This is a genomic window from Pseudomonas sp. CFBP 13711 (assembly GCF_014842265.1).
In the GTDB taxonomy this organism is placed as follows: domain Bacteria; phylum Pseudomonadota; class Gammaproteobacteria; order Pseudomonadales; family Pseudomonadaceae; genus Aquipseudomonas.
Map to the genome: position 1 here is coordinate 1 of NZ_JACYVI010000015.1, position 57,671 is coordinate 57,671.

30 protein-coding genes (1 of these 30 running past the window's edge) are annotated in these 57,671 nt (G+C 63.7%); 18 read left to right on the forward strand and 12 right to left on the reverse strand.

The window, feature by feature from the left end; all coding sequences use genetic code 11:
• Nucleotides 1-263, forward strand: a 263-nt coding sequence (locus IFT47_RS27440) for a hypothetical protein (protein WP_206759206.1), incomplete at its 5' end; no start/stop codon positions are given.
• A gap of 208 nt (nucleotides 264-471) precedes the next feature.
• Here IFT47_RS27440 and uvrB read toward each other — a convergent pair.
• A complete protein-coding gene (uvrB, locus tag IFT47_RS22920; protein WP_192174255.1) occupies nucleotides 472-2,487 on the reverse strand; it encodes an excinuclease ABC subunit UvrB in 2,016 nt (671 codons plus the stop codon).
• Between the two features lie 310 nt (nucleotides 2,488-2,797).
• On the opposite strand from uvrB, the gene IFT47_RS22925 reads away from it, so the two are divergent.
• On the forward strand, nucleotides 2,798-3,994 hold the full coding sequence (locus tag IFT47_RS22925) for an amino acid aminotransferase (RefSeq protein ID WP_192174256.1): 1,197 nt from the start codon (nucleotides 2,798-2,800) through the stop codon (nucleotides 3,992-3,994).
• 780 nt (nucleotides 3,995-4,774) lie between these two features.
• Here the strand turns inward: IFT47_RS22925 and IFT47_RS22930 are convergent.
• A complete protein-coding gene (locus tag IFT47_RS22930; RefSeq protein ID WP_192174257.1) occupies nucleotides 4,775-5,737 on the reverse strand; it encodes an isopenicillin N synthase family dioxygenase in 963 nt (320 codons plus the stop codon).
• 300 nt (nucleotides 5,738-6,037) lie between these two features.
• Between IFT47_RS22930 and IFT47_RS22935 the strand changes: the two genes are divergently transcribed.
• The 9 genes from IFT47_RS22935 to IFT47_RS22975 all read left to right on the forward strand — a co-directional run bounded on the left by IFT47_RS22935 (nucleotide 6,038) and on the right by IFT47_RS22975 (nucleotide 15,231).
• Nucleotides 6,038-7,414 carry an FAD-binding oxidoreductase gene (locus IFT47_RS22935; protein ID WP_192174258.1) on the forward strand — a complete coding sequence of 459 codons (1,377 nt, stop codon included), beginning with the start codon at nucleotides 6,038-6,040 and terminating at the stop codon, nucleotides 7,412-7,414.
• Nucleotides 7,415-7,538: 124 nt separating this feature from the next.
• Nucleotides 7,539-8,375: a transporter substrate-binding domain-containing protein gene (locus tag IFT47_RS22940; RefSeq protein WP_192174259.1), complete on the forward strand. Its 837-nt coding sequence runs from the start codon at nucleotides 7,539-7,541 to the stop codon at nucleotides 8,373-8,375.
• Nucleotides 8,376-8,615: 240 nt separating this feature from the next.
• Complete coding sequence (locus tag IFT47_RS22945) at nucleotides 8,616-9,275, forward strand: ABC transporter permease subunit (RefSeq protein WP_192174260.1); 660 nt, start codon at nucleotides 8,616-8,618, stop codon at nucleotides 9,273-9,275.
• Nucleotides 9,272-9,943, forward strand: coding sequence for an amino acid ABC transporter permease (locus tag IFT47_RS22950; RefSeq protein WP_192174261.1), 672 nt, complete (start codon nucleotides 9,272-9,274; stop codon nucleotides 9,941-9,943). Before IFT47_RS22945 ends, IFT47_RS22950 begins: the two co-directional genes overlap by 4 nt.
• A 74-nt stretch (nucleotides 9,944-10,017) precedes the next feature.
• On the forward strand, nucleotides 10,018-10,830 hold the full coding sequence (locus IFT47_RS22955; protein WP_192174354.1) for an amino acid ABC transporter ATP-binding protein: 813 nt from the start codon (nucleotides 10,018-10,020) through the stop codon (nucleotides 10,828-10,830).
• 53 nt (nucleotides 10,831-10,883) lie between these two features.
• Nucleotides 10,884-11,621, forward strand: a complete 738-nt coding sequence (gene hutC / locus IFT47_RS22960) for a histidine utilization repressor (protein WP_192174262.1) — start codon at nucleotides 10,884-10,886, stop codon at nucleotides 11,619-11,621.
• 93 nt (nucleotides 11,622-11,714) lie between these two features.
• Nucleotides 11,715-12,011, forward strand: a complete 297-nt coding sequence (locus IFT47_RS22965) for a hypothetical protein (protein WP_192174263.1) — start codon at nucleotides 11,715-11,717, stop codon at nucleotides 12,009-12,011.
• A gap of 808 nt (nucleotides 12,012-12,819) precedes the next feature.
• Nucleotides 12,820-14,145 (forward strand): MFS transporter, encoded by a 1,326-nt coding sequence (locus tag IFT47_RS22970; RefSeq protein WP_192174355.1) that lies wholly within the window; start codon nucleotides 12,820-12,822, stop codon nucleotides 14,143-14,145.
• 252 nt (nucleotides 14,146-14,397) lie between these two features.
• Nucleotides 14,398-15,231, forward strand: a complete 834-nt coding sequence (locus IFT47_RS22975) for an oxidoreductase (protein ID WP_192174264.1) — start codon at nucleotides 14,398-14,400, stop codon at nucleotides 15,229-15,231.
• Nucleotides 15,232-15,563: 332 nt separating this feature from the next.
• Here IFT47_RS22975 and IFT47_RS22980 read toward each other — a convergent pair whose 3' ends face one another.
• A complete protein-coding gene (locus IFT47_RS22980; protein ID WP_192174265.1) occupies nucleotides 15,564-16,325 on the reverse strand; it encodes a FadR/GntR family transcriptional regulator in 762 nt (253 codons plus the stop codon).
• Nucleotides 16,326-16,569: 244 nt separating this feature from the next.
• Here IFT47_RS22980 and IFT47_RS22985 point away from each other — a divergent pair, with 244 nt between their 5' ends.
• From IFT47_RS22985 to IFT47_RS23015, 7 genes are all read left to right on the forward strand, one after another.
• Nucleotides 16,570-17,310 (forward strand): SDR family oxidoreductase, encoded by a 741-nt coding sequence (locus IFT47_RS22985; RefSeq protein ID WP_133771737.1) that lies wholly within the window; start codon nucleotides 16,570-16,572, stop codon nucleotides 17,308-17,310.
• Nucleotides 17,311-17,375: 65 nt separating this feature from the next.
• Nucleotides 17,376-18,221 (forward strand): fumarylacetoacetate hydrolase family protein, encoded by an 846-nt coding sequence (locus tag IFT47_RS22990; protein ID WP_192174266.1) that lies wholly within the window; start codon nucleotides 17,376-17,378, stop codon nucleotides 18,219-18,221.
• A 191-nt stretch (nucleotides 18,222-18,412) separates the two neighbouring features.
• The gene (locus tag IFT47_RS22995; protein WP_192174267.1) at nucleotides 18,413-19,690 is read left to right on the forward strand and encodes an L-fuconate dehydratase; all 1,278 of its coding nucleotides are present in this window, start codon (nucleotides 18,413-18,415) and stop codon (nucleotides 19,688-19,690) included.
• Between the two features lie 164 nt (nucleotides 19,691-19,854).
• Nucleotides 19,855-20,736: an amidohydrolase family protein gene (locus IFT47_RS23000; RefSeq protein ID WP_192174268.1), complete on the forward strand. Its 882-nt coding sequence runs from the start codon at nucleotides 19,855-19,857 to the stop codon at nucleotides 20,734-20,736.
• A complete protein-coding gene (locus IFT47_RS23005) occupies nucleotides 20,733-21,509 on the forward strand; it encodes an SDR family oxidoreductase (protein ID WP_192174269.1) in 777 nt (258 codons plus the stop codon). Before IFT47_RS23000 ends, IFT47_RS23005 begins: the two co-directional genes overlap by 4 nt.
• 10 nt (nucleotides 21,510-21,519) lie before the next feature.
• Nucleotides 21,520-21,882: an L-rhamnose mutarotase gene (locus IFT47_RS23010; protein ID WP_192174270.1), complete on the forward strand. Its 363-nt coding sequence runs from the start codon at nucleotides 21,520-21,522 to the stop codon at nucleotides 21,880-21,882.
• Nucleotides 21,883-22,074: 192 nt separating this feature from the next.
• The gene (locus tag IFT47_RS23015) at nucleotides 22,075-23,307 is read left to right on the forward strand and encodes a sugar MFS transporter (protein WP_192174271.1); all 1,233 of its coding nucleotides are present in this window, start codon (nucleotides 22,075-22,077) and stop codon (nucleotides 23,305-23,307) included.
• A gap of 70 nt (nucleotides 23,308-23,377) precedes the next feature.
• Here IFT47_RS23015 and fhuF read toward each other — a convergent pair whose 3' ends face one another.
• From fhuF to IFT47_RS23060, 9 genes are all read right to left on the reverse strand, one after another.
• Nucleotides 23,378-24,091: a siderophore-iron reductase FhuF gene (fhuF, locus tag IFT47_RS23020; protein ID WP_192174272.1), complete on the reverse strand. Its 714-nt coding sequence runs from the start codon at nucleotides 24,089-24,091 to the stop codon at nucleotides 23,378-23,380.
• Nucleotides 24,092-24,133: 42 nt separating this feature from the next.
• On the reverse strand, nucleotides 24,134-24,967 hold the full coding sequence (locus IFT47_RS23025; protein WP_192174273.1) for a N(5)-hydroxyornithine transformylase PvdF: 834 nt from the start codon (nucleotides 24,965-24,967) through the stop codon (nucleotides 24,134-24,136).
• Nucleotides 24,968-24,978: 11 nt separating this feature from the next.
• The gene (locus IFT47_RS23030) at nucleotides 24,979-25,971 is read right to left on the reverse strand and encodes a TauD/TfdA family dioxygenase (RefSeq protein ID WP_192174274.1); all 993 of its coding nucleotides are present in this window, start codon (nucleotides 25,969-25,971) and stop codon (nucleotides 24,979-24,981) included.
• 34 nt (nucleotides 25,972-26,005) lie between these two features.
• Entirely contained in the window at nucleotides 26,006-26,206 is a 201-nt protein-coding gene (locus IFT47_RS23035; RefSeq protein WP_065986085.1) for an MbtH family protein, read from the reverse strand.
• A 689-nt stretch (nucleotides 26,207-26,895) separates the two neighbouring features.
• The gene (locus IFT47_RS23040; RefSeq protein WP_192174275.1) at nucleotides 26,896-29,094 is read right to left on the reverse strand and encodes a TonB-dependent siderophore receptor; all 2,199 of its coding nucleotides are present in this window, start codon (nucleotides 29,092-29,094) and stop codon (nucleotides 26,896-26,898) included.
• 175 nt (nucleotides 29,095-29,269) lie between these two features.
• Nucleotides 29,270-30,700 (reverse strand): aspartate aminotransferase family protein, encoded by a 1,431-nt coding sequence (locus IFT47_RS23045; protein WP_192174276.1) that lies wholly within the window; start codon nucleotides 30,698-30,700, stop codon nucleotides 29,270-29,272.
• Nucleotides 30,693-46,871, reverse strand: a complete 16,179-nt coding sequence (locus tag IFT47_RS23050) for a non-ribosomal peptide synthase/polyketide synthase (RefSeq protein WP_244656034.1) — start codon at nucleotides 46,869-46,871, stop codon at nucleotides 30,693-30,695. Before IFT47_RS23050 ends, IFT47_RS23045 begins: the two co-directional genes overlap by 8 nt.
• A complete protein-coding gene (locus IFT47_RS23055) occupies nucleotides 46,871-56,617 on the reverse strand; it encodes a non-ribosomal peptide synthetase (RefSeq protein ID WP_197984101.1) in 9,747 nt (3,248 codons plus the stop codon). The genes IFT47_RS23050 and IFT47_RS23055 overlap by 1 nt, the downstream gene beginning before the upstream one ends.
• Before the next feature lie 128 nt (nucleotides 56,618-56,745).
• Nucleotides 56,746-57,671, reverse strand: the 3' portion of a protein-coding gene (locus tag IFT47_RS23060) for a lysine N(6)-hydroxylase/L-ornithine N(5)-oxygenase family protein (protein ID WP_192174277.1). It continues 415 nt past the right edge of the window; the window shows 926 of its 1,341 coding nt (coding positions 416-1,341); its start codon lies off the right edge, out of view; its stop codon occupies nucleotides 56,746-56,748.

Sequence of the window (57,671 nt, forward strand, 5' to 3'; positions counted from 1 at the left end):
TTCTGTATTTCTTGGTCATGATCGTTCCTCAATGGGTACAGTTTCCCCCATTGAGGTGTCCGGGGTCATTAGGCCAGCTCAGTCGGTACATCCGCCGCATCTTCATCTGGAGTGAAAATGCCTTCGTGAGCAAGCTCACTCCCACAAGCCCAGCAGCGTGGCCGGGATACCAGGTTAAACACAACCCCTGGGGGAGCGAGCTTGCTCGCGAAAGCGTCGGTACATCCGCTGCATCTTCATCTGGAGTGAAGATGCCTTCGTGAGCAAGCTCACTCCCATAAGTCCACCAGCGTGGCCGGGATACCAGGGTGAACACAGCCCTTGTGGGAGCGAGCTTGCTCGCGAAAGCGTCGGTACACCCGCCGCATCTTCATCTGGAGTGAAAATGCCTTCGTGAGCAAGCTCACTCCCACAGGTCCCCCGGCGTAGCCGATATTCAGCGTCGTGCCCCCGGTCACTCCCACACCGCCCTCAAACCGCCAGCAAGCGCTCGCGCAGTTTGCCGATCTCGTCGCGCATCTGCGCTGCGGCCTCGAACTCCAGGTCGCGGGCCAGTTGGTACATCTTCTCTTCCAGCTGACGAATGCGTTTGGTGATTTCGCTCGGCGAGCGCAGTTCGGCTTCGTACTTGGCGTTCTCTTCGGCGGCCTTGGCCATGCCCTTGCGCTTCTTGCTCCGCGAGCCGGGCACGGTGGCGCCTTCCATGATGTCGGCGACGTCCTTGATCACGCTTTTCGGCGTGATGCCGTTGGCCAGGTTGAAGGCGATCTGCTTCTCCCGACGACGGTCGGTTTCTTCGATCGCGCGCTCCATGGAGCCGGTGATGCGGTCGGCATAGAGAATCGCGCGGCCATTGAGGTTACGCGCGGCACGGCCGATGGTCTGGATCAGCGAGCGCTCGGAACGCAGGAAGCCTTCCTTGTCGGCATCGAGAATCGCCACCAGTGACACTTCCGGCATGTCCAGGCCTTCGCGCAGGAGGTTGATCCCCACCAGCACATCAAAGGTACCCAGACGCAGGTCGCGGATGATCTCCACACGCTCGACCGTATCGATGTCCGAGTGCAGGTAACGCACGCGCACGCCGTGGTCGGCCAGGTAATCGGTGAGGTCTTCGGACATGCGCTTGGTCAGCGTGGTCACCAGCACCCGCTCCTCGATCGCCACGCGCTTGTGGATCTCGGAGAGCAAGTCGTCGACTTGGGTCAGTGCCGGACGGATTTCGATCTGCGGGTCGACCAGCCCGGTCGGCCGCACCACCTGCTCGACCACACGGCCCGCGTGCTCGGCTTCGTAAGGCCCGGGCGTCGCGGAAACAAAAATGGTCTGCGGACTGACGTTTTCCCACTCATCGAACCGCATCGGCCGGTTGTCCAGCGCCGACGGCAGGCGGAAACCGTACTCCACCAGCGTCTCCTTGCGCGAACGGTCGCCCTTATACATGGCGCCGACCTGGGGCACGCTGACGTGGGATTCGTCGATCACCAGCAGCGCGTCAGCCGGCAGGTAGTCGTACAGCGTCGGCGGCGGCGCGCCGGACGGACGCCCGGACAGGTAGCGCGAGTAGTTTTCGATGCCGTTGCAGTAACCCAGTTCGAGGATCATCTCCAGGTCAAAACGGGTGCGCTGCTCCAGACGCTGGGCTTCCACCAGTTTGTTGGCGCCGCGCAGGTATTCCAGACGCTCGTTCAGCTCGACCTTGATGCCTTCCATCGCGTCCAGCAGCGTTTCGCGCGGGGTGACGTAGTGGCTCTTCGGGTAGAAGGTGAAGCGCGGCAGCTTGCGGATGACCTCGCCGGTCAGCGGATCGAAGGCAGAGAGGCTCTCGACCTCGTCATCGAACAGCTCGATGCGGATGGCTTCCAGGTCGGATTCCGCCGGGAAGACGTCGATCACGTCGCCGCGCACCCGGAAGGTCGCCCGGGCAAAATCCATGTCGTTGCGGGTGTATTGCAGGTCGGCCAGACGGCGCAGCAAGGCGCGCTGATCGAGCTTGTCGCCACGATCCACGTGCAGAACCATGCGCAGGTAGGTTTCCGGACTGCCCAGACCGTAGATGCATGACACCGTGGTGACGATGATCGAGTCCTTGCGCTCCAGCAACGCTTTGGTCGCGGACAGGCGCATCTGCTCGATGTGGTCGTTGATGGACGCGTCCTTCTCGATGAAGGTGTCCGACGACGGCACGTAGGCTTCCGGCTGGTAGTAGTCGTAGTAGGAAACGAAGTATTCGACCGAGTTGTTCGGGAAAAACGCCTTGAACTCGCCGTACAGCTGGGCGGCCAGGGTCTTGTTCGGCGCCAGCACCAGGGTCGGGCGCTGCACTTGCTGAATGACGTTGGCGATGCTGAAGGTCTTGCCCGAGCCGGTTACACCGAGCAGGGTCTGGTGCGACAGGCCGGCGTCGATGCCTTCAACCAGCTGACGAATCGCCTCCGGTTGATCGCCGGCCGGCTCAAAACGGGTAACGAGCTGAAATTCGGACATAAGGTTCCTTTGGACGGCAACGCAATTGAGCACGGACGGCTGATCCCGTCACGGAAAAGACGTACATAGAAGAAGGTGATGGGACTACAGGTGGAGTCGACTGCGCCACCTTTCAAGCCACCTCCGCAGATTAGTCCGCGGCACTGGACTAACGGTCGAAAAATTTTCGCGAAATATCCGGAAAAACCTGCCCCGCCCTGTCGCCCGCACTGGCGCGGCCCTTTATACTTGCTCCCCGTTTGTGCACCGCTCTAGTGCAATCGGCTGGAGCGACGCGACCCATTCACTCCCCACTCAGAGCCCCCGCACAATGAGCCTGTTCTCCGCTGTCGAAATGGCACCACGCGATCCTATCCTGGGCCTCAACGAAGCATTCAACGCCGACACCCGTACGACTAAGGTCAATCTGGGTGTAGGCGTCTACAGCAACGAAGAAGGGAAAATTCCGCTGCTGCGCGCCGTTGTCGAAGCGGAAGAAAACCGGGTGGCTCAACACCTGCCCCGCGGCTACCTGCCGATTGACGGTATCGCTGCCTACGACAAGGCCGTGCAAACCCTGCTGTTCGGTGCCGAGTCGCCGCTGCTGGCCTCGGGCCGGGTAATGACGGTCCAGGCGGTCGGCGGCACGGGCGCTCTGAAAATCGGCGCGGACTTCCTCAAGCAGCTCTCCCCTGATGCCGTTGTGGCGATCAGCGACCCAAGCTGGGAGAACCACCGCGCGCTGTTCGAAACCGCCGGTTTCCCGGTGCAGAACTACCGCTATTACGACGCCGCCACCCATGACGTAAACCGCACGGGGATGCTGGAAGATCTGCAGAACCTGCCGTCCGGCTCGATCGTCGTGCTGCACGCCTGCTGCCACAACCCGACCGGCGTTGACCTGTCGCTGGAGGACTGGAAGAAGGTGCTTGAGGTGCTGAAGGCCAAGGGTCATGTGCCATTCCTGGACATGGCGTATCAGGGCTTCGGTGACGGGATCGACGAGGACGCGGCGGCGGTGCGTTTGTTTGCCGACAGCGGCTTGACATTTTTTGCTTCCAGCTCGTTTTCGAAGTCGTTTTCGCTGTATGGCGAGCGGGTCGGCGCGCTGTCGATTGTGACGGATTCGAAAGAGGAGACCGCGCGGGTGCTGTCGCAGGTGAAGCGTGTGATCCGCACGAACTATTCGAACCCGCCGACCCATGGTGCATCGATTGTGGCGGCGGTGTTGAGCAGCCCTGAGTTGCGCGCCAAGTGGGAGGAGGAGCTGGGCGAGATGCGCCTGCGGATTCGCGGGATGCGTGAGGAGATGACGCAGCGTCTGGCGAATAATGCGGCGGGGCAGGATTTCAGTTTTGTCGCGCGGCAGCGGGGGATGTTTTCGTATTCGGGTCTGACGACGCCGCAGGTTCATCGTCTGCGCAGCGAGTTCGGGATTTATGCGTTGGATACCGGGCGGATTTGTGTGGCGGCGTTGAACAAGGGGAATATCGGGGCAGTAACGGAGGCGATCCTGGCCGTTATCTGACGGCTCTTTTTAAGATCAAAATCAGGATCAAGATCAAGAGCGTCTGCCTAAGGGCAGACGTTTCGCCTTCGGCGAGTTACTTGGAAAAGCACCCCAAGTAACCAAGGGTGCTTGCTCTCGGTTGGGCCCGACTTCGTCGGGTTCCCTCACTCCGACGACGCTCCGTGGGCCCGCGCCGAACGGACATCCATGTCCTGACGGCGCTCTCGCCGCATCCATGCGGCTCGGCCCACTCCGCGTCGTCTGCGTTCGGCCTGCACCAAAGTCGCGATGGGTGTCGTCTGGACTTCCTTCGTACGAAGATCAAAAGCAGATCAAAGGCTTCCCGGCTGAAGCCGGCCCTACAGGTGCGCGCGGTGTTTCAGTGGGACCGGCTTTAGCCGGGAAGAGGCCGGTGTAGGCGCTGGCAGTTCCGCTGACCAAACACCGTCCCCGTGGGAGCGAGCTTGCTCGCGAATGCTGTTGCCGTTGCCGTTGCCGTTGCCGTGCTTTTGATCTTCGTACGCAAAAAGCCCAAACACCACAAATCGCGACTTGGGTGCAGGCTGAACGCAGACGACGCGGAGTGGGCCGAGCGGCATGGATGCCGCGAGAGCGCCGCTAGGACANATTCCGACGAAGGAGGAACCCAACCAGGAGCACGGCCTTTTTGGTTACTTTTTCGGCTGTTGGAAAAAGTGACCCGCCGTAAGGGCGGAAGGGTAAGTCAGCGCCACCTCCGATAATGGATATGCGTAAATCTCCGCGCATTCGCCCGCCTTTCGGGGCTCGTCCTCGCGATTAACCCTTCTTCCGATACGCCATCGAATCATCAATCCGCTTGAGTATGTAATCCCCCGCCGCCACCGCCGGATACCGACTGGCAGCCGCCTCGATTCCCAAATCGCATGGATCAACAACCGCCCCATAGGTCGGGTCATAAAACGTCGCGATCGAATACCGCTCATGCCCTGACTGATTGATCACCCGATGCAAGGTCGACCGGAACCGATCATTCGACCAGCGCGCCAGCAAATCCCCCACGTTCACCACCAGACTGCCCTCGATCGGCGTTGCATCAATCCACGCCCCGCTGCCCAACTCACGCACCTGCAGACCGCCGCTGTTGTCCTGATGCAACAACGTGATACAGCCATAATCCGTGTGCGGCGCCACGCCGAACTGATCGGCTTCGGCCCGGGGTGGATGGGGCGGGTAATAGACCATCTGCGTACGCTGCAAACGCTTGCCGTATTTCGGCGTGAAGAAATCGGGTTCGATGCCCAAACCCACCGCCACAGCCCTCAACAGATCAGCGCCGGCCTTGCCCATCTCCTCGTAGTACGCTTCCAGCGCCACCCGCAATGCCGGCATGAAATCCGGCCACTGGTTCGGCCCGCGCAACGCCTCCCCCGCCAGCACACTCGGGTCATCCTCCGGCAGCTCCAGGCCGATGCTGAAAAACTCCTTGAAATCCGGTTTGGTCGCCTCGTACATCAGCGCCCCGCCCAATGGGTGCCAGCCCCGGTGGCGCTTGTTCACCGCCACCTGGCGCTTTATTTCCGGCGCGAAGGCGAAGAAGGTTTTCGCGGCGGCCATGGTGCTGTCGATCACGTGTCGGGGCACGCCGTGGTTGATGATGTAGAAGAAGCCGCTCTCGCTGCAGGCAGTGCGGATGGCTTCGCCGGCGCGACGGATCGCGGCCTCGTCGCCTTCACGGACGCCGGCCATGTCGATGATAGGAAGGTTGGCGGTGACGGTCATGGCAGGCTCCGGGCGCAGGAAATGGACAGGGCGGTATAGACCGGATCAAGCATTTACTGTGCCGCGCCGCTTCTTTGAGTGGGACCGGCTTTAGCCGGGAATGCGCGAGTGCGTGCACCCTCAATTCTGCGGTGTGACATACGACGCCTTCCCGGCTAAAGCCAGTCCTACAGGGAGGTCATTAACGTCCTCAGCCGGCCGGCGTTTCCGAGCTGGCCTGCATCTTGCCTCAGCTGTCTATACAGCCTCCCCGCTTTCAGGCACGCCCCATACCTGACGCGAATTGATCGAGTGGATTCCATGAGCGACCTGCAACAGACCATCAGCCAGTTGCGCCAGGCCCTGGGCGATGCTCAGGTGCTGACCGGCGAGGCCATCAGCCCGCGGCATTACAGCGACTGGACCCGCCACGCGCCGGCCTGCCCCGCTGCGCTTGTCCTGCCGACCAGCACCGAACAGGTCTCCCTCGCCCTGCGCATCTGCAATGCGGCGGGCCAAAGCGTGGTGCCTCAAGGCGGCATGACCGGCCTCGCGGGCGGCGCCGTTCCGCGCACCACCGACATCGCGCTGTCGCTGGATCGCCTGCGCGGCATCGAGGAGATCGACACGGCTGCCGCCACCGTCAGCGTGCGCGCAGGCACGACGCTGGAGGACATCCAGCATGCCGTGGCCGAGGCCGGTTTTTTGTTTCCGCTGGATCTGGGCGCCCGGGGCTCGTGCCAGATCGGCGGTAACATCGCTACCAATGCCGGCGGCAATGCGGTGATTCGTTACGGGATGACCCGCGACCTGGTGCTCGGTCTGGAGGTGGTGCTGGCGGACGGGCGTGTGCTCGACCTGATGAACAAGATGATCAAGAACAACTGCGGTTATGACCTAAAACAGTGCTTCATCGGCAGCGAAGGCACCCTTGGGGTGATTACCCGAGCAGTATTGAAAATGGCGCCGCCACCCGGTCCGACCACCACGCTGCTCTGCGCCCTACCCGATTACCCCAGCGCGGTCGCCCTGCTGCGGCGGATTCAATCGAGCGTCGGCACGCCCCAGGCGTATGAACTGATGTGGCAGGATTTCTTCCGCCTCGGTGTGTCGTGGCTAGAGAAGCCCGTCGCGCCGATGCCCGATCATCATCCGCTGTACGTGCTGCTGGAGTCTTCCGGCCCAAGCGATGCGCTGGAGGAAATCCTTGAAGCGGCGATCGAGGCCGGTGAAGTCGTCGATGCCATCCTCGCGACCTCTCAGGCCCAGGCCCGCGGGCTGTGGAAGATTCGCGAGGCGACCGGCGAGTTTCCCCAGCGCATGGCGCCCCTGAATTTCGACATCAGCCTGCCCATCGGCCGCATCGGTGAGTTTGCCGAACGCTGCCGTGAGCGCATCGACGCGCGATGGCCGGGTAACCGAAGCGTGTATTTCGGCCACATCGGTGACAGCAATCTGCACCTGACCGTGGACTGCAACTCGCTGCCGCAGCCCGCGCCGGTGCTGGAAATCGAGGAGCTGGTGTACAGCGCCGTCGGCGAGCTGGGCGGCGCGGTGTCGGCCGAACATGGCATCGGCCTGCTCAAGCGCGAGTTTCTCCATCACTCGGTCAGCGTGCAAGCGTTGCAGGCGATGGCTGAACTCAAGCGCAGTTTCGACCCCAACGGCATTCTCAATCCGGGGAAGATCCTCGGCTGAGAGTCCCATGCCGGTTGTCTATACCGGTATGGCACGCTAACTGCAGTTGCAGAATCATTCACCCGCTCACCCAACATCCCACAGCCTTCGACGAAACACGCCGCATCCACCCAGGAGCCATCCCATGTCCCTCGACTCTGTGTTCCGCAGGACGTTTAACCGCTTGAGTATCACTGCCACGTTGACGCTGCTGCCATTCGCGGTTCAGGCCGACCAACTGGCCGATGTGAAGAAGACCGGTGAGCTGGTGGTCGGCACCGAAATGCAGTTTGCGCCCTTCGATTTCCTCGAAGCGGGCAAACAGAAAGGCTTGAACGCCGAGCTGTTCGAGGCGCTGGGCCAGGAGCTGGGGGTCAAGATCAAGTTCCTCGACCTGCCGTGGCCGAGTGTGCTGCCCGGCCTTGAGGCGAAGAAATTCGACGTGGTGGCCGGGCCGATCATCGTGACCAAGGCGCGCAAGGAGCGTTACCACTTCGTCTCGCCGATTGCCGAAGCGACCGTGGCGCTGCTGGCCGGGGCCAAGGACGACAGCATCGGCAAGCCTGAAGACATCGCCGGTAAAACCGTCGGTGCCGGCAAGGGCTCGGCGCAGCTGGAAGAGCTGAAAGCCTTCGCCGCGACCCTGCCGCAGAAGGTCACCATTCGTGAATACGTCGACAACAACCAGGCCTACGCCGACCTGGCCGCCAAACGCATCGTCGCCGTGGCCAACTCGCTGCCGAACATCTCCTTCGTCGCCGCGCAGAAAAGCAATCTGTACAAAGTGGTGCAGCCGCCGTTCGGCAAGAAATCCTACTTCGCCTACCTGGGCCGCAAGGACGCCGATGCCGACAGCCTGATCGCTGCGCTGGATGCCGCCCTGATCAAGATGCATGACGACGGCCGCCTGGCCGCCCTGCAGAAGAAATGGCTGGGGGCGGAAATGGACGTGCCGAAGGGTGATTTCGAGCCGACGTGGTAAGGCGCGTTTGATCCCTGTGTGTCGACTCGGGATTTCCGGGGCGACACCTAACGTGTAGGAGTGAGCTTGCTCGCGAATGCATGCTTGCAGCGAAAGAGGTGTCGCCTGACACACCGCTTTCGTGAGCAAGCTCACTCCCACAAGGTCGGCGCCTGAAGATCCACCCAGTGATGACTCATACAGTGATCATCCACAGTGTGACGATTCACTCAGTGACAATTCACCGGCTGGAGTACCACCGTGTTCGATTGGCCCTTGCTGCAGCAAAACGCGCCGCTCTTGCTTGGCGCTCTGTGGGTGACGCTACAGGTGTCGATGGCCGCGCTGGTGTTCGGCTTTGTCATCGGCATCGTCGTCGGCAGCCTGCGCCTGTCGCCGATCCCCTTGCTGCGCCGCCTCGGTGGCGCCTACATTTTCGTGTTCCGCGGCATTCCGCTGCTGGTGCAATTGCTGTTCATCTACTACTTCCTGCCCCGGGTAGGCCTGCCCAATGTCTCGCCCACGGTGGCGGCGGTCATCGGCCTGTCCCTGGCCGCCGGCGCCTATATCGCCGAGATCATGCGCGGCGGGTTTCTTGCGATTCCCGGCGGGCAACTGGAGGCCGCCGGCTTGCTGGGCATGAGCGACGCGCAGATGCTCATGCGCATCCGCGTGCCCCAGGCCGTGCGCCTGACGCTGCCGGCCCTGGTCAATGAAATGATTCTGCTGATCAAAGCCTCGTCGCTGGTTTCGGTGGTCGGGCTGGCCGACCTCACCCGCACGGCGCAGAACCTCGCCGCCAGCGATTACATGTTCGTCCAGGACTACCTGATGCTGGCCGGCTTCTACTCCCTGATCAACGTGCCGCTGGCCTACGCCGCGAGCCTGCTCGAACGACGCCTGAAGGAGCGCACGGCATGACCTTCGACCCCAGCATTTTCACAGACCACCTGGGCGACATCGGCTCGGGGTTTCTGGTCACCCTCGGCACCTGGAGCAGCGGCGTCGTGCTCGGCCTGGCGCTGGGCATGCTGATCGCGGTCGCCCAGGTATTCGGCAACCACATTGTGCGCGCGCCGCTGCGGGTGTTCATCGAGCTGATCCGCAGCACGCCGTTTCTGGTGCAGCTGTTTCTGGTGTATTACGGCGGGCCGTCGTTCGGCATCAGCCTCGACCCGATCCCCGCCGGCATTCTCGGCCTGGGGGTTTACGGCGGCGTGTACTTCGCCGAGATCTTCCGCACCGGCTTCGAGTCGGTCGCCCGGGGCCAGCTGGAAGCCGCCGATTGCCTGGGCATCACCCGCCTGCAATGCATCTGGCGCATCCAGTTGCCGCAGATGCTGGTGATGATTCTGCCGGCGCTGGTGAACATGGTCACGGTGCTGTGCAAGGAAACCGCCGTGCTGTCGATCATCACCATTCCCGAGCTGACGATGGTCCTCACCGGCATCGGTTCGGAAACCTTCGCCTTCGTCGAAACCCTGCTGATGCTGTGCATCGGCTACCTGATTCTGGTGGAGCTGTGCTCGCGGCTGGGCATGCTGCTGGAAACCCGCGTCGGCCGCTTCATGAGCAGGCAAACCCGATGAACAGTCTTCTGATACCCGGCGGCAGCGCGCCCGCCCCGACCGGCGAAACGACCGGCCAATCCCTGGATGAACCTATGAAAACCAACGGCGAGCCCTCGACCGTCCTGACCCTGAGCCAGGTGGGCAAAAGCTTCGGCACCCTGCGCGTGCTCAAGGGTATCGACTTGCAGGTGCAGCGCTCGGAAGTGGTCTGCCTGATCGGTCCGTCGGGCTCGGGCAAAAGCACCCTACTGCGCAGCATGGCGTTTCTGGAGGAGTACGACGAAGGCGAGATCCGCATCGAAGGCCAGTTGCTCGGCTGGCAGGACACCGACAAGGGCCGTCGCCGCGCGCCGCAATCACAGATCAACCAGGTGCGGCGCAACGTCGGCATGGTCTTTCAGCAGTTCAACCTGTGGCCGCACATGACCGCCCTCGGCAATGTCTGCGAAGCCTTGCGACGGGTGCGCAAGCTCTCGGCCGACGACGCGAAGAAGCGCGGCATGGCGATGCTCGACAAGGTGGGCCTGGCGCACAAGGCCGAGGCGTATCCCGCGCAACTGTCCGGTGGTCAGCAGCAGCGGGTGGCGATTGCCCGGGCGCTGGCGATGGAACCGCACATCATGCTGTTCGACGAGCCCACCTCGGCCCTCGACCCGGAGCTGGTGGGTGAAGTGCTGCAGGTGATGAAGACCCTGGCGAAGGAAGGCATGACCATGGTCGTGGTCACCCACGAGATGGGCTTTGCCGCCCAGGTCGCCGATTCGGTGATCTTTCTCGATCAGGGCGAAATCGTCGCACGCGGCACGCCCCAGCAGATTTTCCACAACGCCGAGCAACCCCGGCTGCAGCAGTTCTTGCAGAACTACCTGGACCGCAACGCGTTCTGGCAGGACGCCAAGGCGTGATGCGCTTTTTTTAGGGCCGTCGACGCACGCCTGTTCGGAAAGGGAGAGAAACGATGGATAAGCCGGCACCCCAGGCCCTTTATCGGCGGGCGAAATCCTTCGTTCACGGCAAGCTGTCGTCGGGCGAATGGAAGCCCGGCGACCTGATTCCGTCGGAGAACCGCCTGGTGGTCGAGCTGGGCATGTCGCGGATGACCGTCAACCGGGCGCTGCGCGAGCTGACCGAAGAAGGCCGCCTGCTGCGGGTGTCCGGGGTCGGCACCTTCGTCGCCGCGAGCAAGCCGCAATCCAACCTGTTGCGCATCACCAACATCGCCGACGAAATCCTCGCCCGGGGCCATCGCTATCGTTGCCAGGTGCTGCACCTGGCACGGGAATCGGCGTCGATGCCCATCGCCTCGGCCCTCTCGCTGGCCACTGGCGCGTCGGTGTTTCACTTGCTGTGCGTGCATTACGAGGACGATGTGGCGGTGCAGCTGGAGGACCGTTACGTTAACCCGCACGCCGCGCCGGACTTTCTGAACCAGCCCTTCGGCGACGCGTTGCAGTCGGCGCGCTATCTGTTGCAGATCATTCAGCCCGATGAGATGGAGCACATCGTCGAGGCCAGCCACCCGAGCGCCGAGGAGCTCAGGCATTTGCAGATCGAGCCGGGCGAGCCGTGTCTGGTGCTGATGCGCCGCACCTGGAACAGCGGCAACGTGGTGACCTACGTGCGCTTGGTGCATCCGTCCTCGCGCTATCGACTGGGCAGTCGCATGCCGGTGACGGGTGCGTATCGCGACAGCTGAAGCCTGCCGATCAGCACATGGATCGAACCCTTGCGCGCCGTTGCCCTCGATATCTGTACGTCCTGTGAACGGGACATGACAGAAGAGGTGCGTATGGCTACCCAGAACAACGATCAAACCGTCAACCGCAACGACCCGGCGATTAACCCTGCCGTTGAGAAAGTCAGGCCAGACAGCAGCCTGGCGCAGAACGATGCGCTGAAGAACCAAAGTGGATCACAGAGCCAGTCCGGTGGCGGCGCGCAGAGTCAGGAGAACAACGGCAACCTGACCGGCGAAAACAGCTTCACCCCTGATTTCGAGCCTGAGGAGCATGAGTCGCCGGATACTACCAAAGAGGAACGGCAGACGGGTGAGCTGGACAAGGACATTGATACAGCGGGGGGTTGAGGTCGGCCTTCTGGACCGGAGATCCAAAGCAGGTTTGTGAGTCTGGTTACTGGATTTGATTCCGGCCTGGCACTGGTGGGAGTGAACTTGCTCAGGAGGAGGACGGTACAGCCGCTGAATTTTTAGCGGCTGGGCCTGAGTATTCGCGAGCAAGCTCGCTCCTACAGGATTTTAATGTCGCATAACAGGATTTGGTTGCGCCCCGGACCTTGTGGGAGTGAGCTTGTTCACGAAGGGGACGGTACAGCCGCTGAACTTGTGGCGGCTGGGCCTAAGTCTTCGCGAGCAAGCTCACTCCCACAGGGGTTTCGTTGTCTGATAACAGGATTGGATTGCGACACGGACTTTCTGGGAGTGAGCTTGCTCACGAAGGGGACGGTACAGCCGCTGAATTTCTAGCGGATGGGCCTGAGTCTTCGCGAGCAGGCTCACTCCCACACGATTTCAATGTCGGATAACAGGAATTGGTTGCGCCCCGGACCTTGTGGGAGTGAGCTTGCTCACGAAGGGGACGGTACAGCCGCAAGATTTGTGGCGGCTGGGCCTGAGTCTTCGCGAGCAAGGTCACTCCTACAGGATCTTCAGTGGCTGCGAAGCCTCAGCTCCGCACCTTGGTACGCCGCCATCCGCTTATCCCGCGTATCTTTAATTGCGTAGCACCCTAACAAAACGGCACCATCACGCTTTCGTCTGCGCCTGCAGACCCGCCTGAAGTTCATCCCCCGGAGCGTTGTCGATAATGGTCCAGCCCGCCACTCAGGATGCCCCGCGCGTCGGTAACAAGCTCACGCCCCGCGAGTTTCGCGGCATGGCGGCGATTCTGATGTCCATCGCCCTCGCCACCCTCGATACCGCCATCGCCAACACCGCCCTCCCCGCCATCGCGGCAGATCTCAACGCCTCGCCGGCAGCGTCGGTGTGGATCATCAACGCCTACCAGCTCGCCGCCGTCGCCACGCTGTTGCCGTTCGCGGCGCTGGGCGGTGTGCTCGGTCATCGCAAGGTCTATCTGGGCGGGCTGATTCTGTTCGTGGTGTCGTCGGCGCTGTGTGCGCTGTCCTGGTCGTTGCCCACGCTGACCATCGCCCGCGTGCTGCAGGGCATCGGCGCCAGCGCGATCATGAGCGTCAACGCCGCGCTGATCGGCTCGATTTTCCCCCACGAACGGCTGGGCCGCGGCCTGGGCATGAACGCGCTGGTGGTCGGCACTTCGTTTTCCATCGGCCCGACCGTGGCCTCGCTGGTGTTGTCGGTAGCAAGTTGGCCGTGGCTGTTCGCGATCAACCTGCCCATCGGCCTGTTCGCCCTGGCGTTCGCCTGGAATTCGCTGCCCGCCACACGGCTCGGCAGCCTGACCTTCGACCGCATGACGGCCGTGCTCAATGTCATCACCTTCGGCGCGCTGATCTTTGCCCTGAGTCAGGCGGCGCAACTGGGTTCCATGGCCAGCGTGCTCATCGCCCTGGCGATCTTTCTGGTGGGCGGCGCGCTGATGCTAAAACGCGAGGTCGGTCATCCTGCGCCGATGTTTCCCCTGGATTTGCTCAAGCGACCGCTGTTTGCGTTGTCGGCGCTGACGGCGTTCTGTTCGTTCGCCACCCAGGGGCTGGCGTTCGTCTCGCTGCCGTTCTTTTTTGAAAGCACCCTGGGCCGCGACCCGATCCAGACCGGGTTTCTGATGACGCCGTGGTCGGTGGTGGTGGCGATGATCGCGCCGTTCGCCGGGCGCCTATCGGACCGTTATGCGCCGGGGCTGCTGGGCGGGATTGGCTTGGCGATGCTCTGCCTGGGAATGATTTCCCTGGCGACCATGCCCGCCGACGCCAGCGTGATGTCGATCATTGCGCGGATGATTCTGTGCGGCATCGGCTTCGGTTTCTTTCAGGCGCCGAATCAGAAAGCCCTGATGACCAGCGCGCCAAAGGAACGCTCCAGCGGCGCCAGCGGCACGATTGCGACGGCACGTTTGATCGGTCAGGCCACGGGCGCGGCGTTGGTGGCACTGAGCTTCGGGATTTCCAATACCCACGGCCCGGTGCTGGCGTTGAGCATCGGCGCGGGCTTTGCGGCGGTGGGCAGTGTGGCGAGCGGCTTGCGGTTGGTGACCAAGAACACGGCCAATCCGCGGGTGTGACATGCAGGCGGTGCGCACCTTGTAGGAGTGAGCTTGCTCGCGATCGCGGTGTGTCAGTGGATTCACCTATAACTGACACGCCCTGATCGCGAGCAAGCTCACTCCTACAGGACCGGCATTCTTCCCATGGCAGCGCCAAGCCGGGGCAGGATCAGGCAATCATCGCGTAGAACTGGGTCATCGGTTTCGGGCGCAGGGTTCCTACCATGGGGGCCGGCCATCAACGGCTTAGGCCACATGAGGAAACGCACAATGAGCAAAACCAAAACCCTGTTCGTCACCGGTGTCAGCAGCGGCTTCGGCCAGGCGTTGGCGCAGCGGGCGCTGGCGGCGGGTCATACCGTGATCGGCACGCTGCGCAACGAAGACGCCGTGCAGGCATTCGAAGCCCAGGCACCCGGTCGCGCCCACGGCGTGTTGCTGGACGTCACCGACTTCGACGCCATCGACCGCGTGGTCGCCGAGGCCGACACCGCGTTCGGGCCCATCGACGTGCTGGTCAACAACGCCGGCTATGGCCACGAGGGCATTCTGGAAGAGTCGCCGCTGGAGGACTTGCGTCGGCAGTTCGACGTCAACGTGTTCGGCGCGGTGGCGATCATCAAGGCTTTCGTGCCGCTGTTCCGTCAGCGCCGCAGCGGGCACATCCTCAATGTCACCTCCATGGGCGGCTTCATCACGATGCCGGGGATTTCCTACTACCACGGCAGCAAGTTCGCCCTGGAAGGCATTTCTGAATCCCTGGGCAAGGAGCTGAAGCCGTTCAATGTGTTCGTCACCGCGGTGGCACCGGGGTCGTTCCGCACGGATTGGGCCGGTCGTTCGATGCAGCGTACTGCGCGGCAGATTACCGACTACGACGCCAGCTTCGACCCGATCCGCAAGGCCCGCGAAGAACGCAGCGGCAAACAGCCGGGGGATCCGGTCAAGGCTGCCGACGCGATGCTCAAGCTGATTGATAGCCCCAACCCGCCGGCGCATCTGCTGCTGGGCAGCGATGCGTTGAAGCTGGTGCGGGAAAAGCTCGCGCAGCTGGAAGCCGAGTTTGCGGAATGGGAAGAGGTGTCGCGGCCGACGGATGGGTGATCCTTCGCTGGCAGTTTGGAAGGTGTAGTTGATGTGTGGGATGCAGGCCATGATGCGGTCCCTGTGGGAGTGAGTTTGCTCACGAAAGCGCCGGTCCAGCCACTGCATCTTTATCGGCTGGAAGCCAGCATTCGCGAGCAAGCTCGCTCCCGCGAGACCGCGGCTGACTTGAGATTTCGAGTCATACAGAGGACCTGTGGGAGTGAGCTTGCTCACGAAAGCGCCGGTCCAGCCACTGCATCTTTATCGGCTGGAAGCCAGCATTCGCGAGCAAGCTCGCTCCCACAAGTTCTCCGTTAACAGCGACATCTGCTGTGTTCCCGCTTTACGAGCTAAACCCCGCCGCGGCTAAAGATACGGATGACTTCATCCAGATGCCCCGCCATCGCCTGTCTCGCAGCGTCTGCATCTCGATTTTGCAGGGCGTCGAGGATCAGGCGGTGTTCGTGTTCGGAGCGGAACGGCATGTCGTCGGAGGTGTAGTGCGCCTGCAAACGCTGGAACATGCTGCCGTACTGATGCCCGAGCAGGTGTTTGATCATCAGCCCATAGGCCGGATTGCCGGAGGCCTGGGCGATGCGGATGTGGAACAGGCGATCGCCGGGGTGGGTGTGGGAATGCTCGCGGTTGTCGCGGGCGTTGCGTTCGAAGGCCTCGCGGATGGCTTCAAGTTCTTCATCGCTGGCGCTTTGAGCTGCCAGCGCCGCCGCTTCCGGTTCAATCAACCGCCGCGCCTGGAGCAAGGCAAACGGCGGAATCTCCGCGCTGAAATCCACCTCGATGCCCAGCTCCGGATCGACGTCTTTCCACTGATCGCGGGTGACCTGGGTCATCACCGGTTCATCGGACAGCTTCTGCACGGGCGGCTCACAGACCAGCACGCCATTGCCCACGCGCACATCCACCAGCCCGATCACCTCAAGGGCAATCATCGCCTCGCGCACCGACGCCCTGCTCACCCCCAGCATCTTGGCCAATTCACGTTCGGCCGGCAGGCGGCTGCCCGGTGGAAATTCGCCGCTGTCGATCAGCGCGCGGAGCTGATCGGCGATCTGGCGATAAAGTCTCTGGTTATCAATTACTTGGATTGGCATCGGGAATCGGCTCGGAATTTTACAGCGCACTGGATCGAAAAATGACCTTGTTGCAGTCCATGACTAGTGCTAAAAACAGGACCAATGGCCTGACCATTGGAGCGCTGCAGTGAGCGGAGCATAGCAAAACCCGTCGGGGTTCGGCGTGCTTCAAATCTCATGACGCGCTGCACGGTTCGATCAGCAGACCTCGACGGCAGCATGGCCAGTCAGGTCGTCTCAACAATAAAAACAAGGGATCAACATGGACCTCACCGGTAAGCGAGTGCTCATCACGGCCGCCGCCCAGGGCATCGGTCAAGCCAGCGTGGAGGCTTATCTCAAGGCCGGCGCGGAAGTCTTCGCCGTGGACATCAACGGCGCAGCGCTGGATCACCTGCAGGGCGTGCACAAGCGTGTGCTCGACGTCACCGATCACGCTGCCATCGAACGACTGGCCGCCGAAGTGGGCGCGCTGGACGTGCTGTTCAACTGCGCGGGCGTGGTGCACAGCGGCAACATCCTCGAATGCTCCGACGACGACTGGCGCTTCGCCTTCGATCTCAACGTCACCGCGATGTACAAGATGATCCGAGCGTTCTTGCCGGCCATGCTGGCCAACGGTGGCGGCTCGATCATCAATATGTCGTCGGTGGCCTCGGCCATCAAGGGCGTGCCCAACCGCTTCGCCTACTGCGCCAGCAAGGCCGCCGTGATCGGCATCACCCGTTCGGTCGCTGCCGACTTCGTCGGGCAGAACATTCGCTGCAACTGCATTTGCCCCGGCACCGTGGAATCCCCTTCCTTGCGTCAGCGGGTGGCTGATCAGGCGGCGCGCGAGGGACGCGAAGAGGCCGAGGTGTACGCGGCATTTGAAGCGCGCCAGCCCATGGGGCGCCTGGGCACCCCCGAGGAAATCGCCCAACTGGCGCTGTACCTTGGCTCGTCGGCCAGCGGCTTTACCACCGGCACGGCGCAGATCATCGATGGCGGCTGGAGCAACTGAGCCTGTTCACGACCTTCACCAATACCCACACCGAATTCTGATCACTCACCATTAGAGGACACCCCATGAAATTGCTGCGTTACGGCGAACCCGGTCAAGAACGCCCTGGCCTGCTGGACAGCGACGGCCGCATTCGCGATCTGACCGATCTCATCGGCGACCTGTCGGGCACCGCCCTGAGCCCGGAAAGCATCGCGCATCTGCAATCCCAGGACATCAACAGCCTCCCGCTGGTTGAAGGCAATCCCCGCCTCGGCCCGTGCGTGGGCAAGATCGGCAAGTTCATCTGCATCGGCCTGAACTACGCCGACCACGCCGCTGAAACCGGTGCGGACATTCCGAAAGAACCGATCATTTTCAACAAGTGGACCAGCGCCATCGTCGGCCCCAACGACAACGTGGAAATCCCGCGCAACTCGAAGAAGACCGACTGGGAAGTCGAGCTGGGCGTGGTGATCGGCAAGGGCGGTCGCTACATCGACGAAGCCGATGCCCTGGAGCACGTGGCGGGCTATTGCGTGATCAACGACGTGTCCGAGCGGGAATTCCAGATCGAGCGCGGCGGCACCTGGGACAAGGGCAAGGGCTGCGACACTTTCGGCCCGATCGGTCCGTGGCTGGTGACCCGCGATGAAATCGCCGACCCGCACCAGCTCAACCTGTGGCTGGAAGTCGACGGGAAGCGCTATCAGAACGGCAACACGCGCACGATGATTTTCCAGATCCCCGAGCTGGTGAGCTACCTGAGCCAGTTCATGAGCCTGCAACCGGGCGACGTGATTTCCACCGGTACACCGCCGGGTGTGGGCCTGGGCATCAAGCCGGAGCCGGTGTTCCTGCGCGCCGGCCAGACCATGCGTCTGGGTATTGAAGGGCTGGGTGAACAGCAGCAGCTGACGGTCGACGCCTGATGCAGCAAACACCATTCCTGTGGGAGCGAGCTTGCTCGCGAAGAGGCCAGTGCATTCCCTGCATATTCATCAGGAGTAAAGGCTTCGCGAGCAAGCTCGCTCCCACAGGTTCTGCATGCACTTGAGATCAGTGTTTTCCTCAGTTTTTCCAATACGCCGCGCTGCCCATAACAATGCCAAAGGGACCCGCCATGACCACCATCACCGCCTTGCGCGTTGAAGACATCCGTTTCCCCACGTCGCAATTCCTCGACGGCTCGGACGCGATGAACCCGGACCCCGACTACTCGGCGGCCTACGTCATTCTCGAGACCGATCACCCCACCCTGCAGGGCCACGGTCTGACCTTCACCATCGGCCGCGGCAACGAGATCTGCTGCGCCGCGATCAACGCTCTGGCGGGCGTGATGGTCGGGCTGAAGCTGGAATGGATCGCCGAAGACATGGGCCGTTTCTGGCGTCACGTCACCAGCGACAGCCAGTTGCGCTGGATCGGCCCTGACAAGGGCGCGATTCACCTGGCGACTGGCGCCGTGGTCAATGCGACGTGGGATTTGTGGGCCAAGTCCGAGGGCAAGCCGGTGTGGCAACTGGTGGCGGAAATGACCCCGGCGCAACTGGTGCGCTGCATCGATTTTCGCTACATCACCGACTGCCTCACCCCGGACGAAGCCCTGACCCTGCTGACCGAGCGCGCCGAGGGCAAAGCACAACGGTTGCGGACGCTGCTTGCCGACGGTTACCCCTGCTACACCACCTCGGCGGGCTGGCTCGGCTACCCCGACGACAAGCTACGCCGGCTGTGTCAGGAAGCGGTCGACGGCGGTTTTTCCCACATCAAACTCAAGGTTGGCCGCGACCTGCAGGACGACATCCGCCGGGTGCGCATCGCCCGGGAAGTGCTGGGGCCGGATCGTCATCTGATGATCGACGCCAATCAGGTCTGGGAGGTCGGCGAGGCCATCGACTGGGTCCGCGAGCTGGCGTTCGCCAAACCGTGGTTCATTGAAGAACCGACCAGCCCGGACGACGTCGAAGGCCATCGCACGATTCGTCTTGGCGTGCACCCGGTGAAGGTGGCGACGGGCGAGATGTGCCAGAACCGCATCGTCTTCAAGCAACTGATCATGCGTGGCGCCATCGACGTGGTGCAGATCGACGCCTGCCGCCTCGGCGGGGTCAACGAGGTGCTGGCGGTGATGCTCATGGCCGCCAAATACCGGCTGCCGGTCTGCCCCCATGCTGGCGGCGTCGGGTTGTGCGAGTACGTGCAGCACCTGTCGATGATCGACTTTCTGTGCATCGCCGGCACCCATGAAGGTCGGGTGGTGGAATACGTTGATCACCTGCATGAGCACTTTGAAGACCCGTGTGTGATTCGTGATGCGGCGTATTTGCCACCGGCCGCACCGGGGTTTTCGATTCAGATGAAAGCCGCCTCGCGGGCGCGGTATGCATACAAGGGCTGAGCACACTGCCGAACCCTTGTAGGAGCGCGCTTGGTCTGGGCGGCAACCGGACGAAATGGCCGGGACACCCGATGCAGGTGTGTCGTTTGTACCTAAGCCTTCGCGAGCAAGCTCACTCCTACAGTAATTGCGTGAGGCCATGAAACGGACGGAGTACAACAACAATGTCGTCCCGACACTCAAGCGTTCCGGCACCGCCCTTGCGGGTGGATGCCCATCAGCATTTCTGGACTTACGACGCCAGGGATTACCCCTGGATTGACCAGCGCCATGCTGCGTTGCAACGGGATTTTCTGCCGGGCGATTTAAAACCTCTGCTCGATCGGCATGGCATCGATGGCTGCGTCGCGGTGCAGGCGCGGCACAGTGTCGACGAGACGGACGCACTTCTGACCCATGCGGCCGAGCATCCGTGGATCTTCGGCGTGGTCGGCTGGGCGGACCTGCGGGCGGATGGTGTCGACGAGCAATTGGCACGCTGGGCGGACGCGGAAAAACTGGTCGGCCTGCGTCACTTGGTACAGGACGAACCGGCGCCGTCGCTGTTCCTCCAGGACCCGGCGTTGGCCCGGGGTATGCGGCAGCTGCAAACCCTCGGGCTGACTTACGACGTGCTGATAAAAGACAAAGACCTCCACGCCGCCACCGACTTCTGCCAACGCCACGACCGGCATCACCTGATCCTTGATCACCTCGGCAAACCGGATCTGTCCCTTGAAGACCCCATCGCCTGGGCCGATCGCCTTGCCCCGTTGGCCGCCCTGCCCCACGTGGCCTGCAAACTGTCGGGGCTGATTACCGAAGCCGACTGGCAACGCTGGCGACCGGTGGAACTGCTGCCGTATTTCTATCTGGCGCTGGAATTGTTCGGGCCGCAACGACTGATGTTCGGCTCCGACTGGCCGGTCTGTCTGGTGGCGGGCAATTACAGCGACGTCCACCAGTTGTTCGAAACCGCCATCAGCTCGCTCTCCGTCGATGAGCAAAACGCGCTGCGCGGCGGCACCGCCATTCGCCTGTACGGCCTGCAAGGAAACTGCCCATGAATCTGCACCTGCAAGACAAGGTCATCATCGTCACCGGCGGCGGCTCGGGGATTGGCGCCGCGATCTCACTGGGGCTGGCCGAAGAAGGCGCGGTCCCGGTGATCTTCGCCAATCAGCCGTTGCCTGCTGAATGGGCCGCCGAGCTGGACAGACGCCAGCCGCAGACCCTGTTCGTCCAGGTCGAGCTGCGTGACGAGGCCGAATGTGCGGCGGCGGTGAGCAAGGTGCTGGAGCGCTTTGGCCGCATCGACGGGCTGGTCAACAACGCCGGGGTCAACGACAACGTCGGGCTGGAGGCCGGTCGCAGCGCGTTCATCGAGTCGCTGGAGAAGAACCTCATTCACTACTACGTCATGGCCCATCTGTGCGTCGACGCGCTGAAAGCCAGCAAGGGCGCCATCGTCAACATCGGTTCGAAGACTGCACTCACCGGCCAGGGCGGCACCAGCGGCTACACCGCCTCGAAAGGCGCGCAACTGTCGCTGACCCGGGAATGGGCGGCGTCTTTGCTGAGCGATGGCGTGAGGGTGAACGCGGTGATTCCGGCTGAAGTGATGACGCCGCTGTACGAGCGCTGGATTTCCAGCTTCGACGACCCTGACGCGAAGCTGGCGAAGATCGTCGAGAAAATCCCCCTCGGCCAGCGCATGACCACGCCGACGGAGATTGCCGACAGCGTGCTGTTTCTGCTGTCCCCGCGAGCGTCCCACACCACCGGGCAGTGGCTGGTGGTGGACGGCGGCTATACGCATCTGGATCGGGCACTGACATGAGCGCGCTGACATGAATACCGGGAGGGTTGCGCAGCGTTTTTGTCTGGCCCTGGACATGGCTGATGACGACGCGTTGATCGCCGAGTATGAGCAACTGCACCGGCGCATCTGGCCGGAGATTGCCGAACACCTGCGCAGTCAGGCCGTCTTGGACATGCAGATCTGGCGACTGGGCACGCGGCTGTTCATGGTCATGGACACCGCCCCGGGCTTCAGCGCCGACGCGATGGACCAGGCGTCGGCGGCCAACCCCAAGGTGCAGGAATGGGAGGCGTTGATGTGGCGGTTTCAGAGACCGACGCCGTGGACGGATCCGGGGAATAAGTGGCAGCCCATGGCGCAGATTTTTAGCCTGTCGGATCAGCCGCCTTGAAGCGTTTCAATTGTGGGAGCGAGCTTGCTCGCGAAGGGGCCGAAACACCCCCTACATCTTTAGCGCCTGAAACGCCGTCTTCGTGAGCAAGCTCACTCCCACAGGTATGCGTGCAAGGCGTCGATCCCTGCACAACCGAACATCCGCTTCGTCACGCTTCACGCTTGAACAACAACAAAAAAGGAGAGCGTTATGTTGACCAAACACAGCAAAGTCCAGACCCCGGTGTACCAACGCGCTGCGCCGTCGGTGCGGGTGGCGTTGATGCTGGTGACCAGCCTGTTTTTCCTCTGGGGCCTGTCGTACGGGCTGCTCGATGTGCTGAACAAGCACTTTCAGGAAACGCTGCACGTCAGCAAGGCCCAGTCGGGTTTGCTGCAGGCGGCGTACTTCGGCGCGTATTTCATCATCGCCCTGCCCGCCGGCTTTCTGATGGACCGCTTCGGCTACAAGGCCGGGATTCTGCTGGGCCTGTGCCTGTACGCCACCGGCGCGTTGCTGTTCATGCCAGCGGCCAATGCGGCGAGCTTCCCGTTCTTCCTGTTTGCGCTGTTCGTCATCGCCCTGGGGCTGGGTTGTCTGGAGACGGCGGCCAATCCCTACGCCACCGTGCTCGGCGATCCGAATGGTGCGGAGCGTCGGCTCAACCTGGCGCAGTCGTTCAATGGCCTCGGCCAGTTCGTCGGACCGCTGTTGGGTGGCGCGCTGTTCTTCGGCGGCAGCAACGCCAGCAGTGACAACAGCTCGCTGCAAACCACCTACGTGGTCATCGCGGTGATCGTTCTACTGGTGGCGGCGCTGTTCGCCCGCACGCCGATGCCCGATCTGCGCGAGCAGGAATCGAGCATCCAGCGCCATGACAACAAGACCCTCTGGCAGCACCGGGAATTCGTCGGCGGCGTGGTCACGCAGTTTTTCTACGTGGCGGCGCAGGTCGGCGTGGGCGCGTTTTTCATCAATTACGTGACCGAACACTGGGCGAGCATGACCAGCCAGAGCGCCGCGTACCTGCTGTCGGTGGCGATGATCTGCTTCATGTGCGGACGTTTCTTCAGCACCTGGTTGATGGGGCGTATCCCGGCGCAGCGGCTGCTGATGGTCTACGCGTGGATCAACGTCGCGCTGTGCGCGGTGGTGGTCAGCGGCGTGGAAAGCGTGTCGGTGGTGGCGCTGGTGGCGGTGTTCTTCTTCATGTCGATCATGTTCCCGACCATCTTCGCCATGGGCGTGAAAAACCTCGGCCCCCACACCAAACGCGGCAGCTCGTTCCTGATCATGGCCATCGTCGGCGGCGCGCTGATGCCGTATTTCATGGGGCTGGTGGCGGATCATTTCTCCACGGCACTGGCGTACCTGCTGCCGCTGGGATGTTTTGTGGTGGTGGCGTTTTATGGGCGCAGCGGGTTGCGCGGGCGGGAGGCGTGATCTCGTTTTTGCGGCGTGGCGAGTGACGCCTTCCCGGCTAAAGCCGGTCCCACAGTTTGTAGGCGGTCAGTCAGGACAGCGGGCAGTTGGCGCAGTAGTCGAGGCCGTTTACACGGTAACGGATGCAGCACACCCGGCGTTGGCGCTTCAGTTCGTCTTGCCCTTCGACCTTGATGTAGCGCACGGGCTGGTAGAGCGGATTGCGGCGTCCGTCGGGGAGATGTCGGGCGTTGAGCAGGTGGTGGCCGTGACTCACATCCGCATGGGGCATCGCGTTTTCGAGCATACCCAACAGCCACTCGAAATAGTTGCCGGCGTTGCTCCACAGCACTTTTGGCGAAAGTCGAAAATGCCGCGCGAGGGCATCAATGAACGGTCTGAGGTGCTGCTCCAGCAAGTCATCGAAACGCTCGAAAGCATCGGCCGGACACGGCATCCATCGCTGCCCCGGGGCAGGCAACTTGAACGCGACAGGCAACCCGGCCTCGTCGAGGATCAGTTCCAACTGATCGAGGTGCAGCGGCAGGCGATGGTTTAGTATCAGCGAGGCCGCGACCACCGGCGGAATCAGTTTGATGAAGTAATACTTGCTCCAGATCGACGCCAGCCCGCGAGGGTCGCTGTCGGGGTAGGCGCTGGCGAATCGCGTGAGGACATCGTTCAGGTAGTCGCCGGTGAGAAAGGTGCGCATAGGCACGCCGACGCGGGGATCGTCCGGCAGCACGAGCGCGTCGCGGTAATGCTCGAAATCGGCGATGAACAGCGGCGCCAGCGCAGGAATCATGGCCCGATTCGCTGTGCTGGCCACCTGTTCATAGGGATGCGATCAATGAGACCGCTGCCGCGCCAGCACCCATAACCCCTGCTCCAGCGCGGGAAACAGGCTGTTGTTGAAGTTGTTCCAGCGCAGTTCGAGGATGGTGTCGTCCGGCGCGACGGGGGTGTCGAGCACGTCGAACACCACCTCACCGGAATCGATGCCGGTGTCGACGTAATGGAACGACGCGCCGGTCATGTTCACCACCGGCGTGTCGACCATCTCCCGCGTGGTCCAGTCGACCACTTTCTTGCCCCGGGCGCCGTACAGCGCGTCGAGGGTGGCGTAGGCGCCGCGCCGCTCGTAGGGCGATTCCAGACGCGTGATGCCCGGGTGCACGTTGAAGATACGCCGATGGAAGTCAGCCCCTTCGCGCACCAGTTCATCAAGGATCACCAGCAGCCCGTCGAGCACAACAACGTCGGCGCCCAGCGCGTGCAGCCGCTCGCCGAGACGTCGCTCGAAATCCGACTTGCCGGCCGGCCGTGCGCTGTCGCCCAGGGGCAAGGCGCGGTAGCTCGACGGCACGTTTTCCAGCAGGTCATCGACCTTGCGCCCCTGCACCGTCAGGCCCGCCGGGTAGAACCAGTGGGCGCCCTGCCCCGGCTTGAAGCCGTAGTCCTTGATGCTCTCGCGGTCCCGTGCGGACTCGGGGTTTTCGTCGTAAATGATCGCTTCCAGGGAGTAATGGTCGCCGAGGGCGGTGTCGTTGAGCGCCTTGACCAGGTACTCCAGCGGCGAGGTCATGTAGCGCTGCTCGCCGTGGTAATCGACGTATTGACCGGCCTTGTCCGCCGCGGCGTTACGCAGCGACCAGACGTAAACAAGCTTGGTTTTCTGCATGAATATCGGACTCAGGAAATGGTGTGCAGGGTGTTGCCGCTGACGCCTTCAGCCATGGCGACCACGACTTTTCGTTCGCCGCTGAACGGCTTGCGCGAGTGCGCCGTGAGCATGTTGTCGAGCATCAGCACGTCGCCGGTCTGCCACGGGAAGACCACTTCGCACTCGCTCAGCACGCCGCGAATTTCCGCCAGCGCATCGGCCTCCAGCGGGCTGCCGTCGCCGTAGTAGACGTTGCGCGGCAGGCCTTCTTCGCCGACGGTGTCGAGAAGGATTTCCTGCATCTCCTCGTCCAGGTTCGACAGGTGAAACAGGTGCGCCTGATTGAACCAGACCCAATCCTTGGTGCGCGGATGCTGGGCGACGCCTTGCACCAGTTGTCGTGTGCGCAGGTCGCCGTCCTCGTTCCAGTCGCACTGGATGCCACGGGGGCGACAGTAGTCTTCGACGTCGCTGTGGCGCTCGGTGTTGAAGACCTGTTGCCAGGTCAGGTCCAGGCCGTTGCCGTAGTTGCGCACGTACATCAGGCGCTTTTCTTCAAAGCGTTTGCGCAGCGCCGGACTGATGCGCTGGAACACCCGGCGGCTGTCGGCAATCGGCGTCTCGCCTCCGCTGACGGCGGCTTTGGCGCAGTAGAAAAAGATGCGCATGGGCCATTCGGTGGTGTAGGCCTGTTCGTTGTGCAGCGGGATCGAGCGGTGCGCCGGGTATTCGGTGGAGGTGTAGACGCCTTTGCCATCGACCTGGCTGCGCGGGGTGGAGCCGAATTCGTAGTTGAGCAGCGGGTGGCCGAAGGAGGCGGCGAACTGCTGGAAGCCTTCGACGTCTTCGCTGGAGAAGCCGCTGAAGAGGATGGCGCCGTCGCGCTCAAGCGAGTGGTCGACGACGCTGCGCAGGGCGTCGAATTCGGCGGCCAGGGAGACGCCGGTCTGGCCTGGCTGGACGCGCAGGGGAAAGCCGGCTTCGAGGCGCAGGCGTTCGGGGGTGAGCATGCGCATGTTCATGGGCGTTACGCTCCTGAGGCTGAAGGGGGTGGGTTCAGGCCATGGCCTTGCGCAGGCTGAGGGGGCGCATGTCGGTCCAGACGCTTTCGATGTGGTTGAGGCAGGTCTGTTTGTCGCCTTCGACGCCGACGCTTTTCCAGCCGTCCGGGATGGCTTTGTAGTCGGGCCAGATGGAGTACTGTTCTTCGTGGTTGATGACGACCCGGAACTGTGTGTTTTCGCTGTCGAAGCTCATGTGTAATCCCTCGTAGTGTTGGAACGGCGCAGGTAAGCGCGCCTTACCTGAAAGACGAACGAGGCGGCTAAGTGGTTAGTCTTTTTTGGTGAAAAATGTAAAAGCGGATCAAGGGCAGATCGAGGGCAGAGCAAATGCTGAGGACCTGTGGGAGTGAGCTTGCTCACGAAGGGGTCGGTACATCCACCGACTATCTGGTGTTTGGAATGCAGCATTCGCGAGCAAGCTCGCTCCCACAGGATGGGGTGCGATCAGCAAAAATTGCTGGCGCCTGGGCTGGCCTCTTCCCGGCTGAAGCCGGTCCCACTAATCAGACCGCGCGCGCCTGTAGGACTGGCTTCAGCCGGGAAGCCGTTGCCGTTGCCGTTGCCGTTGCCGTTGCCGTTGCCGTTGCTTTTGATCTTCGTACACAGGAAGTCCAGACGACACCCATCGCGACTTGGGTGCAGGCTGAATGGAGGTTTCGCGGAGTGGGCCGAGCGGCATGGATGCCGCGAGAGCGCCGTCAGGACATGGATGTCCGTTCGGCGCGGGCCCACGGAGCGGGACCGGAGTGAAGGAACCCGACGAAGTCGGGCCCAACCAGGAGCAAGCACCTTTGGTTACTTGGGGTGCTTTTCCAAGTAACTCGCCGAAGGCGAAACGTCTGCCCCTAGGCAGACGCTCTTGATCTTCTCGAGCCTGGCGCGTTACCAGCGGAACGCCACAGTCCCGAGCACGGTCCGCTCTTCGCCCCAATAACACCGACCCGCGTTATTGCAGCCGCTCACATACTCCTTATCGAACAGATTCTTCGCATTCACATCCACCGACCAATGCTTATCGATGTCATACCCCACCAACGCATCCACCAGCGTCACATCACCCGTCTTCAACTTCCCGTACAACGACGGCCTGGTATACGCGAACGTATTATCGAAATAACGCACCCCGCCACCCACACGGAAACCGCTCATCGGACCGTCGAGGAAGCGATACGTCGCCCACGTACTCGCCTGATTACGCGGTATGCCGGTCAACTGATGATCCTCGTACAACGAACCCGGACTGTCCTTCGTCACCCGCGCATCGGTGTAGGTGTACGACGCCGTCAGGCTCAGGTTCTTGGTCACATCGCTGTTGACCTCAAGCTCCACACCCTTCGACTCGCTCTTGCCGATCTGACGGCTGTACCCGTTCGAACCGGAAATCACGTCGTGGGTCTTGGTCAGGTCAAACACCGCCGCGCTGAACGTTGTGTTCCAGCCAGCCGGCTCGTACTTCAGACCCATCTCGTACTGCTCGCTGAGAATCGGATCGAGCAACTCGCCGTTCGGTTGCGACGACTGCTGCACTGGCGTGAACGCCGTCGAGTAACTCACGTACGGCGAAATGCCGTTCTCGAACTGGTACATCAAGCCGGTCTGCCAGCTGAAACGATGGTCCCAGCCGTCCAGGTCTGCGGCGCCACTGGCGGTTCCGGCGCGGTTGCGGTACTGGCTGTTGACGAAGTCCTGGCGACCGCCCAACAGATATATCCAGTTGTTGTACTTGCTCTGCAGCTGGCCGTAAACGCCGTACATCTGCTGGTCCAGTTGCGAGTTCTGCGCTGTAACGAGCATCCGTGGAGTGCCCGACGGAAACACCGGACTAAAGGCGTTGTAGGTACCGCCGTTACCGATCGCCCAGTCTTGGTTGTAAGAGGTGCGGTCGTAGCTTGCGCCCAGCAGCACGGTGTTTTCCAGTGCGCCGGAGGTGAAGTGGCCTTCGAACTGGTTGTCCAGCGAGTAGGTGATCGACTTGTTGTCGCGGTCGTAGGCTTGGCTGCTCAGCGTGCTACCGAAGCCAGAATTACTTAGGTCACCTGGCCAGGTCTCGTGACGGTCCAGACGCGATTCCATGAAGCGCGAGTTCTGGCGGAACTGCCAGGTGTCGTTGAGCTGGTGCTTGAACTCGTAACCCAGGGTCCAGGTTTCGCGCTCGAAGTCGTCCCAGTTCGGGTTGCCGTTGAACTGGTCCTTGCCGATCTTGCCGTTGACGTTGTTCAGCAAGGTGCCCGCAGCGGGGTAGCCGAGCAGCAGCTTGGTGCGGTCGCGCTGGTAGGACGACAGCAGGGTCAGCGCGGTGTCTTCGTCGAAGTTGAAGGTCATCGACGGCGCGATGTAAATGCGGTCATCCGGTACCGAATCGACCTGGGTGTCGGCGTTGCGACCGAGCATGACCACGCGGCCGAGGATGCGGTTGTCGTCGGTCAGCGGGCCGGAGACGTCGAGGGACAGTTGCCGACGGTTGTTGCTGCCGTAGGTGAACTTGGCTTCGCCCTGGGCGGTTTCCGTCGGGCGTTTGCTGACCAGGTTGACCAGCCCGCCCGGCGCGTTTTCGCCGTAGAGGATCGAGCTCGGGCCGCGGAACACTTCGGTGCGTTCCAGGCCATAGGGTTCGGTGGTGGTGTCGTAGCGGTTGCCCTGCAGACGCAGGCCGTCCTTGAGCAGGCCGTAACCGTAGTCGGTGGCGTTGTAGCCGCGAATGGAGAACAGGTCGCCCGCGAGGCCGTCGCCGACGGCAAAGGGCGGGGCGAAGATGCCGGGGACGTAACCGAGGATGTCGGTCAGGCTTTGCGAGCCCTGATCCTGAATGCGCTGGCGTGTCACCACTGACACCGAGCGCGGGGTTTCTGACAGCGGTGTGCTGGTCTTGGTGCCCGCCGTGCTGTTTTTAACTTGATAGCCGACGGTTTCCTGCCCTTCAGGCGCTTCACCGCTGACCACCGAATTCTGCAGTTCGATAGTGGCGCCCTGCTCGGCCTTGGCCGGGGCATCCGCCGCCCATGCCGCGCCGTGACAGGCGACCGTTGCGACCAGCGCTGCCAAGGCATTGACCTTGAATTGACCCTTGTTATTGCTCGCCATCCGAACTCCCCCTCCCTTTAAAATCACACGGGGCAAAGCCCCAAAATTGACCACCAATGTCAAAAAAGCGTGAAAATGTAACAAAGAACGTTTCTCATTACCATTCTTATCATAAAAAAAGGGCGAAGGGCCATCGCTGGTCCTACGCCCTGTTTCAACGCTGTTACACAAGGGTTTAACGCTGTTTGACGGCCGCTGAAACGGCGGCGGCAAAGATGTCGGCGATCTGGTCTATCTGCGCGGCGGTGACAATCAGCGGCGGCAGGAAGCGGATGACCGACGAGTGCCGCCCGCCCACTTCGATGATCAGCCCCCGCTGCAAACATTCACGCTGGATGGCCGAGGCCAGCGCGCCGCTGTGGGGGAAGTGGCCGAGGGCGTCGGGGCGGCCATCGAGATCGACCATTTCCACCCCGAGCATCAAGCCCATGCCGCGCACATCGCCCATCTGCGGATAGTCCTTCTGCAGCGAGTGCAGGTGGCCGATCAGACGCTCGCCCATGGCGGCGGCGTGCAGGTCCAGTTGCTGTTCGCGGACGATGCGCAGCGTTGTCGAACCGGCCACCATCGCCAGTTGATTGCCCCGGAAAGTGCCGGCGTGGGAGCCCGGTTTCCACACGTCCAGGGACTTGTTGTAGACCACCACCGCCATGGGCTGGCTGCCGCCGATGGCTTTGGACAGCACCAGCACGTCCGGCACGATGCCCGCGTGTTCGAAGGCAAACGGCTTGCCGGTGCGGCCGACGCCACACTGGATTTCGTCGAGAATCAGCGGCACGCCGGCGTCGCGGGTGATGCGGCGGATTTCCCGCAGCCAGTTCGCCGAGGTCGGCACCACACCGCCCTCCCCCTGCAGGGTTTCCAGAATCATCCCGGCGGGGGGCAACACACCGCTTTCCGGGTCGGTCAGCTGGTTCTCGATGTAATGCAGGCCGATGCGCTCGCCGGCTTCGCCACCGACGCCGAACGGACAGCGGTAGTCATAGGGAAACGGCAGGAACTGCGCGCCACCGGCCATGCCGTCCAGATAGGTCTTTGGCCCGAGATTGCCCATCAGCGCCAGCGCGCCCTGGGTCATGCCGTGATAGGCGCCGTGGTAAGCCATCAGATTGCTGCGTCCAGTGGCGGTGCGCACCAGTTTCAGCGCCGCTTCCACCGCATCGGTCCCGGCCGGCCCGCAGAACTGGATGCGCGCGTCCTTGGCGAACTCCTTCGGCAGCAACGCGAACAGCTCGTTGATGAAGTCGTCCTTGGCTTCGGTCATCAGGTCCAGGGTGTGCAGCGGGCGCTGGCCGTCGAGGGTGGCGCGCATGGCTTGGATCACCTCGGGGTGGTTATGCCCCAGCGCCAGGGTGCCGGCGCCGGCCAGGCAATCGATGAACCAGCGCCCTTCGCTGTCCTGCACGTGAATGCCCTGGGCGCGCTTGAGTTCCAGGGGAATGCGCCGCGGGTAGCTGCGCGCGTTGGATTCCACGGCGGCCTGCCGCTCCAGTCGCGGGGTCGGCGCAAAGCGGTAGTCGGCGTTGGCGACGGCGGCGTCCGGGCTGCTCGACAGCGCCTCGCTGTGGCGGGCGGCAATCGGCGTCACGTTGTGTTGGCTATGCATGTTCGTGCTCCTGGAAATCGTGGGAATGGGGGCGTTCGTTGACCTGCGCGAGGGCCTCGGCAAGTTGAGTGATGAACAGCTGATCACGGACGATCGAAAGGTGGTCGGCGTCGATCCAGGCCGAAACCTGCAAGCGAACACCCATGCCCTGCTCCAGAAGAGCCGGTGCGTTATCGTTATTTTCCGGCGAGCGCTCGGCCCACCAGGCGTAGACCGGCACGCTGAGGGCGTGGATCTGGCGGCATTGATTGGCCAACTGGCGCATGTGCCGCTCGACGCCGAGCAGCTGTTGCCAGTGCGCGTCGGCTTCCAGACCCTCGTCATCGGCGTCGAGAACCGGGGTTTCCGGCACGGCAGGACGCGGCTGACCGGCGCCCGGCACGTAACCGTCGATCAGGCCGACGAACTCGACGCGCTTGCCGAGTCGGGTCAGCAGCCGCGCCATTTCCAGCACCATCGTCCCGCCCATGGACCAGCCGATCAGCCGATATGGGCCGGACGGCTGCTGTTCGAGCAGCGCCTTGACGTAGTCGCGGGCCATTTGCTCGATGGAACTGTCGCGCCACTGGCCGTCCAGCACCTGGCGGTTCTGAATGCCCCACACGTCCCACTGCGCAGACAGTCGCCGGGCCAGTGCGTAGTAGCCGACCACCGTGCCGCTGACCGGGTGCACGCAGAACACCGGCGGCTTGTCGCTGGCGCCGCTGCTCAGACGAATCAATGGATTCGGCGCGCCGTCACGGCTGACGACCACGCTTTGCGGCGCGGCAGGTGTTGATGAAGGCAAGCTGTCCAGCAACGCCACCAACCCGTCGCGATATGACGTTTGCAGGCGTTCGATGGTCTGACGCTGATAACGCTGACCGCTGAAACGGAAGGTCAGCCCCAGTTGCCCGGCAAAGACCTGGCCGTTGATTTCCAGCTCGCGATTGAGCGGCGTGGACGGGGCGACCAGCGCGCCCGCCGACACCTTCGACGGCGAGAAGCGGCCATCGCCCAGGTCCTGATCGAACTGACCGAGGTAGTTGAACACCACCTTGGGCTCCGGCAGCGCGGCCAGTGACTGACGCGCCGAATCGTCGCCCAGATAACGCAGCAGGCCGAAACCGACGCCTTTGTCCGGCAAGCCCCGCAGGCTGTCTCGCACCCCGATCAGGGTCTGGCGGATATCGGCAGCGGCACGCACCCGCAGCGGGAACAGGCTGGTAAACCAGCCCACCGTGCGACCGACCTCCAGCCCCTCAGCCAAGGCTTCACGGCCGTGGCCTTCCAGTGCGACGAGGCTGTCAGGCTGGCCAGTCCAGCCCTTCAGCGCGTCGGCGAGCACCGCCAACAAAATTTCATCGGTGCGCGCTGCCAGTGCCGCCGGGGCTTCGCGCAGCAAGCGACGGGTCAGCCCCGCGTCCAGCAGCAGTTCGCACTGCTCAAGGTCCTGTTGCGTGGCGCGGCCTTCAGGGTGGTCCACCGGCCAGACCGGCTCGGCGGTGCCGACCTGTTTCAGCCACTGGCCCACTTCGGTTTGACGCTCAGGTGCCTGCGCCGCGTCGACCAGATGCCGCGCCCAGCGCTGGAAGCTGCTGGATTTCGGACCGAGATCCACCGCACCGCCCGAAGCGACCTGGGCGTACGCCCGCGCCAGATCTTCGAGCAACACCCGCCACGACACGCCATCGACCACCAGGTGATGGGCGACCAGCAACAGCTTTTGCCCTTCCGGCATCTGCGCCAGCACCACGCGCAGCACCGGACCGTCATGCAGATCGAGGCTGCGCTGGGCCTGTTCGCACAGCGCGGTCATGGCCCGCTCGTCGGCCACGTCACGCAGCCAGAGATTGTCGGCAGCCGAAGCGTCTCGATACTGTTGCTGCCAGCACCCGTCGGCGTGCTGATGGAAACTCAGGTTCAGGCCGTCGTGATGGCCCAGCAGCGCGACCAGCGCCTGGCTCAACAGCGCCGCCTCCAGTGGGCGCTGCACGTCCAGCAACAACGCCTGGTTGAAGTGAGCGCGGTTGGCCATCGGTTGCTCGAAGAAGTGCGCCTGAATCGGCGTCAACGGCAGCTCGCCCTTCGGCGCGTCTTCGATCAACAGCGCTGCGCTGGCCTCGATGACAGTCAGGTTCAGGGCCAGATCCTTGAGCCGGGGATGGCTGAACACGTCCTTCGGCAGAAGCTTGAAACCGACCTGACGCAGACGGGTGATGACCGCCAGCGACTGGATCGAATCGCCGCCCAGCTCGAAGAAGCTGTCCTGACGGCTGATGCTTTCAACCCCCAGCAACTGCTGCCAGACCCGCGCCAGCTCGACTTCGCGCTCACCTTCCGGCGCTTCGAAGGCCTGACTGCCGACCTGCGGATCAGGCAGCGCGTTGCGGTCCAGCTTGCCGTTGGGCAACTGCGGCAAGCGCGCCATGACCACGATGTGCGCCGGCACCATGTATTCCGGCAGGGTGTTTTTCAGCTGATCCTTCAGGCTGTCTTCAGACAAGTCGTTGCCACCGACATAGCCCAGCAACTGCTTGCCGTTGCCTTTGTCGCGCACGATCACCAGCGCTTCACGCACGCCCTCGCAGGCCTTGAGCGCCGCTTCGATTTCACCGGCCTCGATGCGGAAGCCACGGATCTTGATCTGGTGGTCGATACGGCCGAGGTATTCCAGCAGTCCTTCGCTGTTCAGGCGCACGCGGTCGCCGCTGCGGTAAATGCGTTCACCGGCGCGGAACGGGTGCGGCAGGAAGCGTTCAGCCGTTGCGCCCGGACGGTCCAGATAACCCCGCGCCACGGCGCCACCCAGATAGAGTTCGCCGGCAATGCCCTGGGGCAGCGGGTTCAAATCTGCGTCCATTACGTAGCCCTGACGATCCCCCACCAGATCACCAATCGGCGCGTACGCCGTGGTGAAATCAGCGGTCTCGGCGGAGGCCAGCCACAAGGTCGGCGTCACTACCGTTTCGGTCGGGCCGTAGCCGTTGATGATCCACAGCGGCTGCAAATTGCGAATCACGTCGTGAAGCATCTCGCGGCTGAAGGCTTCACCGGCGAAGCAGTAGGTTTTCACGCCCGGACCTTTGCCCTGCACGCCTGCCCAATCGGACAGCTGACGCAGGTAGCTCGGCGGGAACGACGCCACGGTGATGCCTTCGCGGATCAACGTGTCGTAGGTCTGCTCAACGCTCCACAGTTCCTGATCCCGCAGCACGACTCGGGCGCCGTAACACAGCGGCATCATCCAGCCTTCGTGGGCGCCGTCGAAGCTGATCGAGAGGAAGTGGAACTTGCGGTCTTCCGGGGTAAAGCGATAACGCTCGCCAATGGTCTGGATGTGCATCGAAATGTCGGCGTGGGCGATGGCTGCACCCTTTGGCTTGCCGGTCGAACCCGAGGTGTAAATCAGGTAGGCCAGTTGCTGCGGGTGAATCACCACATCCGGTGCCGTTTCCAGTTCGGACGAGCAATCGAGCTGATCGATGTTCAGCAACGGCACATCGCCGACGGGCACACGATCCAGCGCCGCATCGTGGCTGATCAACAGCTTCACGCCGCCGTCTTCGAGCATGTAGCGCAGGCGTTCGGTCGGGTAATCAGGGTCGAGCGGAATGTAAGCACCGCCCGACTTCAACACGGCGTAGAACGCCAGCCACAAATCAATCCCGCGCTCCATGGCAATCGCCACCCGAACTTCGGTGCCGATGCCTCTTGCGCGCAAGGCATGGGCCAGCTGATTGGCGCGTCGGTCGAACTCGGCAAAAGTCAGCCGCTGTTCGCCATGGACCAGCGCGATGGAGTCGGGACGACTACGCGCGTGCTCGGCGATCAGCTCGTGAATCGGCCGATCGACGTAAGGCGAAAACGCCGGCGTGTTCCACTGATCCAGCGCGGCCAGGTCCGTCTCGCCGAGCAACGGCAGGTCACCGATGGCGGCATGGGGCTGGGCGCAGATCGCCCGCAGCAACGTGACCAGTTGCTCGAACAGACGCGCCACGGTCGAGGCGTCGAACAGGTCGGTGGCGTAATCGAGGTAGCCGCTGATGCGGCCGTCGCGGTGTTCGAAGGTGCCCAGCACCAGATCGAATTGCGCGCCCTTGATGTCCCACTGGCGGGCTTCGCAGCTCAGGCCGTCGAATTGCAGCAGCGACAGATCCGGCTGTTGCTGGTGGTTGTAGCTGACCTGGAACAGCGGGTTGACGCTCAGGCTGCGCGCCGGTTGCAGCGCTTCCACCAGTTGCTCGAACGGCAGGTCCTGATGGGCGTGGGCGCCGAGCAGGTTGTCCTTGACCTGGGCCAGCAGCGCGGTGAACGGCTGGTCGCCGCTGACCTGGGCGCGCAGCACCAGGGTGTTGACGAAGAAGCCGATCAGGCCTTGGGTCTGCACCTCGGCACGCCCCGCCACCGGCGCGCCGATGCGCAGATCGCGCTGGCCGCTGAGGCGATAAAGCAGCGTGTCGAACGAGGCCAGGAACAGCATGAACAGCGTGGCGTCGTGGGCTTTCGCGGTATGGCGCAGCGTGTCGGCCAGGTCTTGCGGCAGCACGAAGGCATGGCGCCCGCCTTTGCCGTCGCGTTCGGCGGGACGCGAACGGTCCGCCGGCAGTTCCAGCACCGGCTGTTCGTCACCCAAGGCTTCACGCCACCAGTTCAACTGACGCTCACGCTCGGCGCCGCTCAGGTGTTCACGCTGCCACGCGGCGTAGTCGGCGTATTGCACGCTGAGCTCTGTAAGTTGCAGCTCAGCCAGTTGCACGTCGCTGCCTTGGGCAAACCGGCGATACAGCGTGGCGAAGTCTTCGAGCATGACCTGCACCGACCAGCCGTCGGAGATGATGTGGTGCATGCACAGCAGCAGGCGCCATTGATCGTCCGCCACCCGCGCCAGCGCCACCCGCCACGGCGCGCGCTCGGCGTTGAGGTCGAAGGGCTGATTCATGAACGCCTCGGCCAGCGCGTCGAATGCAACTTCCGGCGTATCGCTGTCGCGCAGGTCATGACGGGCGATGTGCACGCTGCTGACCGGCAAAACCCGCTGCTGCGGCACCGCCTCCCCGTTTTGCATCGGCGACGGGCGGAAGCAGGTGCGCAAGGTTTCGTGACGGGCCGCGAGGGCGTCGAAGGTCTGCTGCAGGGCATCGAGCTTCAGCGCGCCGCTGAGGTTGAGCACGCACGGCAGGTTGTACGCAACACTGTCGGGCTCCAGTTGCGCAAGGAACCACAGCCGCTGCTGGGCGAAGGACTGCGGGGCGAACTCGCGGTCGGTGCGCGGCTGCAGAACCGGCATCGCCGTGGCGAGCGCCTGGGTATTCAGGTACTGCGCCAGACCGGCGAGGACCGGCGACTCGAACAGCGCACGCAGGGGCAGCTCAAGCTGCAGGTCGCGGCGGATCTGCGCCACCAGCTGGATGCCGAGCAGCGAGTGCCCGCCGAGGGCAAAGAAGTTGTCCTGACGCCCGACCTGGGCGACGCCGAGCAGCTCTTGCCACAGTGCGGCCAGTTGGGTTTCGACGCCGGCCAGTGGCGCTTCGAAGCTGCGCTGCTGGATCTGTGGATCGGGCAGCGCCTTGCGATCGAGCTTGCCGTTGGCGGACAGCGGCAGAGTGTCCAGCGTGACGAAGTGGGCCGGGACCATGTAGTCCGGCAGGCGCTGTTTCAGCTGGGTGCGCAGGTGTTCTTCGTCGAAATCGTCGGCAACCAGATAGCCCACCAGCTGCATGCCGGTGGCGAGTTCACGGGCAACAACCACCGCTTCGCTGACCGCCGGGTAATCCAGCAGCGCCGCTTCGATCTCGCCGATTTCCACGCGCAGGCCGCGCAGTTTGATCTGGTGATCGAGACGGCCAAGGTATTCCACCACGCCGTCCGCACGCCAGCGCGCCAGGTCACCGGTGCGATACAGCCGCTCGCCGGTGCCGAATGGGCTGGCAACGAAACGCTCGGCGGTCAGGCCGGGACGCAGGTGATAACCGCGCGCCAGGCCGTCGCCGCCGATGTACAGCTCGCCCGGTACGCCGATGGGTTGCGGATTGAGGCGGCTGTCGAGGATGTGGATCTGCAGGTTGTTGATCGGGCGGCCGATAGGCACGGAAATGCCCGGCTCATCAACGCAGGTCCAGTGGGTGACATCGATGGCGGCTTCCGTCGGGCCATACAGGTTGAACAGGCCGGCATTCGGCAGGCGCTGCAGGGTTTCGCGGGCCAGATCGGCAGGCAAGGCTTCGCCGCTGCACACGATACGTTTCAGGGAGGCACAGCCGGTGAGATCGTCCTGGGCCATGAAGGCACCGAGCATCGACGGGACGAAGTGCAGCGTGGTGATCTGCTGTTTTTCGATCAGCTTGGTGAGCGCAACAGGATCGCGGTGATCACCCGGCTGAGCGACCACCAGACGCGCGCCGACCATCAACGGCCAGAAGAACTCCCACACCGACACGTCGAAACTGAACGGTGTTTTTTGCAGCACGGTGTCGGTTGCATCGAGCGCGTAGGCTTCTTGCATCCAGGCCAAACGGTTGAACAGCGCCGCGTGAGTGTTGCCCGCGCCTTTCGGTTTTCCCGTCGAGCCAGAGGTGTAAATCATGTAGGCCAGTTGCTCGGGGTGCAGCTCTACAGCAGGCGCGGTGAAGGGATAAGACGCCAGCGCCAGATGATCCAGATTTACGACACGAAGGCCTTCCACAACCGGCAGATCATCAATCACCGCATCGTGACTCAGCAGCAAGCCGATCCCTGCGTCTTCGAGCATGTAGCGCAGACGATCCGCCGGGTACTCCGGATCAAGCGGCACGTACGCCCCGCCGGCTTTCAACACCCCGTACAGCGCCACCACCATTTCCACCGAACGCAACGCCGCCACGCCCACCAGGGATTCGCGCCCGACGCCCTGCTCGCGAAGGTAATGGGCCAGTTGGTTCGCGCGCTGATCCAGGTCGCGATAACTCAACACCTCCTCGCCAAAGCGCAACGCTTCCCGCTCGGGATACAGCTGCGCCAGCCGCTCAAAATGCTGATGCACAAACGGCTCCGAGTCCCAATCACGCGCCGTGTCATTGACCAGCGCCAACTGCGCGCGGTCTTCAGCATCCAGCAACTCGAAGTCGCCAATTGCCGCGTCCGGCTGCTCGATCAACTCGATAAACAGCTGCTCAAAGCGGGCATGCAAGCGCTCGATGCTGCCGTGATCAAACAGGTCCGTGGCGTAGTTCCACGACCCACCCAGCCCGCCGTCGGCGTCCTCAAAGGTGTTCAACGCCAGGTCGAACTGGCTGCTGCCGTCGTCCAGCGGCAGCACGTCGGCACGCAGGCCGGGCAATCCAGCGAGGGATTCGAAGTCCTGCTGCTGGTGATCGTAGGCCACCTGGAACAGTGGGTTATGGCTCAGGCTGCGGTGGGGTTGCAGCACTTCGACCAGTTGCTCGAACGGCAGGTCCTGATGGGCCTGGGCACCGAGGGTCCGCGCCTTGGCCTGTTCCAGCACCTGGCGATAGGTCAGCTCGGCAGACACCTCGGCCCGCAGCACCTGAGTGCTGACGAAAAAGCCGATCAGCCCTTCGACTTCCAGCCGCGAACGGCCGGCAATCGGCACGCCGATGCGCAGGTCGTTCTGGCCGCTCAGGCGGTGCAGCAACACTTGATAGGCCGACAGAATCGCCATGAACGGCGTGATGCCCTGTTGTCTGGCGAACTCGCGCAGGCGCTGACTGAACGCGATATCGAAGGCGAACAGCACGCGATCACCGCGATAGCTTTGCTGGGGCGGACGCGGTCGGTCGGTCGGCAGTTCCAGCACGGGATGCTCGTCACGCAGTTGCTCGCGCCAGTAGTTCAACTGCCGCTCGCCCTCACCCGCCGCCAGCCACTCGCGCTGCCATGCGGCAAAGTCGGCGTATTGCACCGGCAATGGCGCGAGTTGCGGCGCGCGGTTTTCCACGGCCGCGCGGTACAGCTCGCAGAATTCCTGCAGCAGCACGCGCACCGACCAACCGTCCGAGATCATGTGGTGCAGGCACAGCAGCAAGCGCTGTTCGTCGGCCGCAACCCGCACCAGCGCCAGTCGCCAGACCGGGCTGCGCGAAAGCTCGAACGGACGCTTGACGAAGTCTTGAGCCAGGGCGTTGAAGGCTGCGTCGATATCTCCTTCATGGCTGATAGCCAGCCGCTCGATCTCTACCCTTGAGGCAGGCTCGATTTGTTGCATCGGCACGCCCTCGACCGCCAGGAACCGCGTGCGCAGCACCTCATGGCGCGCGGTGAGGCCGTCGAATGCCGCTTGCAACGCAACCTCGTTCAGCTCGCCGCACAAGCGCACGGCGCCCGGCAGGTTGTAGGCATGGCCGCCGGGTTGCAGCTGATCGAGGAACCACAGGCGCTGTTGGGAGAACGACTGCACGGCCCGGTCTTGCGAACGTGCGGTCAGCTCAAGCTGCTTGGCATCGGTGGGTGCCAACCCGGCAATGCGCTGGGCGAAATCACTGAGGCGCGGCGCGTCGAACAGCGCGCGCAACGGCACGCTCAGTTGATGCTCATGGCGCAGCCGGGAAATCAGCTGCATCGCCAGCAGCGAGTGGCCGCCGAGCTCGAAAAAGTGATCGTTGCGGCCGACGGCGTCGATGCCCAGCAGTGGCTGCCACAGCGCCGCCAATTGCTGTTCGAGTAGCGTTTGCGGCGCCTGATAGTCGCTGGAGATCACCTGCGGATCGGGCAGCGCGTTGCGGTCGAGCTTGCCGTTAGGCAACTGCGGCAGGCGCTCCATGACCACGATGTGCGCCGGGACCATGTATTCCGGCAGAGTGTTTTTCAGCTGCTGCTTGAGGCTGTCCTCGGCCAGACCGTTGCCGCCGACATAACCGAGCAAGACCTTGCCGTTTGTGCTGTCACGGACGATGACCAAGGCCTCGCGAACGCCCTCGCAGGTTTTCAGCGCGGCTTCGATCTCACCGGCTTCGATGCGGAAACCGCGGATCTTGATCTGGTGGTCGATACGGCCGAGGTATTCCAGCAGCCCTTCGCTGTTCAGGCGCACGCGGTCGCCGCTGCGGTAAATGCGTTCACCGGCGCGGAACGGGTGCGGCAGGAAACGCTCTGCCGTTGCGCCCGGACGGTCCAGATAACCCCGCGCCACGGCGCCGCCGAGGTACAGCTCACCGGCAATGCCTTGGGGCAGCGGGTTCAGATCCGCGTCCATCACGTAGCCTTGACGATCGCCGACCAGATCACCGATCGGCGCGTAGGCCGTGGTGAAGTCGGCAGTTTCAGCAGACGCCAGCCACAAAGTCGGCGTGACCACGGTTTCGGTCGGACCGTAGCCGTTGATGATCCACAGCGGCTGCAAATTGCGAATCACGTCGTGAAGCATCTCGCGGCTGAAGGCTTCACCGGCGAAGCAGTAGGTTTTCACCCCAGGACCCTTGCCCTGCACGCCGGCCCAGTCGGACAGCTGACGCAGGTAGCTCGGCGGGAACGAGGCGACGGTGATGCCTTCGCGAATCAGCGTGTCGTAGGTCTGCTCGACGCTCCACAGTTCCTGATCGCGCAGCACCACGCGGGCGCCGTAACACAGCGGCATCATCCAGCCTTCGTGGGCGCCGTCGAAGCTGATCGACAGGAAGTGGAATTTGCGGTCTTCCGGCGTAAAGCGATAACGCTCGCCGATGGTCTGGATGTGCATCGAGATGTCGGCGTGGGCGATGGCTGCGCCTTTTGGCTTGCCGGTGGAGCCCGAGGTGTAAATCAGGTAGGCCAGTTGCTGCGGATGGATCGTGACGTCCGGGGCTGTGAATGGCTCGGATGAGCAGTCCAGTTCGTCCAGATTGAGCAGCGGCACATCACCCACGGGCACACGATCCAGCGCCGCATCGTGGCTGATCAGCAGCTTCACGCCGCCGTCTTCGAGCATGTAGCGCAGGCGCTCGGTCGGGTAATCCGGGTCGAGCGGGATGTAGGCGCCCCCGGCTTTCAATACGGCATAAAACGCCAGCCACAGATCAATCCCGCGCTCCATGGCAATCGCCACGCGCACTTCGGTGCCGATGCCCCGGGCGCGCAAGGCGTGGGCCAGTTGGTTGGCGCGTCGGTCAAACTCGGCGAAGGTCAGGCGCTGTTCACTGTGGACCAGCGCAATCGCGTCAGGCCGAATGCGCGCGTGGTCAGCAATCAGCTCATGGATCGGTCGATCCACGTAGGGCGAGAACGGCGGCGTGTTCCAGGCGTGCATCGCGCTGATGTCGCGTTCGGTGAGCATCGACAGCTCGCCGATGCGCGCCTCGGGGAAGCGGCAGAGGCCGTCCAGCAACGCCTGAAAATGCCCGCACAAACGCTCGATCTGCGCGGCGCTGAACACGTTGCTGTGGTAGTTGACGTGAACGTGGGCCTGCTCGCCCGCCACCACGGCCAGGCTCAACGGGTAGTGGGTCTTGTCGCTGAGTTCGACGGAACCCAGGTTGACACCGTTGGCCTGCTTGTCCCGCAGCACCGCGTCCACCGGGTAGTTTTCGAACACCAGCAGGCTGTCGAACAGGTCGCGACCGGCGTGGCCCGCGTAACGCTGGGCCTCGAACAGCGGCGTGTGTTCGTGCTCGCGCAGTTCCAGGTTGTGGGCCTGCAGGTCATTGAGCCAATCGCCGACCTTCTGCTGCGCTTGCGGCGCCTGCACCAGCGGCAGGGTGTTGATGAACAGCCCGAGCATGCGCTCGATGCCCGGCACCTGCGCGGAACGACCGGACACCGTGGCGCCGAACGCCACGCGTTGTTGCCCGGTGTAGCGCTGCAACAGCAGGACCCAGACCGCTTGAATCAGCGTATTGACGGTCACGCGCTGACGGCGCGCGGCGCTGTTCAGCAGTTCGCTGTTCAGGTCCATGGAAGTGACCCGCACCTGATTCGGCAACGGTTCGCCAGTGGCGGATGTCGGCGCGGTCAGGGCTGCTGCCATCATGGTCGGTTGGTCGAAACCGGCCAGGTGGGTCTGCCAGAAGGTCTTGCTGCCCTCGGCATCGCGGCTCAGCAGCCATTCGACGTAATCCGCGTAATGCCCGGCGGGTTGCGGCGTGGCGTCGGACATCGCCGCCTGAATCACCTCCCCCAGCACCGCCGCGCTGCTCCAGCCGTCCAGCAGAATGTGGTGGAAGGTCCAGACCAGTTTCCACAGCGTCTCGCTCTGGCGAACCAGCAACACGCGCATCAGCGGCGCGGCGTGCAGGTCGAACGGGGTTTCCCGCTCGGCCACCAGCACGTCCGCGAGGGATTGATCGCCAGCGCGCAGGTCAAGTTCGCGCACGACCAGCGCAGCATCGCGACGAATCAGCTGCACTGGTTGTTCGCTGCCAGGCACGCGCAGGAACGCCGCGCGCAGGATCGGATGACGCTGCACCGCCGCGGCCCACGCCGATTTGAAGCGGGCCACCGGCAGGTGTTCGATGTCCAGCGCCACCTGATTGATGTACAGGTCGCGAGCGCTGGCGGGATCGGCGAACTCGCTGCCGCTCAGCTCGGTGTGGAACAGCAGGCCTTGCTGCATCGGGGTCAGTGGGTACAGCTGTTCGATGTCCCAAGCCGCAACCGGGAGTGCATCGAGTTGTGCCTGAGTCAGAGCAAGTGCCGGGAAGTCCGACGGGGTGACCGCAGAGTGCCGACGGCAGTGTTCGATCACCCCGTCCAGCGCTTCGGCATAGGCGTCGAGCAGGCGTTGAATCGACGCGGACTCGTGGCGCTCGTCGCTGAAGCTGCAGGTCAGGCTGAATTGGCCGTCACGGATCTGCGCGTCGATGGACAGCTCGCCATTGAGCGGCGCATCGGCGGCGCGCTGGGCACCGCTGCCCTCCTCGGCCAGACTGAAAAGCCCGCTGCTGTGTTGCAGCCGGCCCATGTAATTGAACAGCACGCAGCCGTCCAGCGCCGGCAAGGCTTCGCCGCGCAGATGGCGCAACAGGCCATAACCCAGGCCGCCATTGGGCACGGCGCGCAGGGTTTCCTTGGTGTGTTTGAGGGCGGCGTCGAGGTCGTCGTCGGCATGCAGGCTGACCGGGTACAGGCTGGTGAACCAGCCGACGGTGCGCGCCGGATCAACGCCGTCGAACAGGTCTTCGCGGCCATGGCCTTCCAGGGCGATCATCGCCTGGGATACGCCGCTCCAGCGCTTCATCGCCCGGACCAGCGCGGTCAGCAGCAGGTCGTTGATCTGCGTGCGATACGCCGCCGGGGCCTCGCTGATCAGCCGGTCAGTGCGAGCAACGTCCAGTTGCAGGTGCAGTTGACGCACGTGGTTTTGGCGCGCTTCGCCCTGGAGATTGGCGCACGGCAATGCGGGGGCTGACGGAAGGTTGCGCCAGTAATCGGCTTCGGCGAGCACGGCGTCGCTGTAGGCGAAATCCAGCAAGCGGTTGGCCCAGCGCTGGAACGACGCGGTCTTGTCGCCGAGGTCGATAGTGAGTCCTGCTTGCGCCTGGGTGTAGGCGTTTTGCAGGTCCTCCAGCAGGATGCGCCACGACACGCCATCCACCACCAGGTGATGAACCACCAGCAACAGACGCTCGCCGCCTTCGGCCAGGGTGAAATGCACGGCGCGAAGCAGCGGGCCGTCTCTCAGATCGAGGCTGGTTTGGGCTTCGTCGCAGGCCGCGGTCAGCTCGTTCAGGGGGATTTCACGCTGCCAGATCAGGCCGTTTCGGGACTGCTCGTCAGTAGAAAGCTCTGCACGATAGCGTTGCTGCCACTGGCCGTTGTCCTGCTGCACAAACCTCATGCGCAGGGCATCGTGATGGTTAAGTATGGCGTGAAGGGCCTGGGTCAGCGCCGGAAGGTCCAGGGCTTCGCTCGGGTTCAACAGCAGCGACTGATTCCAGTGACTGCGGTTCTTCATCGGTTGCTGGAAGAACCAGTGCTGAATCGGCGTCAGCGGGATGTCGCGGTTCAGCTCGATGCGCTCAACTGCGGGCGCGTCCTGAGTGACCACCTGCGCGACCTGGGCCAGCTCGGCGATGGTCTGGCGTTCGAACATCTGCCGGGGCGACAGCACGATGCCGGCCTTGCGGGCGCGGGAGATGATCTGCAGGCTGAGGATCGAGTCGCCGCCGAGGGCAAAGAAGTTGTCCTGACGACCGACCTGGGCGACGCCGAGCAGGTCTTGCCACAACGCCGCCAGTTGGGTTTCGACCCCGGCCAGCGGTGCTTCGAAGGCGCGCTGCTGGATCTGCGGGTCTGGCAGTGCCTTGCGGTCGAGCTTGCCGTTGGCCGACAGCGGCAGGCTGTCCAGGGTGACGAAGTGCGCCGGGACCATGTAGTCCGGCAGGCGCTGTTTCAGCTGGGTGCGCAGGTGTTCTTCGTCGAAATCGTCGGCCACCAGATAGGCAACCAGTTGCATACCCGTGCTGAGTTCACGGGCGATGACGACGGCTTCGCTGACCGCTGGGTGGTCCAGCAGCGCCGCTTCGATTTCGCCGATTTCTACGCGCAAGCCGCGCAGTTTGATCTGGTGATCGAGACGGCCGAGGTATTCCACCACGCCGTCGGCACGCCAGCGGGCCAGGTCACCGGTGCGATACAGCCGCTCGCCTTTACCAAACGGGCTGGCACCGAAGCGCTCGGCAGTCAGTCCCGGACGCAGGTGATAGCCGCGAGCCAGACCGTCGCCGCCGATGTACAGTTCGCCGGGAACGCCGATGGGCTGCGGATTGAGGCGGCTGTCGAGGATGTGGATCTGCAGATTGCTGATTGGGGCGCCGATCGGGACGGAAACGCCCGGTTCATCCACGCAGGTCCAGTGGGTGACGTCGATGGCCGCTTCGGTCGGGCCGTACAGGTTAAAAAGGCCTGCATTTGGCAGGCGCTGCAGGGTTTCCCGGGCCAGATCGGCAGGCAAGGCTTCGCCACTGCACACGATGCGTTTCAGCGAAGCGCAGCCGCTCAGATCGTCCTGAGCCATGAAGGCACCGAGCATCGACGGGACGAAGTGCAGCGTGGTGATGTGCTGTTGTTCGATCAAGGATTTCAACAGCAGCGGATCGCGATGATCACCTGGCTGAGCTACCACCAGACGCGCGCCAACCATCAACGGCCAGAAGAACTCCCAGACCGACACGTCAAAACTGAAGGGCGTTTTTTGCAGTACCGCGTCGGTGGTGTCGAGGGAATAAGCGTCCTGCATCCAGGCCAAACGGTTGAACAGCGCCGCGTGAGTGTTGCCCGCGCCTTTCGGTTTCCCCGTCGAACCGGAGGTGTAAATCATGTAGGCCAGTTGTTCGGGGTGCAGATCAACCATCGGGGCCGTAACGGGATAAGCCGCCAACGCCAGATGATCCAGATTCAGCACCCGCAGCTCTTCAACAATCGGCAGGTCATTGATGACCCCATCGTGGCTCAGCAGCAGACCAATTCCGGCATCTTCCAGCATGTAGCGCAGACGATCAGCGGGATATTCAGGGTCCAGCGGCACATAAGCGGCACCGGCTTTCAGCACCGCATACAGCGCAACCACCATTTCCACCGAACGCAACGCCGCGACGCCGACCAGCGACTCCCGGCCGACGCCCTGCTCCCGAAGGTAATGCGCCAGTTGATTCCCGCGCTGATCCAGCGCCTGATAACTCAGCACCTTATCGCCAAAGCGCACCGCCTCCCGCTCGGGATGCACCTGCGCCAGATGCTCAAAGTGGCGATGAACAAACGGCTCGGCCCCCCACTCCCGCGCCGTGTCGTTCACCGACAACAACTGCGCGCGGTCCTCAACATCCAGCAATTCGAAATCGCCAATCGCAATGTCCGGCCGCTCCAGCAACTCGGCAAACAGCTGCTCAAAACGCCCATGCAGGCGCTCGATGCTGCCGTGATCAAACAGATCCGTGGCGTAATTCCAGTTACCCGCCAGTTCCCCCGCCGCGTTTTCCCAGGTGTGCAGCGCCAGGTCGAACTGCGCGCTGCCGTTGTCCAGCGGCATCAGCGTGGCGTTGAGGCCGGGCATCAATTGCAGCGCTTCGTCCTGGCGTTGCTGATGGTTGTAGAGCACCTGGAACAGCGGGTTGTGGCTGAGGCTGCGCTCGGGCGCCAGGGCGTCGACCAGTTGCTCGAACGGCAGGTCCTGATGGGCTTGGGCGCCCTGGGACGCCAGGCGAACGCTGTCGATGATCTGCTTGAAACTGGCGTCGGCCTGGACATCGCCGCGCAGAATCTGGGTGTTGACGAAGAAGCCGATCAGACCCTCGGTTTCGGCGCGCTGACGCCCGGCAATGGGTACGCCGATGCGCAGATCGGTCTGCCCGCTCAGCCGTTGCAACAGCACTTGATAGGCCGCGAGCAGGACGGTGAAGAGTGTCACGCCGCGCTGGCGGGCCAGTTCACGCATGCGGCCGGACAGCGCCGCGTCGAAGCTGAACGGCAGGCGCGCGCCGCGGAAACTCTGGCGCGCCGGGCGTGGACGGTCCGCTGGCAGTTCCAGCACCGGCGGCTCGTCGCCCAGTTGCTGCTGCCAGTAGGCGAGTTGCCGATCACCCTCGCCCGCGTCCAGACAGGCACGCTGCCACAGGGCGACGTCGGCGTAGCTCAGAGGCAGCGGTGGCAGTGAGTCAGTGTCGTTTTGAAGGGCAGCGCGATAGGCTTCGACGAAATCCAGCAGCAGCACTTGAATCGACCAACCGTCGGCGATGATGTGGTGCAGACACACCAGCAACACATGCTCATCCGGGCCGCGTTCGATCAACGCCACACGCCACAGCGGGCCCTGGGCCAGGTCGAACGGGCGTCGGGCGAACGCATCGGCCAGCGCCTGCATTTCGGCTTCGTCAGCTGCGTGCAGACGTTCGAATGGCAACGACTGATCGCCGAGAATCACCTGCTCCGGCGTGCCGTCTTCAGCGGTGGCAAACACCGTGCGCAGGCTGGCATGACGCTCGGCCACGCGCTCGAACGCCGTTCGTACGGCTGCAACATTCAGCTCGCCTTTTAGGCGCAAGGCACCCGGCAGGTGATAGGTGCTGTTGCCCGGTTCCAGTTGTTCGAGAAACCACAAACGCTGTTGGGAAAACGACGCCGGGCTGCGCTCGCCCGCCACGCCCGGTGGCACCGGCAACGACGACGCGTCCAGGCCCTGCTCACGCAGCTTGTTCAGAAACACCCGACGCTGAGCGCTGCCAAGGCTGAGGAAACGCGTGGCCAGGGCCAGCAGCTTGCTCCGGGAAGTCATGCTCGGTTGCGACATCAGTTGCTTTCCTCCAGCTCATTCATTAACTCGTCCAGGGCATCGAGCCGGTCGAGTGTCAGGGTCTGCCCCTGCAAGGTGTCGATCAGCGCCGCCTGGGCGGCGACGGTGGTGGCTTCGAAGGCCTGGGCCAGCGGTATGCTCACGCCGAGGCGCTCGCGAATCCGCGACAGCAGCCGCGTCGCCAGCAACGAATGGCCACCCAGTTCAAAGAAGTTGTCGTGACGATCGACCTGCTCGATCTTCAGCAGGCTCTGCCAGAGTTCTGCGAGGACTTCCTCGCGCTCGCCCTGTGGCGCTTCGAACTCGCGTTCTTCCAGGCTCGGCGCCGGCAGCGCCTTGCGGTCGAGCTTGCCGTTGGCGTTGCGCGGCATCTGCGCCAGCACGACGATGTGCGCCGGCACCATGAACGCCGGCAGGGTTTGCGCCAGCGCGGTTTTCAGCACGTCGCTGGACAGCGCCTGCCGGGCCTCGGCGACCACATAGGCCACCAGTTGCGGGCCGTGGGCCGTCGGTTGCGCGCTGACCACGGCGTCGTGCACCGAGGGTTGCGCCAACAGCAGGTTTTCGATTTCGCCCAGCTCAATGCGCTGGCCGCGAATCTTCACCTGGAAGTCCGCGCGGCCGACGTATTCCAGCGCGCCGTCGGCGTTCCAGCGGGCCAGGTCGCCGCTGCGATACAGCCGCGCACCCGCCTCGCCAAACGGATCCGGCAGGAAGCGCTCGGCGGTCAGCCCTGGCCGCGCGGCATAGCCACGGCCCACTCCGACGCCGCCGATGTACAGCTCGCCCACCACACCGGGCGCGGCCAGTTGCAGGTTGGAATCCAGCACGTAAAGGCAGTTGTTGTCGGTGGGTCGGCCGATCGGCATGTTGGCGTTGAGCGCCGGCGCGGCGATCAGGGTGTGCAGCGCGACATCGTCGGCGCACTCCGCCGGGCCGTAGGCGTTGACCAGCGGCACCTCGGGGTAGCGCGCAAACCAGCGCGCGGCGAGGTCGGTGGTCAGCGCTTCACCCGTCGGCAGCAGCCAGCGCAAGGCATCGAGCCGCTGGGGCGCGACCGCGAGCATGGCGTCGATCACCGCCGGCACGCACTCCAGCACGCTGACCTGATTGGCCGCCACTTCTTCCAGCAGCCGTTGCGGGTCCTGCACCACGGCGTCCGGCAGAATCTCCACGCGCCCGCCGAACAGCGGTGCCGTCAGGAACTGCCACACGGAAATGTCGAAGCCGGTGGCGGCGGTCTGGGCAATGACATCGCCCTCGCCCAGACGCAGATACGGCAGCTTGGACATCTGGTTGTTGAGCATGCCGCGCTGGTTGACCATCACCCCTTTCGGCTCACCGGTGGAGCCGGAGGTGTAGATGACGTAAGCCAGTTGCTCGGCCGTCGCGTAGCGGCCGGGGTTCTGGTCAGCAAGGGAATCGCTTCCGGCCAGCACGTCCTCAAGCACCCGCACACGGGGCTTGCGTTCAGCCAGCGCAACAATCGCCTCGACCTGGGGCAGACATTCGCGGGGCGTCAGCAATACCGGCGCGGCGCTGCTGACCAACATGCGCGCGCTGCGCCCGGCCGGGTGACGATCATCCAGGGCCAGATAGGCCGCACCGGCCTTGAACGCGCCGACGATCATGCTCAACAACGGCAGGCCGCGCGGTGCAAACAGCGCCACTACATCATCGCCCTGCACGCCCGCTGCGATCAGGCCATGACCGATGCGGTTGGCCTGACGATTCAGCTCGCGGTAGGTCAGGCTGTGACCCTGACAGCGCGCCACTTCCTGGGCAGGATGGGCCAGCACCCGCGCCTCGAAACGCTCCAGGTAGCTGATGTCGTACCAGTGTTTTTGCACCGGGCCGAGCCCTTGGGCCAGCAACTGCTCGCGCTCCGTTTGCTCAAGGATCTGCAACTGACTCAGCGTCTGCTGCGGGTTGTCGATCAACTGCGTGAGCAGACGACGGAAGTGGCTGACCAGCGTGCCCATGTCGGCGTCGTTGAAGTGCCGGGTGTCGTAGGTCAGCTGCAGTTGCAGGGATTCGCCCGGCAGCAGCACCACGGTCAACGGGTAGTTGGTGTGGGTGCGGTTGGCCAGCGGGTTGATGCGGTATTCGTTCACGGCCTGCTGCACCTCGGCGCCCAACGGAACGTTCTCGAAAACAAACAGGCTGTCGAACAGCGGCTGGCCGCGCGGGGTGTCGGCGAGCAGCTGAATGTCGGCCAGGGACAGGTGTTCGTGCTGACGCATGTCGGCGTTCTGTCCCTGCAAGGCGTTGAGCAAGTCCAGCGCCGAGGCGCCGATGCCGGGCCGGCGGATGCGCAGCGGCAAGGTGTTGATGAACAGCCCCAGTGCGCCTTCGATGCCTTCCAGCTCGGTCGGACGACCGGCCACGGTGACGCCGAACAGCACTTCGTCGCGGTCGGCATGGCGCATCAGCAACAAGGCCCAGGCGGCCTGCACGAAGGTGTTGGCGGTCAGGCGATGCTGACGCGCTTGTTCGGCGAGTTTTGCGGTCTGCTCGACGCCCAGCGCCAGGGTGACGTCGCGCATCTGCGTTTCACCCTGCTGGTTACGCTGCACACTGTGGCGGTACGGCAGCGGCGTGACGTCGGTGAAGCCCGCCAGCGCGTTGCGCCAGTAATCACGGCTCACCGCTTCGTCCTGCTCGGCGAGCCAGGCGAGGAAGTCGCGATACGGCCGCGCCGGCGGCAGGCTGACCTGTCGGCCATCAAGGAACGCACGGTAATGGGCGAAGAATTCGGTGAGCATCAGGCCCCGGCACCAAGCGTCGATCAGCGCGTGGTGGTGGCTCTGGAGGATACGGAAGTCCGCCTCGCCGAACTTGATCAGGCGCAGGCGCAGCAACGGCGCGCGGGCGAAATCGAAGCCCTGCTCGCGCTCGCTTTTCAGCAGCTCTTCAAGCTCGGCTTCGGCGGCGGCGCGGGACAGATGGCTGAGGTCGATCAGTTGCACCGGCGACGGCACGCGACGCATGACAATCTGACGCTGCACGCCGCTCTCCAGGCCGTGAAACGCCGTGCGCAACGCCGGGTGGCGCTGCACCACGTGCTGCCAGGCGAACTTGAACGCGTCGAAATCCACGTGGGCGCCGACGTCGTACTGGTCCTGCATCAGGTAGATGCCGTTGCCCTGCTCCAGCAGGCTGTGCAGCAAAATGCCCTGCTGCATCGGCGCCAGCGGCAGGATGTCTTCGATCTCCCGCGCGGGAATGCCCAGCCCGTCGAGCTGATCCTGATTCAGGCCGGCCAGAGGGAAGTCAGACGGCGTCAGGCCGGCGTTGGATTCATCGCCGCAATGGGCGATCAGCTGCAGCAGCTGTGCTTCATACAGCGCCACCAGTTGCTCGATGCTGTCGCGGTTGAAGCGCGCGCGGCTGAAGGTCCAGTCCAGCTGCAACTGGCCGTCGCGCACCTGACCATCGACCGCCAGGGCATTGGCCAGCGGCCCTTGGGGGCAACGCAGATTGCCCGGCGTGCGGCTCGACAATGCGAAGAGCGCGCCCTCGCTGTCGTCGAAGCGGCCGAGATAGTTGAAGGTCACGCCCTGGCCGGTCACATCCGGCAACTCTGCGCCGGCGAGGTATTTCAGTACGCCATAGGCGAGGCCCTTTTCCGGCACGGCGCGCACGGTTTCCTTGACTGCCTTGAGGGTAGCGATCGCGTCATCCTCGGCGTTCAGCGCCAGCGGGTACAGGCTGGTGAACCAGCCGACGCTGCGGCTCAGGTCCAACTCGCCGGTGACGTCTTCGCGGCCGTGGCCTTCGAGGCTGATGACGTGGCGACGGCGGCCGCTCCACTGCCACAGCGCCTGGGACAGCGCCGCCAGCAACAGGTCATCGATGCGCGTGCGATACGCCGCCGGGGCTTCGCTGAGCAGGCGACGGGTAGCGGTCGCGTCGAGGGTCAAGTGCAGGGTTTCGCTGTCGCCGACAAGGCTTTCCACGGACGCATCGCCGGGCAGGATGGCATCGGCGGCGTTCAGCCCTTGCCAGTACGGCAGTTGCTTTTGCAGCTCAACGCTGTGCGTCAGGGTGCTCAACGACTGCGACCAGGTCTGGAAGCTGGCGGTTTTATCGGCCAATGCCACGCGCTTTCCAGCCGCCAGTTGGCTGTAAGCCAGTTGCAGATCTTCCAGCAGCACCCGCCACGACACGCCGTCCACGGCCAGGTGATGGATCGCCAGCAGCAAACGCGCCTCGCCCGATGACAGGCGCGCATGGACCACCCGCAGCAGCGGACCGGTGTCGATGTTCAGGCTGCGCTGGGCTTCATCGTTCAGTGAATCGAGGTCGTCTTCGCGGCTCAGTTCACAGGTCCACAGCACGCGCTCGGCACTTTCACTGTCGCGGTAACGCTGCTGCCACTGGCCTGCATCGTTCTGATGGAAGCTCAGGCGCAGGCTGTCGTGATGGGCCAGCACGGCCGCGAGGGCCTGTTGCAGACGCGCGGTGTCCAGCGCTTGGGGCACATTGAGCAGGAGCGACTGGTTCCAGTGCTGACGCTGGGCGATGGGCAGGCTGAAGAAGCGCGCCTGAATCGGCGTCAGGGCAAACTCGCGGGGTGCAACGGCCGCCGTAACAGGCGCGGCGACAGGTTTGGCTTCGGCCACCGTGGCGACCTGGGCGAGTTCGGCGATGGTCTGTTTTTCGAACAGCTGCTTGGGCGTCAGGCGGATGCCCTGACGCCGAGCCCGGGCGATGATCTGCAGGCTGAGAATCGAGTCGCCGCCGAGGGTGAAAAAGTTGTCGTGACGGCCCACCGCCTCGACGTTCAGCGCCGCTTGCCACAGCGCGGCGAGTGCGGCTTCGACCCCTTCACGGGGCGCTTCGAAATCGTCGGACGCCAGGGTCGGCGTCGGTAGCGCGCTGGCGTCGAGCTTGCCGTTGGCGGTCAGCGGGAAGGCATCGAGGGTCAGGATGTGGCTCGGCACCATGTAGTCCGGCAGGCTCTGGGCCAGCTGTGTGCGCAGCGCCTCGCCGTCCACCGTTGCACCACTCGCCACCAGCGCATAAGCGATCAATTGGCCGCGATCATCGACGCGCACGTGGGCGTCACGCAGGCCGTCCAGCTGGCGCAGGCGCTGGGCGATTTCACCCAGGGCCACGCGGTAGCCGCGCACCTTGACCTGATCGTCGGCACGGCCGAGGAACTGAATCTGACCGTTGGCCAGCAAGCGCGCGCGGTCACCGCTGCGGTACAACCGCGTGCCGTTGCCGCTCGGATCAGGAATAAACGCCGCAGCGGTCATCGCCGGACGCTGGTGATACCCGCGCGCCAGACCCGGCCCGCCGATGTACAGCTCACCCACGTCGCCCTGCACCACCGGCTGCAGATGGTCGTTGAGAATCAGCGCCACGGCATTCGGCAGCGGCCGGCCGACGGGCACGCTGTCGCCCATCGACTCTTCAAACGCCTCATTGCTCAGCACGCCGACGGTGGTTTCGGTCGGGCCGTAGTGGTTGATCACCCGGCAGCCGGGCTTTAAGCGCTTCACCTGCGCGACCAGCTCCCACGGCAGCGTATCGCCGCCAAGGATCAGCGCGTGTTCCGGCAGCACATCGGCCGCATTCGTCGCCTGCAACAGACCGTTCAAATGGGTCGGCACGATCTTCAGCACACCCACCTTGTGCTCGGCCATGTAGGCAGCGAAGCGGTCGGCGTCGTTGGTGCGGTCCGGGCTGATCAGGTGCAGCGAGCGCGCCGAGCAAAGCGCGCCGAACAGCACGGTGTGGCCCAAGTCGGCGCCGACGGTCGAGACCATGGCCATGCTCGCCTCGGGCGTCAGATCAAGCCGGGCGAGCAAGCCCTGGACGTAATCCGCCAGTGCACCGTGACTAATCACCACCCCTTTCGGCGTGCCGCTGGTGCCGGAGGTGTAGATCAGGTACGCAGCCTGATCGGCGTTTACGGGCACATCTAGTGCTGTCGCCGGCAGCGAACGCCACGCGGCATCGGCAGCCACATTGATAACGTCGCCAATGAAGTCGTCCGGCGCCGCCACATCGCTGATTAACCCGCTTGCGCCACTGTCCGCCAGCACAAACGCCTGACGCTCGGCCGGCCACTTCGGGTCCATCGGCACAAACGCGGCACCACTCTTGAGCACCGCCAGCAGGCCGACGACGAACTCCAGCGAACGCTCCAGCAGAATCCCTACGCGGCTTTCCACGCCCACACCGGCCTGACGCAGGTGCTGCGCAAGTTGGTTGGCCTGGGCATCGACCTCGGCAAAGCGGGCGCTGCGCTGTTCGTCTTGCAGGGCCAGGCGATTCGGCTGCGCGCTGACACTGGCATCCCACAGGCTCAGCACATCAGTGGCCGGGAACGTCACCGTTTCCGCCGCGACGAATGAAGGCTCGGCGCCGATCCGCAGATCAGCCAGCCGCACCTGAGGTTGCGCCACCACTTGCGCGCAGATCCACAGCAGATCACCCGCAAGACCGGCGATGCGCGGCTCGTCAAACAGGTCGCAGGCATAGGTGAAAACCGCCTGAATGCCGTCGGCATCGTCGGTGATGTCCAGGCCTAAATCGAAATGCGCCGAGTAGTCGTCGAGCTGGCTGACGTCCATGCGCACACCGGCCATTTCAACGTTCTGCGGCAGCGGGAACTGTTGGGTGAATTTCACCTGGCACAGCGGGTTGTGGCTGAGGTTGCGCGACACGCCGAGGGCTTCGACCAATTGCTCGAATGGCAGATCCTGATGGTGTTGCGCGCCCAGCGCGGTGTGGCGCACGGCCTCGATCAGCGTGCTGAACGACTGCTGCGGCGACACCTCGCTGCGCAGCACCAGGGTGTTGACGAACAGCCCGATCAATCCTTCGGATTCGGTGCAGGTACGCCCCGCCACCGGCACGCCGACGCGCAAATCGGTCTGGCTGCTGTAACGCTGAAGCAGGGTTTTGTAGGCGGCGAGCATGACCATGAACAGGGTCGCGCCGTGGCGGCTGGCAAGGTCGCGCAGACTTTGGCTCAAGTCGCGGTCGAGGGCGATGGCGTAGCGGGCGCCGCGGTGGCTTTGTTGCGCCGGACGCGGGCGGTCGGCAGGCAGATTCAAGACGGTCTGGGCATCACCCAATTGCTCACGCCAGTACGCCAGTTGCCGCTGACCTTCGCCACCGGCCAGACGCGCGCGCTGCCAGGCGGCAAAGTCGGCGTATTGAATCGGCAGTGGCGGCAACGCCGGATCTGCGCCCTGTACATGGGCGCTGTACAGCGCGGCGAATTCCTTGAGCATCACTTGCACCGACCAGCCGTCGGCGATGATGTGATGCAGCACCAGCACCAGTTGCTGCCGATCCGGCGCCAACCGCACATTGAGCACGCGCCACAGCGGACCGTTCTGCAAATCCATCGGTTGCTCGACGGCTACTCTGGCCAATTCGCCCAATGCTGCAACCGGGTCGGTGTCCTCACTCAGGTAATGGCGTTCGATCAGCACCGGGCCCGGCGCGTGAATGCGCTGCACCAGCTTTTCGTTGGCGTCGATGGAAAAGGTGGTGCGCAGGCTTTCGTGACGGGCGGCCAGGTCGTCGAAACTGCGTTGCAGGGCGGCATCATCCAGCGCGCCGTTGAGGCTCAACTGGCCGCACAGGTGATAGGCGCTGCTGTCCGGCTCCAACTGCGCGAGAAACCACAGGCGCTGCTGGGCGAAAGACTGCTCGGGGTCACTGTCACGGGAGGTCAGCGGTACGCCAGCAGGGCGTTCGGCGCTGCGGGGCTGGGTGGAGACGTGGACAGCGACGTGGGCGTTGAAGGCGCCAAGGGTCGGGTGTTCGAACAGGTGCGCGGGCTCAAGTGTCAGGCCCAGCTCACTGTTCAGGCGCGACAGCACTTGCACCACGCCGACCGAATCACCGCCACGGGCGAAGAAGTGATCCGCGGCATTCAGATCGCTTTTGCCGAGGACCTCCTGCCACGCGGCCAGGACTTCCGGCAGCAACGGCGATGCATCAGCGGGAACGTCTGCGCTGTCCGTATCGAGCAAGCGGCCGTCCTGCCAGATCGCGAAGCTGTCGAGGCTGCCGTTCTGCCAGCCGCTGCGGCAGGCGGAGCGTTGCAGCTTGCCGCTGGTGGTGCGCGGCAGTGCGCCCGGCTCCAGCAGCACAATGACTTTCGGCGCCACCAGAAACAGCTCGGACACCGCGTCGCGCACCGCTTCACAAATCATCGGCGGCTTCATCAGACGGCGCACGTTCCGGCTGATTTCCAGGGCCAGGCCAACGCCTTCGACGCCCTGCTCGTCCGTCACCGGGAAGGCGGCGATGCGCCCGCGACGCAGCAGCTCGACGCTTTTCTCCAGCGCCTGCTCAATGTCCTGGGTGTACAGGTTCTGCCCGTTGAGGATGATCAGATCCTTCAAGCGACCGGTGATGAACAGCTCGTTGTCGCGGGCAATGCCCAGATCGCCGCTGCGCAACCAGCGCTGGCCGTCTTCCTCGACGAAGGTCTGCGCGGTGGCTTCGGCGTTCTGCCAATAGCCCTGGGCGACGCTTGGCCCGGCTATCCAGATTTCGCCGACGTGGCCGGACGCGAGGGGTTGCAGCGTGGCCGGATCGACAATCCGCAGGTCATGATCGGGCCGGCACCAGCCGCACCCCGGCAGACGGCTTTTGGCATTCTGATTGGCGAACACCGCCTCGGCGGCATCCCCGGCGGCGAGCTGGCTGCCGTCGAAATGCTTGATGCCGAACGGCCTGTCGCGCTCGGCGGCGCTCACGTACAGCGTCGCTTCGGCCAGACCATAGCTCGGGGTCAGGGCGCGGCGATTGAAACCGGCCGGCGTAAAATGCTCGCTGAAGGCATCCAGGGTGGCGATGCGGATCGGCTCGGAGCCGGAAAACGCCAGGCTCCAGTTGTCCAGCGTCAGGTTTTTCACCGCGCTGGGTTTGATGCGCTCGACGCACAGGCGATAGGCGAAATCCGGGCCGCCGGAGAAGGTCCCGCCGTACTGACTCATCGCTTCCAGCCAGCGCGCCGGGCGGCCGAGGAAGTAGTTCGGCGACATCATCGTCAGGGTGCCGCCGTAGTACAGCGGCAACAGCAGACCGCACATCAGGCCCATGTCGTGGTACAGCGGCAGCCAGCTGACCCAGCTCTCCAACCCCGAATCGGAGACGAAGTGCCGGGCCATGGCGACTTCGTTGGCCATGAGATTGTCGTGGGAGACCATCACGCCTTTTGGCGCGCTGGTGGAGCCCGAAGTGTATTGCAGAAACGCCAGCGACGCGGTGTCGATCAGCGGCGCCTGAAAGCCTGCGTGGCCGTCGGTGATCTCTTCGACCGCAGCGAAACGCCCGCCGGCGGGCATGAACGGCTGCAACAGGTGCTGGAATTTATCCAGGTCTTCCCGGCGCCCTAGGACCATCTGCGGCGCGGCGTCGTGGAGGATGCCGGTCAACCGGTCGAGGTGGGTCTGCCGGTTGTACTCGGGGGCGAAGGCCGGCACCGCGATGACCCTGGCGTACAAACAGCCGAGGAACGCCGCCGCGTAATCCGCGCCGGTCGGCAGGATCAGCACGCACCGCTCGCCGCCCTGCGCGCCAAGGTGCTGCTGCAGGCAAGCGGCAATCGACCGCGCCTTGGCATCCAGCTCGGCGTAAGTGGTCAGCAGCGGCGGCTGGTCCTCGTGGACGATGTGTCGAAGGGCAATCCGGTCCGGCTGGGTCTGCGCATAAAAGCCCACCAGTTCGGGAAAATGCGCGGCCTGATCTCGTATGGATTTCATTCTTTCACCTATTTGTATCGGCAAGGCTCAACCCGCAGGCAGCGCAAAGGCGGCCCACAACGTTGTGAGAAAAGAGTGGGTGGCCGTTTACGACCACCGCAGTGACGGGCTTTTTTGAAGGCCCGGGCTTAGCGCGCGAGCTTCAGCGCTACGCGAGGCTCAGCCTGCAACGACCCATGCCCAGAGCGCGCCGAACACGGTTGCGCCTGATCGCCGAAGATCGATTCGACGACTTCCTGAGAGCGGATCGCCAGCACCGACAACAGCGTGTCGCTCAAACCGTGGCTGTCTTCGCAGCAACCCTGCAGGAAAATCCCCGCTTCGCTGCCGGGGGTCAGGGGCAAACGGTAGTGGCGGTCGACATTGGCGCCCTGGATGTATTGCTGAATGCCCGAGAGCAGCTCCAGGTGATAGTCGCGGCGGTAACCAGTGGCGAGCACGACAACGTCGAAGGACTCGCTGTGCATCTGGTCATGGGGCGCATCGCGCAGGAACAGCTCAATGCCGTCGGCGGCCACTTCGGCGTGGACCACTTCACGGTTGGTGAGCATGCGGTGACGCTCTTCGCCGCGCACCTTCTGCTGGTACATGCGCTGGAAAATCGTCTCGATCAGGTCGGTGTCGACCACCGAATAGTTGGTGTTGCGGAACTCGTCGAACAGCGCGACGCGGCGCTCCTGACTGTGGTTGAAGATGGTGTCGGTGAACGACGGATTGAAGATCTGATTGACGAAGGGGCTGTCATCGGAGGGCTTCAGCGCGCTGCCACGAATCACCAGGGTGGCCTCGACATTGTCGAAGCGCGAGGCCAGGTCTTCGAAGATTTCCGCCGCGCTCTGGCCGCCGCCGACCACCGCCACGCGCACCGGGCCGGGGCGATTGGCGAGGAGTTTTTCGATGCCGCCGCGATAGCCGGCAGAGTGCAGCACGCGCGCGTCTTCCAGGCCGTCGAAGGCCGCCGGCGACTGGGGAATGCCGCCGATGCCGAACACCAGATTGCGCGCGCGACGGCGGGAGATTTCGCCCTGTTCGTCCCGGGACAGCACGTCCATCG

Coding starts and splice junctions, on each gene's coding strand:
- IFT47_RS22985 (WP_133771737.1), top strand. CDS start 16,570: ATGGACCTCACCGGTAAGCGAGTGCTCATCACGGCCGCCGCCCAGGGC.
- IFT47_RS23045 (WP_192174276.1), bottom strand. CDS start 30,700: ATGCATAGCCAACACAACGTGACGCCGATTGCCGCCCGCCACAGCGAG.
- IFT47_RS23015 (WP_192174271.1), top strand. CDS start 22,075: ATGTTGACCAAACACAGCAAAGTCCAGACCCCGGTGTACCAACGCGCT.
- IFT47_RS23055 (WP_197984101.1), bottom strand. CDS start 56,617: ATGAAATCCATACGAGATCAGGCCGCGCATTTTCCCGAACTGGTGGGC.
- IFT47_RS23035 (WP_065986085.1), bottom strand. CDS start 26,206: ATGAGCTTCGACAGCGAAAACACACAGTTCCGGGTCGTCATCAACCAC.
- IFT47_RS23010 (WP_192174270.1), top strand. CDS start 21,520: ATGAATACCGGGAGGGTTGCGCAGCGTTTTTGTCTGGCCCTGGACATG.
- IFT47_RS23030 (WP_192174274.1), bottom strand. CDS start 25,971: ATGAACATGCGCATGCTCACCCCCGAACGCCTGCGCCTCGAAGCCGGC.
- IFT47_RS22965 (WP_192174263.1), top strand. CDS start 11,715: ATGGCTACCCAGAACAACGATCAAACCGTCAACCGCAACGACCCGGCG.
- IFT47_RS22990 (WP_192174266.1), top strand. CDS start 17,376: ATGAAATTGCTGCGTTACGGCGAACCCGGTCAAGAACGCCCTGGCCTG.
- IFT47_RS23000 (WP_192174268.1), top strand. CDS start 19,855: ATGTCGTCCCGACACTCAAGCGTTCCGGCACCGCCCTTGCGGGTGGAT.
- IFT47_RS23025 (WP_192174273.1), bottom strand. CDS start 24,967: ATGCAGAAAACCAAGCTTGTTTACGTCTGGTCGCTGCGTAACGCCGCG.
- IFT47_RS22940 (WP_192174259.1), top strand. CDS start 7,539: ATGTCCCTCGACTCTGTGTTCCGCAGGACGTTTAACCGCTTGAGTATC.
- IFT47_RS22950 (WP_192174261.1), top strand. CDS start 9,272: ATGACCTTCGACCCCAGCATTTTCACAGACCACCTGGGCGACATCGGC.
- IFT47_RS23050 (WP_244656034.1), bottom strand. CDS start 46,871: ATGTCGCAACCGAGCATGACTTCCCGGAGCAAGCTGCTGGCCCTGGCC.
- hutC (WP_192174262.1), top strand. CDS start 10,884: ATGGATAAGCCGGCACCCCAGGCCCTTTATCGGCGGGCGAAATCCTTC.
- uvrB (WP_192174255.1), bottom strand. CDS start 2,487: ATGTCCGAATTTCAGCTCGTTACCCGTTTTGAGCCGGCCGGCGATCAA.
- IFT47_RS22930 (WP_192174257.1), bottom strand. CDS start 5,737: ATGACCGTCACCGCCAACCTTCCTATCATCGACATGGCCGGCGTCCGT.
- IFT47_RS23040 (WP_192174275.1), bottom strand. CDS start 29,094: ATGGCGAGCAATAACAAGGGTCAATTCAAGGTCAATGCCTTGGCAGCG.
- IFT47_RS22925 (WP_192174256.1), top strand. CDS start 2,798: ATGAGCCTGTTCTCCGCTGTCGAAATGGCACCACGCGATCCTATCCTG.
- IFT47_RS22980 (WP_192174265.1), bottom strand. CDS start 16,325: ATGCCAATCCAAGTAATTGATAACCAGAGACTTTATCGCCAGATCGCC.
- IFT47_RS22935 (WP_192174258.1), top strand. CDS start 6,038: ATGAGCGACCTGCAACAGACCATCAGCCAGTTGCGCCAGGCCCTGGGC.
- IFT47_RS22955 (WP_192174354.1), top strand. CDS start 10,018: ATGAAAACCAACGGCGAGCCCTCGACCGTCCTGACCCTGAGCCAGGTG.
- IFT47_RS22975 (WP_192174264.1), top strand. CDS start 14,398: ATGAGCAAAACCAAAACCCTGTTCGTCACCGGTGTCAGCAGCGGCTTC.
- IFT47_RS22970 (WP_192174355.1), top strand. CDS start 12,820: ATGGCGGCGATTCTGATGTCCATCGCCCTCGCCACCCTCGATACCGCC.
- fhuF (WP_192174272.1), bottom strand. CDS start 24,091: ATGATTCCTGCGCTGGCGCCGCTGTTCATCGCCGATTTCGAGCATTAC.
- IFT47_RS23005 (WP_192174269.1), top strand. CDS start 20,733: ATGAATCTGCACCTGCAAGACAAGGTCATCATCGTCACCGGCGGCGGC.
- IFT47_RS22995 (WP_192174267.1), top strand. CDS start 18,413: ATGACCACCATCACCGCCTTGCGCGTTGAAGACATCCGTTTCCCCACG.